The sequence below is a fragment of the Gardnerella sp. DNF01180P genome (assembly GCF_049244205.1).
In the GTDB taxonomy this organism is placed as follows: domain Bacteria; phylum Actinomycetota; class Actinomycetes; order Actinomycetales; family Bifidobacteriaceae; genus Bifidobacterium; species Bifidobacterium swidsinskii.
In genome coordinates, this window is the sequence record NZ_CP058386.1 from 57,672 (window position 1) to 115,342 (window position 57,671).

A 57,671-nucleotide genomic window follows, 5' to 3' on the forward strand; every position below is an offset into this window, starting at 1 on the left:
CAACGATTTCTTGTGGGCGATTTTCCCCAATTACTCTCACCCCAGCTTTAAGCGCTGCCATAATTTCGCCAACATCTCGCGTTTTAGTTGCGGCAAGTAGCGTAACCGACTCAGCTTTGCGACCATAATGCGATTCGGCTTGAGCAATGGCGTCTTGCACGCTGTGCACGCCGTCGGCAATTTGACGCGCACGAACACAATCAACCTCAGTATTCGCTAAATCTTTTTGCGCCATATATGCCATTTATTGCCCCAATCTATCAATCTAAATACATAGTTTAGTCGAGGAAGGGCACGGATTTGTCGGCTAGGTTTGCGCGAACAGAACCCCACGGCGTGTCAAGGCTTTTAAATAACGCAAGCGCATCGTCGGCACTCATATCTACAGGCTGATTTTGACCAGGCTTTTTGTATCCCAAAAGATACATGCAATAGCCAATCATGCGCTCGGCACTCCAGCCAGATTCACGAAGAGCACCGACGTCTAGCGAGTGCTTACTTTTTGCAAGTCGCTCGCCTTGTGCGTTATCAATCAGCGGTAAATGCGCAAATTGCGGACGCACATAGTGCACGCCATAAGCCGCAAAAAATCCCGATTTTTCAAGCAGCTCACCAATCCAAATTTGAAGCGCTGCCGAACGAAGCAAATCGCGGCCGCGCACAATATCATTTACTCCGCTCAAAACATCGTCAACAACAACCGCAAGCTGATAAGAAAAAACGCCATCCGCGCGGCGAATCACCATATCTCCCAAATCGCGATTAATGTTAAACGATTGCGCGCCAAAAATCGCGTCTTCAAAACTCACATTTGCTTGCAGCGAATCAGCAGACGGCACTGCAAGTCGCAAAGAATGTTGCTGGTTATTTTGCAAACGCCTTTCGATTTGCGCCAAGCCTTCCGCAGTTTTGCACAGATTTCTGCACGTACCCGGGTAGCGTATAAAACCGTCGCCTTCTTGCGGAGCTGCGATTGCACGAATATCGGAACGCGAGCAAAAACACGGGTAAATCAACGAATTTCCGTCAGCATCTTGCAAAGATTCTAACGCATCAAGAGCTTCTTGGTAGATTGCAGTGCGCTTATGCTGATAAGTAGGCTCACCAACCCAATCAAGACCAGCCCACTTCAAATCGTCAATAACTCGCGCGCTAGCATCTTTCGGCATTCGCGCAATATCAAGATCTTCCAAACGCAAAAGCATGTGGCCACCCTGCGATTTTGCAGAAAGCCACGCAGCCAACATTGCTACCATGTTTCCAATATGCATACGCCCGGAAGGAGTCGGCGCAAAACGACCAATTGCAATAGTTGACTTTGAAAACATGATTTCGTCTTTCTTAAAATCTTTCTTAAAATCTTTCTTAAAATCTTTTCCAATATTTTTCTTAATAAGCACAAGCTTGCAAAGCATAAGCTTGCAAAATAAAAAGCGCGTAACGCATTCATACTAGCATTACGCGCTTCTTACAATCGCAATAAACCGCAATCAATCACAGTTAAAAGCAAATGTTTTATGCAAATAACGACTTATACATAACCACACCCAAGATTGCGCCGGCAATAGGAGCAATAACTGGAATCCACGCTTCACCCCAGCGAGAAGATCCCTTGTGCGGAATTGGCAAAATTGCGTGAAGCAAACGCGGCATAAGATCACGAGCAGGATTCAAAGCAGGACCAGTTGGACCACCCATAGAAGTCACCAAGCCCCAAACAACGAAGCCAACGACGATTGAAGCGCCAGCCAAATTCTTCTCACCCCAAGGAGAAGTAAGGCAGCAAAGTGCAGCTAAAACAAGCACAAGCGTGCCGAAGAACTCGTTAAGGAGGTAGTTAATTTTGTTGTTATACGCATCCGTAGTGCAGAAAGTGCCAAGAATTGCTTCTGACTCCTCAGTTTCGTTGTAATGCGGCAAATAAGTTACGTACACAATAAGCTGACCAACCAGCGCGCCTAAAAGCTGAGCTACAATATAAGGCGCAACGTTAGCCCACGGGAACATGCCGTTTACAGCTTGCGCAATTGTCATAGCAGGATTGATATGCGCACCTGAGATTCCGCCAAACATGAGCACTGGGAACATCACGCCAAAACCGTAGCCCATAGCAATATTTAGCCAGCCAGCATGGTGTCCTTTAGTATTTTTTAATTCAACGTTTGCTACAGCACCGTTTCCGAAAATCATGAGAATAGCAGTGCCAATAAATTCTGCAGCCAACATTGCCATAAACGAATGTTGCATGGTCCTTCGATCCTTCTTACTTGTTTCAAACTCCACACACGTAATCACGCGTATAAATAACGACTCGTCGCTTAACAATCGTCCAACAACTCGCAATTGCGATTAGCACAGCATGGAACACAATATATTCTCATTTTCAAAGAAGCTAAGAAAATGAATTCCAACATTTATTCTTTGATAGTTTCCCTTATACGCGCGACAGTCTGCGTAAATAGTAAAATCGCCCTCACACCAAAAGAGGCCCGCCACCTTGGCGAGCCTCTTATCTACAAAAACAATATCTGCGGTTTCATCTTCACAACATCCTCGTTGCAACGGTTAAAGTCTTAAATATCCCGTCCAACGTCCACGGATTTCATATCCATACACTTTTGTGGGTTACCGCTATCTCTTTTTTGTTTTTGTAATTATTATTATCATCGTTTTTTGCCTAATAGTAAAGAGCAAATTAGCCTTTGTTAACATATTGTCACTACTGTTCAATTGCACACGAAAAATCGCAACTCTTGCGGCATTTTGTGAACATGCAAAGGTTATCATGTTAAATTACGTTCGCATGAGACACACTCCGGCGTGTCGCAAGATATTTTTAGAGCGCAAAGCAAGCAATAAAATCGACACTCAGTCGCGCACTTCCCTTGCAACGCATACAATTACAGAATATGGTACAAATTTTTGACGCTCCCTCAAAGGCGATACTGCGCGGTCAAATTGCCGAACACATCGCCGAAGATGAAAAGGCAGAAAAGCGTGAAGCTCGTGAGGGTGAGCTACCGTTGCCAAAAGATCGTTTCTTCGACCGAGAATTAAGCTGGTTGAAGTTCAATCGTCGCGTGCTCGAGTTGGCTCAGAATACAGATTTGCCACTTCTTGAACGCGCTAATTTTGCTGCTATCTTTGCGTCAAATCTCGACGAATTCTTTATGGTTCGAGTTGCAGGATTAAAGCGCAGAATAGATTCTGGAATAGCAGTAACTGCAGCATCCGGCTTAAGCCCTCGTCAGCAATTGCGCGCTATTAGTGAAGTAACTCACCGCCGTCAAGATGAGCACGCTCACTATGTTATTGAGCACATTCTTCCTGAGCTTGCCAAACAGCGCATTGTGTTGCTCAGCTGGGATAAGCTTACAGAATCAGAAAAAGCACGTTTGTCTGATTACTACAAAAAGCAAGTATTCCCTGTTCTTACGCCTCTTGCAGTGGATCCTGCTCACCCATTCCCATACATTTCCGGCAAGTCTATTAACTTGGCTGTTATCGTCGAAAATCCAAATTCTGGAAAGTCGCATTTTGCGCGCGTAAAAATTCCAGATAATTTGAATCGCCTTGTACCAGTTGACGATTTAACAGACGAAGAAGGTCGCGAAGAGCGCTACGGCTTCATCACTATGGAAAAGCTGATTGCAGCACACTTGGAATCACTTTTCCCAGGAATGATTATTAAGGAAGCTCGCTCTTTCCGCGTTACGCGTAACGAAGATATTGACGTTGAGGAAGACGATGCAGAAAACTTGCTTAACGCTATGGAGAAGGAACTTCTTCGCCGCCGCTTTGGGCCGCCAATTCGTTTGGAAATTTCTAACGAGGCCAGCCCATTCCTTTCTCAGCTTCTTGCAAATCAACTTCGCGTAAGCCCTGAGGAAGTCTATCGCTTGCCTTCGCCGCTTGATATGACGGTATTGTTTGAATTGCAGGCGCTTGACCGCCCAGATTTGAAGTATCGTCCGTTTATTCCTACTACGAACCGTCAGATTGCGGAAGTTGAAACTAGCCACGCTCAAGATATTTTCGCTTCTATTCGCGAGCATGACATTTTGCTGCATCATCCTTACGATTCGTTCTCTACTTCTGTACAGGCATTCCTCGCGCAGGCTGCTGCAGATCCAAAAGTGCTTGCAATTAAGCAAACTTTGTATCGAACGTCTAGCAATTCGCCAATTATTGACGCTCTTGTTGACGCAGCTCACGCTGGCAAACAGGTACTTGCGCTGGTTGAGATTAAGGCACGATTTGACGAAGACGCAAATATTGCTTGGGCTCGTAAGCTTGAGCGCGCAGGCGTTCACGTTGTGTACGGCATTGTTGGTTTGAAGACTCACTGCAAGCTTTCACTCGTGGTACGCCAAGAAGCAGAAGGGTTGCGTCGCTACTGCCACGTTGGCACAGGTAATTACAATCCTAAGACTGCTCGCCTTTACACTGATTTGGGGTTGCTTACTTGCGATCCTGTAGTCGGACAGGATTTGACTCGCTTGTTTAACCAGCTTTCCGGTTATGCCCCAAAGTCAAGCTTCCATCGCTTACTTGTAGCTCCACGAACCGTTCGCACTGGCATTATTCAGCGTATTCGCCGCGAGGAAGCCGCAGCTCTTGCTGGCAAGGAAGCGTGGATTAAGATTAAGGTCAATTCCGTAGTTGATGAGCAAACTATTGACGCTTTATACCGTGCTTCTCAAGCTGGCGTGAAGATTGATATTGTTGAGCGTGGAATTTGCTCACTGAAGCCTGGCATTGAGGGATTGAGTGAGAATATTCGCGTTCGTTCTATTCTTGGTCGATTCCTTGAGCACAGCCGTATTTACGCGTTCGCTAATTCTTGTGGCCCGCAGATTGGTGACGGTCCTGCAAGTGGTCCAGAAGTGTGGATTGGCTCGGCTGATTTAATGCACCGCAATCTTGATCGTCGAGTTGAAACCCTAGTTCGCATTACTGCGCCTGATCAAGTTGAAGCATTAATTCAGTATATTGATTTGCAAATGGCTGATTCAACTGTTTCGTGGTGGATGGATGGCGACGGCACGTATACCTTGCATTCTCGTGATAAGGAAGGCCGTCCGCTCGTTGACAGCCAGGCTTACTTGATTCATACTCACACGCGCAAGCCTCGCGGCGCGAATTAATCGCAAATAACTAATAAACAATAAGCAAGAGCCAGATTCAGTAACATGTTTCTGGCTCTTGTTGTGTTTATTACTCCTTTATAATCTGGCTAAATCTCAAGCATTCCCGGCAATAGCCGAAATTTCTACAGCACCATTTGCCAGTTTTAGGAAGTTTGGGAATTTATGTTGCCTATGTTTTAGTACAAGTCAATTACACGCGCGAGAACAATAATCTTATTCTTTAAATTTTCAACTGCTTTTATGTAGATTTTATACAAAAAAATGTTTGTAGATTGTAAATATGACATTTTAGGATATTATTATATTAAGGAATATCGCTGTAGATAGTAGATAATAATCAGAAAAATTTTGATGCTACTTGTAAACAAACAGCAAACTGGACACTGGAGGCAACTATGTTGCTTAATTTTAGCGTAGAAAACGCACTAAGTTTTCGTCAATCGCAACAATTCAGCATGCAAAGAACCGTACATGCAAAAAACAGTTCGTGGCCTCATCCAGATGTATCAACTCTTGCAGCCATTTACGGAGGAAATGCCTCAGGGAAAACAAATCTGTTAAAATGCATAGCATTTCTAAAAAATTTTGTGGAAGGAAGCTTCAAAAGCGGTAACTCAAATTCAAAAATAAATGCACTTCCTTTTCTTTTGAACAAAGAGTCTGAAAATAAACCTTCAACATTCTTTATAGAATTTATTGCAAAAGATAACAACAGATATAAATATTGGTTCACTTTCAATAATAATTACATTATTGAAGAAGGACTATGGCTTTTCCGCTCTACAACAAACAGAAAAACTGTGCTGTTTGAACGAGAGCATGGCAAGCCAATGCGATTTGGCTCAAACCTAAAAACCATAGGGAAGACTGTAGAAAAAATTACAAGAGACAACGCATTATTTTTATCTGCAGCTGCAGCATCAGGAGTGCAAGCATTGCAAGCTGCATACGAAGAAATAACTTCTACACAGCAATGCAAAACAGTTGACTTTGATAGGTATTCCAATAATTTGATAAAAGTTTTACAAGAAAATCCAGATTTTGCATCCAACATTAGCAAGTTGCTAAAATATGCAGATTTAGGATTAAAAGGTGTAACAGTCCAATCCGAACAGCTAGATGCTAAACAATCAGAAAAACTAGCGAGACTCGCAAATCTTCTTAATGAACTTGACGGAGACAACAATAAACTTACAGATAACACTTCTGAAAACACTGAAAAATTGCAAAAATTCAGTGTTTCACGTTTAATGTTTACACATTCTGGTCAAAAAGATTGCCAACTTCCTGAAGATTTTGAATCTTTAGGAACTAAAACAGCATTATTGCTATTTGCTTTCGTTATAGATGCATTATCAAAACATTCCATACTTCTAATCGATGAAATCGACACAAGTCTAAGCATGCAATTCGTGTCTGAAATACTCAAGCTTTACAGTAATCCAGAAACGAATCCTAACCAATCGCAATTAATTTTTACTACTCACGATTTAAGTCTTATTAGTAATTCTGGAACCGACAAAACTATTCTCGACAGAGATCAAATTTGGTTTATAGAGAAAAATACATTAGGCGAATCTTCACTACATCCACTTACGGAATGGGAAAACCGCAATGTAAACTTTGGTAAAAACTATCAACACAACATATACGCTTCAGCACCACAACCGTCTCTATATGATGTTTTTGCGGAAATACTTACAAATACTAACAGAAGCTAAAACACTACCAGTATTCAAAACAATATAAAACACTAGTATTCATGAGGAGCGGGCTATGGTTCATGTTCCATCACACGGCCGTTCGAAGAAACAGTCGAAACGAAATAAAAGATTCCTCATTGTTTGTGGCGGTGTAGTTACAGAGTTTGAGTATTTTAGCTATATAAAATCAGAAGTAAGTAAATATTGTGCTACATCATGGAATATTCATAAATCAATTAACATAGAAAAAGAGGGCGTAGATCCACTCACTTTAACGAATTATGCGATTAAACTTGAGAGATTAGACTGCAAAGAAGCAAAAAAAGAAAACTACGATCCTTTTACGCTGGTATGGGTTGTAACAGACGTTGATGAGTTTGGAGAAAAAATTCAGCAAGCTCAATCTAAGTCGGATTCAACTTTCGGGAAAGTAAAATTAGTAATTTCCAACCCTTGCTTCGAAGTATGGCTTATTGACCATATAAAAAGCTGTCCTCTTTCTTGCACAGAAACGCGAGATTGCCAAAAAGAAGCAAAAGAACTTGGACTACTGCACAACACTACTGGGAATAAAAATAAGCATATTCAATTAGAAAAATTAACCGGAAACTATGAGAATGCTTTTAAAAACGCAAAACAACATATGCAAACAGAGCAAAAAGAAAAGCGAAAAAATCACCCGTCAGTAACTCAAAAGTCAAACTACGCTCCTTGGACAGATGTACCAGAAATAGTAGAAACAATATTAAATGAATGCAAACATGCTTCAGGAATAGATTTGTCAGAAAGATTGTGAATTAATAATGTAACTGTATACACATTCATTGCTGCTATTAACAGCAATGAACGCGGGGCGCGTGAAATTATAAAGAGGTTGTAAGTGATATGATAGCGCGATATTGGTGAGATATCACAGCCATAAATGGGGGGGGTATCACAGTCACGGAAGTCAAAATGACTGTCATAAGTCGACACATCTCGGTCAAAATACATAAGATCACTGTCAAAATATAGCCAATCACGTTCAAAATCGAAAAAATGACAGTCATATATACGAAAATCACTGTTACGGACGAGAAAATGACAGTCACAACACTTTTATCACAGTCATGGCCATGATAAACGTAAGCAGCGCAAATATACAAAAATCAGCAACTAAATTGACTCTAACCAAATGAGCAAATAATCGAATTGCAATAAATAACCAAGCATAACTAAAATTTGCGAAAGAAAACCGCTAAAATAGTGAATATGAGTGCAGTAACGACGCAATACGTTGAAGCAGCTGGCGGAATTATTTATCGCAAGCGCAATACTACAAACAGCTCAAATGCAGATGAAGAGACAAAAACAGGCAGCAATGCAATAAATCCAAACCATGCAAATAAGCCAATCAGCGCAATAAAGTCTAGCGACGACGATTTTGAGCTTTGCCTAGTCTACCGTCCTAAATATGACGATTGGAGCTGGCCAAAAGGAAAGAATGAGCCAAACGAATCGCATCGCCACACAGCCGTGCGCGAAGTTGGAGAAGAAACAGGATATTCAGTCACACTAGGCCCACACATTGCCAAAATAGAGTATCCGCTTGAGCGCGAAGGCAAAAAATCTTCCAAGAACAGCTCATCAAATAGCAGCCAAAATCGCAATTCCCAGCCGGAAGTAATAAAGCGAATCCACTACTGGATGATGCGCTTAATCGACAAGCCAACTGCAGCAAAGCGTCTCCCTGCTTTCGGACCAATTAAGCCAGCAAAACCTACTGAAATTGGCAATGTTTTATGGCTTACTCCTTCTCAAGCGCGAAAAAAGCTTACGCACGATAGCGACCGTGAAGTGCTAGACGCTTTCTTAGAAAAGCTCCACGCAGGTAAAGCAGAATACAGCACGTTGCTTCTAGTGCGTCACGGAAAAGCTGAGTCTCGAAAAACTTGGCAAGGAAGCGAAGCGACTCGACCAATCACACCTCTTGGAGCAGCCGCATCATACGCTCTAGGACGCGAGCTTGCCTGCTACGCGCCGAATAAAATCATATCGTCACCTTGGAAGCGTTGCGTTGAAACGGTTGCGGCTTTTGCACACGACTCTTCACTTCAAATAGAACAGGTTGCGGAACTTACTGAAGACCATCACGAGAAACAACCAAAATCTACATTGTCTGTGCTTATAAACGAAATACAAAATCTTGAGTGTAACGCACAAAATACAAGTAAAACTAGCAATGTAAGCACAACTAACAACGCAACCGTCATATGCTTGCACCGACCGGTTATTGGCACTTTCTTTGATTATTTGCGCGAAATAACAAAACCTAGAGCACACAAGCGCATATTCAGTCAAAAATCTCCATATATGCCTACAGGAAGCGCAATAGTTTTGCACATAATTAGCACTCCTAAAGGCGCTCGCATTATTGATATTGAAAAGGTTCTTCCAAGTGTCTACTAGTTTAAATTCGCAATCGAGTTCTATTCATTCAAGCAGATCTGCTTTTATGCCAAGTCCTACAGGCTCTGCCCGCCCAAGCCGACCTGCACAAATGGATCCTGCAATGCTCACGCAGATTGAAGGCGGCACGGATCCGCAGGTTGTAAACGAAATTAGCCACACCTCCGCCGCCGTTCTGCTTAACCGCGTTCATAAAACGCAGTCGCCGGAAATTGTTGAGCGCGTGCTGAATTTGGTTGAAAATGAGGGCATTGAAGTTATTGCAGATTTGTGGAGCCATGCGGAAGCAGAGTCTATTCCTGGAATGTTGTGGCGACTGTACTTACTGCGCATGTCTCTACGAAAGCAGCGCGAAGCTTACGCCGAGTACTGGAGTCTTGGCGAGCCTGAAACAACAAGCGCTTCAGCTATTACAGGAATTGACGACGCTCCTACCGGAGAAGATATTGCGCAACTTGCAGACTCTATTCTTTCTGGTGCTTTTACAGGCGATTTTGCCGTAGCTCTTTACCGCGCTTCAGCTTTTACTTCGATTATTGCGCGCGGAATGCGAGTTTACGCAAAAAAGTTAGATGAGCAAGCAAATACAATGCGCACGCAGAAAATTGCAAAAGTTTTGCACATATCCGCAAATATACACGCACTTTCGTTATCTTTTGCTCATGGAGCGAAATTATGGCGCGCAGGAAAATTGGAATAAATTATTTGCGATTAAAATTGTGCGGCGCGTGAAAACAGAAAACAAGGTATACTCAAAATGATGCTGGCTTGTGTTTAAGCCCCGGGCTCCATTTTTTGCCGCTGCGAGCGGCGTTTGCGCCGACAGGCGCTTTCGCAAGTCAGTATCGTTTCTGCTCTGAGTCTTGAATTTTAAGTTTTAGTTTTAGTTTTAGTTTTAGTTTTAGTTTTTAGATTTTGCTAGCTAATTTTAGATAAAATATATATTTTACTCACATTTGTTTATATTTTGCGCAAAAATAACGGCACGCCGATAGCTTAACATGCCATGCTTGCATTACCCTAGAAGGTATGGATCTTCATGTTTTACATCATCCGCTGGTGGACCACAAGCTCACCGTTTTGCGTGATAAGAATACACCTTCTAATATTTTCCGCGAGTTGGTTTCCGAATTGGTAACCCTCGAAGCATACGAAGCAACCCGCAATTTGGAAGTTAGCGATCGCGAGATTGAAACTCCTATTTGCAAGATGACTGGCAAGCATTTGAACCGCCCACGCCCAATGGTTGTGCCGGTTTTGCGCGCTGGTCTTGGCATGCTCGATGGCATGACTCGCCTTCTTCCAACCGCTGAGGTTGGATTCCTTGGCATGAAGCGCGACGAGCAGACGCTCGACATTGTCACTTATGCCAACCGTTTGCCAGAAGATTTGACCGGTCGTCAATGCTTCCTTCTTGACCCAATGCTTGCCACTGGTGGCACTCTTATTGCCGCTACGCATTATTTGGCTGAGCGCGGCGCTAAGGATGTTACTGCTATTAACATTTTGGCAGCCCCAGAAGGCTTAGAGCGCTTGGAGAAGGAACTTGATCCTTCCATCGATTTTAAGGTTGTTGTTTGCGCTGTTGACGAGCATTTGAACGACAAAGCTTATATCGTTCCAGGTCTTGGCGACGCTGGCGACCGCTTGTATGGTTTGATTGATTAATACACTCACCAAATCAAGCGAAAACTAGAATCAAAAACTACAAAATAGCCTGCTGATTTGCAACACTTTGCAAGTTCAGCAGGCTTTTGTGTTAATTGATTGCGCAATATTGCATTACAAATCAGATAATATAGCTCTAATATAACTAAGCTTTATTCACAGCTCCTTTAGCATATAAAGATTCTAAAGCATCGCGTAAAGTCCCACTGTAGCTGATGCCAGCTTTTTGCGCCCAAGTGTCAAGCCAAGCTGGAAGAGTAACATTTTTGCGAACTGACTGAGAACCGTATTTTGCAGCATAAGAATCCATATCAAGCGCAACCATAGATAACTTTGAATTAGGATTTTCTACAACAATATCATTAATATCGCTAGCTTTTGGCGCAGTCTTGCCACTTTCTAGTTCTGTAAGAACCCATCCGCTTGCTGCGTCTTCTGCCATAATCAAAGCATCTGCAAGATTACTACCGCCAGTTACACACCCTGGCAAATCAGGAACTTCTGCAACAAAACCCCCACTATTATCTTCGTATGGAGTAAGAATAACAGGATACGCTAATTTCATCATTTCACCTTTGTCTCACTAATTCCTGCCTGGCGCCAGATTGACTTAACAACCGATGGGTTAATATCACCTGGATGTTTAGGCACTGTGACTTTACCCGTTTTGGTTTTATGTACGAATTGGCAATGACTTCCACGCTGTGCAAAAAGTATCCATCCGTCTTTCTTAAGACGTTTTTCAATCTCTTTGTATCTCATAAAAAGATTATACACACTATGCGCATAGAATAAAATAATTGATCAAATTTTTACTAAATCATACATACGCCTATGCTCATTTACCGCGGACGAGTTACGGCCACTTCGCGAGCGCGCTCGGCCAATTCGTCTAATTTAGCAAGCTCTGCAAGTTGAGCATCAGTCTGCTTTGGCGAAAATTCGCTGTAACGATTTTGTGCAGCAGTACGAATTAAAAAGTCAGCCAGACGCGGATTTTTCGGCAAAACTGAGCCGTGCATATACGTTCCAATAACATTGTATTTGCGCGCTCCTTCCGTGTGATCCTTGCCATTATTACCGCAATTTTCACTATCAACCGATCCAAGTGGCTGCGTTCCATCTTGCAAGCTTGTGCGCCCGGAATGGTTCTCGTAGCCCACAATATCGCCAAAATCTGCACTATGCTCTACTAAATTTCCAATCATGCGCACATCTTGACCAACTGTATGCTCGCCAAGTATTCCAATTCCTTTAAGCTTTTGGCCCTCAACGGTTTCAAAATACTCTCCAAAAAGCTGGTAAAGTCCGCAAATCATAAGCATTGGAACGCCATTTTCTGCAAGCTCACGAATCGCGTCTGCGCGCGCAAATAAATCTTCAGTAACTCTGCTTTGCCCATGATCTTGACCGCCGCCGCCAAGAATCATATCCACGCGCTCTGGCCATAAATCACCAACATTGTACTCGTGCAACACGGGCTTGTAACCGTACAATTCCGCTCGGCGCATAATCGTAAGCACATTGCCGTAGTCGCCGTAAATATTCATGTCTTTTGGATATAGCGACACAATATCTAGCACGCGATTTTCTTCACAAGTAGCATTTGCTTTACTAATATCACTGGAACCATTCATGACTATTACTTTCCGACTCCAACGTCTTTAACTTCCGCAAGTTGTGCTAAAGCAGCGCGCACGCGAAGCATAGCAGTATACGTGCAATATATGCGCTTAGCATTTTTAGTATTGCCACTAAAATCGCCATTTACAAAAGCTTTAGCATCTTCTTCCAAATCCGTATTCACATTGCGAGCCTCAACCTTATCGTATTGCAACCGCAAAGCCATATCCCATGCGCGAGTGCCCGAAACACACGCAACTCCAGTGCCGCTAAAGCTTGCAAAATCAACGTCCCACAGCCAGCTCATATCTCTACCGTCAGCGTATTCGTCACAAATTGCAATCATGGTATCGTGATTTTGTGGATGGTCCGAAGCAATCGCAAGTCTAAAACCAATAGGATTCTTCACTAAAACAAGCTCAACAGGAGCGCCATTAACTTCAATTACTTCTCCTCTACCAAAAGCAGGAGTTACGTGCGAAATCGCTTCCATAAGCGCGTCGTCGTCGAATTTTTGCAGCGCAGAATTTTGTTTTGTAGCATCCGCTAATATAGCGCGAACTACTGTTGCAGCTGCAGCAGCGTTGAAAATGTTGTAAGCGCCGTCGAGTTTTACAGATGTGGTTTTACTCTTGCCATCAAGTATAAACTCGGCCTCATGGTCTCCAACTTTTGAAAGCACAACGTCTACTTTAGGAAGATTGTTAGCCTTGCTTTCTGCAGTATCTTTGCAATTTTCGCTTTTTTCAGCAGTATTGTGCAAATCATCATCCGTTGGGAACATGCTTTTTACTGCGTCATCCAAACCAAAATACCGCACACAAGTCCCGGAAGGAACAACTTTTGCAAGCGCGCAAATACGTGAATCTTCGCGATTTAGCACTACCGTTCCTTCAGTTGCTGCAGCTACATTGCTTAATAGTTTTGCAGTTGTGTCAATTTCGCCGAATCGATCGAGCTGATCTCGCATAACATTTAGCAATAAAGAATAACGAGGCTTGATTTGATTTACAAAATGCACTGCGTACGCTTCGTCGAGCTCTAAAACTGCAATATCCGCATTTAATTTTGTGCCAAAAGCCGGCATTATTTTTGCAAGAGATGCCACTACTCCTCTAGTAAAGTTTGAACCGGTTGGATTAGTAAATACATTAAGCCCTGCGTCACGCAGCATAGAAGTTACCATACGCGTTGTGGTAGTTTTGCCATTAGTTCCGGAAATAAGAACTATTCCGTATGGCAATGATGCAAGAGTACGCGCTAGAAAGCCGGAATCAAGGCTCTCAATAACTTTCCCCGGCAATGCGCTTCCGCCATGATGTAGCACCCTAGAAAGAGCGCAAACAAGTTTACCAACAGCAGGCATTGCAAAACTGTACCAATGCTTATGCAAATTTTGACGCAACTTTTTATGCGATTCATGGTCGCGGCTTGACATACTAAATCACACCCCTTATTGCTGGTAGTCTTGCGGCATATCCATGAACTTGGAAGTTGCACCCAAGAAGGCAAGATTAAACGTGTCAGTAGGACCGTTACGATGCTTTGCCATAATAATATCTGCTTCGCCTGGGCGATCTTCCTTATTGTAAAAATCAGGGCGATGCACTAGGAACACAACGTCAGCATCCTGCTCAATAGAACCAGATTCGCGCAAATCTGAAAGCTGTGGTTTCTTGTCGTTTCGCATTTCCGGCCCTCGGTTAAGCTGGCTCAATGCCACAACTGGCACTTCAAGCTCTTTTGCAAGCAACTTAAGCGCACGTGAGAATTCCGAAACTTCCTGCTGTCGGCTTTCCACGCGCTTGCCGGAACTCATCAGCTGAAGGTAATCAATAACTACCAGTTTCAGATCATTAGTTTGCTTCAAACGACGGCATTTTGCGCGAATTTCCATCAAGCTCATATTTGGACTGTCATCAATAAAAAGCGGAGCGTTTTGCATTTTTGTCCAAAAAGTATTAAGAGTATTCCAACGATCCGGAGTAATATCTTCCGCTCTTCGCATAGCAGCAAGCGGAATATTAGTTTCTGCAGCAATAATGCGCTGAGCCAATTCCACTTTGCTCATTTCTAGAGAGAACACAATAGACGTCATATTGTGGTGCAGTGCTGCTGAACGAGCGAAATCAATGCCAAGTGTTGACTTACCCATAGCCGGACGACCAGCAACAACAATCATTTGACCAGGCTGCAAACCTTGAGTAACTTCGTCAATATCTCTAAATCCAGTCGGCACACCTTGCTCAAGTTCATGATTTTGCATTTTATCGAGCTGATCAAGAGTATTTTGCAAAACTGGGCCAATAGCAACGTAATCTTGACGCACTTTGCCGGCACTCATCTCATACACTTCTGATTGCGCAAGATTTACAATATCTTCTGCTTGCGCTCCGGAAGCAGAATAGCCCATTTGCGCAATTTTTGTGCCAGCAGTAATAACGTTACGAAGAACAGCATTTTGGTGCACAATATCTGCGTAGTACATTGCGTTTGCGGCTGTTGGCACAGAAGCTACTAGGCTGTGCAAATAGTCAGCTCCGCCAACTTTATCGAGATTTCCATCTTTCATTAATTCGTTAGCTACAAGCACAACATCAACAGGCTGGGATCCTGCAAAAAGCGTAAGAATAGCATCATAAATTGTTTGGTGCTGCGGTAAATAAAAATCTGATGTTTCAAGCAATTGAGACACTTCGCCAATAGCATCTTTGCTCATAAGCATTCCGCCAAGCACAGCCATTTCTGCATCAACATCGTGAGGAGGCACACGATCAAACAACGTAGCACCTACTTCAGCACCACGATTTGCAACGCCAGAACCATATGCAGAGGCGTCACCATTGCCACCACGATTGCTCCCTGCGCGGATAACATTGCCTTTAGTAGATTGCCACATATCATTATCTGCCATAAAAACGAGTATAAACGCGCGCACGTATTATGAAAAAACGTAAATGCATTAACACAAAACTTTATTTACATTTTTAGCGCAGAATCCATCCACGTATCATTTCTTATGCGCAAACTATTGCCTATTGCACGCCCCCCAATATAAACAGCATTTAAAACAACCCATAAAGTAATAGTTCTTACCACGTCATTAGCATCGACGACGACATCAAAAACGCTTGTGAGCGCCAAAAATGTTAAATACACAGCAGCCATTACTGAGCAAGCTTTTGCTAAGTAACGGTGATCACCTGCGCCAATTAATACGCCATCTAGTGCCCACATCCATCCAGCAAGAGGCAAGAACAATCCTAATATTGTCATGCCTACAGAAATTAAAAATTGAATATCTGTATGCTGACTAAATAGTGGCGCGCAACTCCAACCCACGAAAATCATGAATAAACCGACTCCTACGCTGCTTACAGCTCCCACTTGAGCACAAATACGCGTAATCATTCCTGCGCGCTTACGACAGCCTGCACCTAGCGCTGCAGCAACAATAGTCTGCGCAGCAATACCAATTGCATCCAAAATATTCATAACAAAATTCCAACAGGAATTAGCAACCTGATACGCAGCGAGAGTATTGGTGCCGAGATGGGTCGCAGTAACAACCGTAGCTACCATGCACACGCGCAATGCAAGTGTACGAACAAACAAAGGCATACCAGTTCCAGCAGAATGTAGAATATGCTGAAAATGTGGTTTGAGACGCGCACCACTTTGAGTAGCCCAAATAATTGCAGGAATAGTGAGAACAAGTCCCATATACCATTGCGCAATCATTGTTGCAATACCAGAACCAGCAATTCCCATGTTGAGACCAAATACTGCGATTATATCGAGAATAGTATTTAGAACAGCTCCACTTACAGCAGCAAATAATGTTATGCGCACGTTGCAAAGACCGCGAAATATGCCATTTGCTGCATATACGAGTAGCATCGCAGGCAATCCAGGCATAACCATTTGTGTGTACACAATAGCATTTTGCAACGTAGAGCCACGCGCGCCTATTGCGTAGCATAACGGTTCAGCGGCAAAAATAAGTATGACTGTAAGAATTATGCCAAGCAATAATGCAAGCCACAATCCATCCATTCCAATGCTAAAACCTTCTTGACGCTTACCTGCGCCTAAAAGACGCGCAACCTGTGAAGTTGTGTTGTAAGCCAAAAATAAGCAAAGACCTGTAGTAGTAAGAAGTACCGTTGATCCAATAGAAAGACCCGCTAGAGCACTTTTGCCAATATGACCAATAATAGCAGTGTCAATGAGTACAAATGCCGGCTCAGATATGAGCTGTCCAAAAGTCGGTACAGCTAGTAGCCAAATATTGCGCAGTACGTCTTTTTTGTTCTGGTTGTCCAACTTTTGATTTGTCATAATGCTTCATTCTACTGCTACTTTGTCACGCTTGCATAAAAGAAAATTGCAATATGCTAACAAATTTTATGCAAAAGCAATTGCGAGTGAAGTAACACAAATATGCGTAAATCGCAAATAAAAATATTATTTTAAAAAGTTATCCGCAGGATATCCACAATGTTATCCCCACTATGTGGATAAATTTGTGTGATATCCACGTAGACACGCCTAAAATGTGGATAACTTATCTTTTTTATCCACATCAAGCAATTCGTGCGTGTCATATGAATAACTTATTCACTAAAAATAAGTTATTCATTAAAAAAACTTGATTTTAAATTAGCAAAAATAGCAAAACCGCATATCTTAGATAAGACATGCGGTTTATACCAACATAATTCGAACTTGCTGCTAAATCATAGCGCTTACGCACATGCGTCTATTCTTTAGCACTATTATTTCGTTTTTCTGTTTTTTTATTCTTTTGCGATGATTCATCTTTTTTTACAGTTTCAAACTCTTCTTCAGAAGAAGACTCTTTTTGCTCAACTTCAGATTTAGAATCAACCTCAGAATCGCCTTGCTCAGGATTTGCCTCAGATTGATTAACCATAAAATCAGATTGTTCAACCTCGTTTTCACCCATATCAATATCAACAGAAGTAAGAACAGCCATTTGAGTTTTATTTGCATCATCATCTGCAACAGCAACTACAGCGCCATCATGACTTTGTGCAATAGAAGAAAAATCGTAAGCACGCTCTCCTTGATCAACCAAATCAACGCCCTTACGTTCCTTAGCTTCCGAAATACGCCATCCAAAAAGCTTTTCAAGAACAAAAGCTAATACTGCAGTTACAGCACCTGCATAAAGCACCGTAATCCCAATTAAGCACAGTTGTGCAACTAACTGATGCCAATCACCAACAGCGAGTAATCCAGAACCATCAGCAAATAAGCCTACTGCAAGCACACCAATAAGCGCAGCAACACCATTCACGCTAACTACATGCAAGGCACCATCGTAGCGCACAAAAGTACGAGAGTGAGTCACTAGAGAAGTAATAACACCAGAAAGAACACCCAAAACTAAAGCCCACAATGGAGCAATAACATCCGCGGCTGCAGCACTTGCAGCCAATCCAGCCATAACACCAGACGCAGCTCCCAAAGCAGTAAAGCATCCAGAGTGTAAACGTTCAGTCACACCCCAGGCAAGCATTGAAGCAGAAGCAGTTATTGTGGAACTCACCCAAGCATAACCTGCAACTCCAGGAACGCCTGCAGAAGAACCAATCATTAACCCAAGCCAACCGAACCAAATCAAGAAAACGCCAAGCATAACGAAAGGAACATTATGCGGATGGCGAGCAGCAACACCATTTTCAACGGCTGACTGCGTTGCAGTGGATTCAGCAGCAACCTCAGTCACTGTAGCAACTGGAGAGACAACAGTCTCACTAGCAGCATTTTTAGCATGCTCAACATCAGCCCACAATGCGCGCGATAAACGACTTTTAGAATTACGCGAATTAGTAGCTCCAGAATTAGCATTGCCACTCGTATGCGCAACATTCTTAATATGCAAAACAAAACGCTTAAGAGGGAAGTGAGCATGTCCGCCAATAATCATAACAATTGCAAAAGCCGAAACAGCCGCAGCAATATGCAATATAGAGCCACCCGCGAAGTCATGCACTGAAATACCTAACGCCTGTGAAATAGCACCATTAGGCGAAAGCAATCCACCACCGCACACCATATGTGCTAATGGAGCGAATACTAAAGTAATCCACACAGCTACGAAAATAAGCCAAATAGCGTAACGCACTCGACCGGCTAGAGCTCCAGTAATAAGCGCTACTGCAACAACAGCACATGCTAAACGAAAAGCTGCAGGAATGCCGCCAGATAATCCGGAATTTGCGTCCATAGACGTAAACACACCATGATCTGCCACCATCGAATCACGGAATAGCAAACCACTCAATGGATCACCTATAACACCACCAGCCATATCTTTGCCAGCAAAAGCTAACGACCATCCCCACAGCGTCCAAACCAGTGTGGTTACAGCAATAGCGCCAGCTGAAAGCATCATCATATTCACCATGGAAGTAGCGCGTTCACGGCCTCCATAGAACAGGGCAATACCCGGCGTAATAATAAACACCAACGCGCCAGCCAACAATGCCCATTGCGGATCCATTGTGGTCATTTTTCACCTCAATTATTTGAAACAGCGCAACAATAACATCATTGCAGCTTAAGTATTACTTTATATAACTATTGTACCGAGAAACTCTTATAGCCAAAACTCATAAAGACTTTAGTGGAACATTAAAAACTACCACTCATGCAACTACATCAATGCTCAGCATTAAGCGAGCAAACCGTCTACGAAGCTTTGAGCATCAAACGGCACTAAATCATCTGGTCCTTCGCCAAGACCTACTAGCTTAACCGGTACACCAAGTTCACGCTGTACAGCTATAACAATTCCACCTTTAGCGGAACCATCAAGCTTAGTAAGGACTACGCCCGTAATGCCAATAGCTTCAGCAAATACTTTTGCTTGAGACATGCCATTTTGACCAGTAGTAGCATCCAATACCAGCAATACTTCATCAACAGGCATAGTTTTTTCTATAACCCTACGAATTTTGCCAAGCTCTTCCATTAAATTTGCTTTATTCTGCAAACGACCAGCAGTATCTACAATCAATAAATCAGTTTGCTCTTCTTTTGCCTTATTCGCAGCAATAAAAGCAACAGAAGCAGGATCAGCACCATCTTTATTTGCACGAACAACTGGCACGCTTACTGCAGACGCCCAAGTTTCAAGTTGATCAGCTGCAGCCGCACGAAAAGTATCTGCTGCAGCAAACATTACTGAACGTTTTTTGGCAATAAACAATCGCGCTAATTTACCAGCAGTAGTGGTTTTACCGGTGCCATTAACGCCGACCATCATAATAACGCTAGGATGATGCGCATCTGATTTATCTACATTTAAGCGTCGATCAGCGTCTTCATCTACTATTTTCAATAGTTTCGTACGCAATGCTGAATGCACATCTTCTGAATTAGAGGTACCAGCAATGCGTGCATCTTTGCGTAGATCTTCTACTAATTCTTCACTAGCTCGAGAACCAACATCGGCCATAAGAAGAGTATCTTCTACATCTTCCCAATCTTCTTCCGAAAGATGGTCCTTGCTTATGATATTAAACAATGCACGACCAAATGGATTTGCACTATGAGCCAAACGTTCGCGAAGACGTTTAATACGCGAAGAAGTACTTTCTGGCAATAATTCAGACTTTACTTCTTCATTAGGTACAACAGCGACGTTACTTTCTATCTGTTTTTCAGATTTTTTTGTTCCACGCGCTTTAGTTTTGCTTGTATCGATTGCACTATCAACGCTTTCAGGAATTACTGGTCCATGACTATTGCTGTGAATGCGCAAAATCACTGCAACTGTTACTAATAAGATGACAATAACAACAGCCGCAGCCGCAAACCAAATTAGCATGTTCATATCCATAACCATATTCATGACATCAAGACTATGAAAGTCAAGGGACACTAGCAATATATTTCACTATTTTTTCTCATCTTTGTTACACTTCAACGTCAATATGCTTAGGTACACCTGCATCTATTACACTAGTAAAAGTAGTAATAAATAGCACGAGCTATTTATTACGCAAAATTTGAATTCACAAAATCATTGAGGAGGATTTTATGTCAGATCAGCCTACCGTAAATGTATACGGTGCAGATTGGTGTGGAGATTGCAAACGTGCGAAAGCTGCGCTAATCCAGTATGGTGTGGCATTCGTTTGGCACGATATTGAAACAGAAGAGGGTGCTGAAGAAAAAGCGATTGAAATTAGCAATCAAAAGCATATTCCAGTTGTTACTTTTGCAGATAATACTTTTATGGTTGAGCCATCAGCAACACAAATAAAAGCAAAACTTGAGTCACTCGGAATACTGCAATAAATATATGTAACACGCATAAGTTAACACGATATTCACTTCGTCGATTGAATGTAGTACACTTAGCATTTGTTGCCCCTTTAGCTCAATTGGCAGAGCAGAGTCCTTTTAAGTCTTGGGTTGTGGGTTCGAGTCCCACAGGGGGCACTTTTTTATACCCAAATTTAGGGTAAGCGAGTAAACTGCAATAAAAAAAAACGGGGAGTTGAACTCCCCGACGAAAAATTCACTTAAAATCAAAGACGGCAATCAATGCCGTACTTATTGAGAATTAGCTAATTACTTATATAACACAATACTCAACTTGCCCAAACACTAGCATCTTGATCATCTTCATCTATATCGTGACCTACAGGTGCTGGAGAAGAATACGTGTATTCATCATCCACAACGCCAGAATCAGCATCTGCATTAATAGCAGCAAGAACATGCTTATCCATTTTGTACTGAGGAAGCACATTTTTAATATAGCTTGTCACAGCATCTTGCATAGCAACGTCATGGCCAACTTTTTCTGCCATAAACCAACGATGATCCAACACTTCATGGAAGAACTGAGCTGGTTCAATTTGCGAACGGAATTCAGGAGGTATCATACGAACTGTTGGCTCGAAAATTTCACGCATCCAATCAGTTGCGACGATTTCCAGCTCTTCACCTTGACGCCATGTAGAAGTGCGATATGCATCCAAATCGTTTAGCAGCCTTCGAGCCTGATTCTCTTGAACATCCAATCCAGTAAGACGAAGAAGCTTGCGGGAAGCATAGCCAGCATCCACAACTCGAGGTCGAACCAAAACCCTTCGACCATCTTCTGAAGTCTTCATCTCCAACTCATCAACATCGAAACCAAGCTCATTTAGACGATTAACACGACGTTCAATTCGCCACATCTCATCAGGACTGAACTTATCAACGTCAGTAAGCGTACTCCAAAGCGAATGATAGCGATCTACTAGACGATTGCCTATACTGATTTCATCTACTTCTGTCGGTAAAAGCTGACCGGAGCTCAAATCCATAAGCTCACCAATAATGTTGGTTCGAGCTAAATCGATATCGTATTCTCGTTGACCTTCTGTTAAACTTCCATGCAAATCACCAGTTTCTGCGTCAACTAGGAATGCAGAAAAAGCATCTGCATCTCGCAAAAACAGCACGTTGGAAAGCGATACATCGCCCCAATAGAAGCCAGAAAGATGCAAGCGCACCATAAGAACAGCAAGCGCATCGATAAGGCGCTCTGCAGTATCCGGACGCAACGTACGAGCAAATAATGCACGATATGGTAGTGAGAACTTCAAATGTTTCGTAACTAACATTGCCTCAAGCTTTTCACCATTAGCGTCATGGCGTCCTGCAACAACAGCTATAGGAGTAACTGTAGGCAACTCAAGTTTACGAAGCCTACGCAAAAGCTCATACTCACGTTCTGCAACTTGACGAGTAATTTCCTTCATTGCATACACTTCATCGCCAACGTGAACAAATCGCACAACGTGGCGAGAAATACCACGCGGCAAATTCACGAATAAATCAGCAGGCCATTGAGAAAGTGGTAATTCCCAAGGCAGTGTAAACATTTTTGGATTTGAACTAGCCGCAGTAATCTTCAGTGCCTGCGGCTCTTGAGAAGACGCATTCTCGTCCTGTGCAGATACCGAAGTTGCTTGCACAGCACGCGGGTCTAATTGAGGAGCGTCATTCCATTCCATAAAGTTTATTTACCAATCAAGCTCATGCCAACGATATCACTGCATTCCAGATAAACACAGCTCAACCACCGACGAATTATTGATAACAACTATATATAATAAGCGATGCATTGTAATGATGTATTATTGTACACTTATTATGCTGCTTTTTTGTGCCAAAAACGGGGTTCGCGTCATATTGCGAACCCCGCTCTATACCTTATACCGAAAGTTTGCTCATTAGCTTATATAAGCAGGCAAACCAACGTTTTAGTTCAAACGCAACTCCGTAGAAGGTGCGAACAGATGCATCTTAGATGGATCAATCTTGATCTTCACGGTGTCGCCAACCTTTGGAAGAGCACGTGGGTTCACGCGAATAGTCGTGAGCTTATTTTGATCAGACATCATAGTAGATGCTTCCTCAGGAGAACCATCGGTGATGATATTGCCATAGATATAGCCATCAGAACCGAGATCTTCCACGTTCATTACCTTCAAGGAGAACGCATTTGGATCATCGGATGTTGCCAAGCTTGCATCTTCTGGACGGAAGCCAACAATAATCTGTCCGTTATCTTCTGCAGTGAGCTTGTCAACAGCCTCAGCTGGAAGAAGTATAGAATCCTCACCAATCTGAGCTCGACCGTTTACAACTGGATGCTGATTGATATTCATAGATGGTGAACCAATGAAGCCTGCAACGAATACGTTTGCAGGGCGGTCATAAAGCTCAGTAGGAGCTCCAACCTGCTGCAATACGCCAAGCTTAATCACTGCAATGCGATCGCCCATGGTCAAAGCTTCGGTCTGATCGTGGGTAACGTACAGAGTAGTAACACCAAGCTGACGCTGCAAAGCAGCAATCTGAGTACGAGTCTGAACGCGGAGCTTAGCGTCGAGGTTGGAAAGAGGCTCATCCATGAGGAATACTTTTGGTTCACGAACAATTGCGCGACCCATAGCAACACGCTGACGCTGACCACCAGACAAAGCCTTCGGCTTACGATCCAAATACTCTGTCAAATCCAACACTTCTGCAGCTTTTTCAACACGCTTGCGGATTTCTTCCTTAGGAACACCAGCAATCTTCAAAGCAAAGCCCATGTTATCAGCAACTGTCATATGCGGATACAGTGCATAATTCTGGAAGACCATTGCAATATCGCGATCCTTTGGCTGCATTGTAGTAACATCCTGACCACCGATGAGGATACGTCCTTTGTTAACCTCTTCAAGACCTGCCAACATACGCAAAGTAGTTGACTTACCGCAACCAGATGGACCAACGAGTACGAGGAACTCACCATCTTTAATAGTCATGTTCAAGTCATCAACCGAAGGCTTATCGTTGCCCGGGTATATACGAGTCACATGATCAAATACAACTTCTGCCATGATATGTCCTTTCATCGGCAGGTACGTGCCGAACGATCCGTAGTGAAGGGTGTGCACTCATGACCCCAATTCCTACATCGGCGGGTATCAATCGTCCACAGTTTACTTACCTGGTCCATTGAAGGTTCTCTTCGTTGAGCCATGCCTTAATATATCATGTTTATCTTAGAAAAACAGCAAAAAATCAGTATTTTGCATAAACTCGGCGTGTCGAGTAAGGCGCACAAAAGGAGAATAACTATGGATCAACAACAAGAAACAACAAATAATGAAATGCAAAAATCAAATACCCCTTATAGTAAAAGCTTAATTGGCATCGTAATAGCACTAATTATTCTTGCATTCGCTGCAGGAGCTGGGTTTATGACTTATTACAATTCAATCAATAAACCACAAGTAAAAATTGAAAATCCAACAACCAATAAGCCAGATACACAAACTGAGGATACAGCAGACTCCCAAATAACCAAAGAGATTAAAAAACTGCCTTCTTCTGACATCCCACCAGCATCTAATTTACAAGGCGGAATTCTTCTTAGCAAAGATGGGTACGGCAAGCAAGCTGCTGGTGCTCCTACAGTTGCCACTTATTTTGATCCTTTGTGCCCTGGTTGCGGATCCTTTAATCGTACTGTTGATGAAACTTTAATTAAAATGGTTGAAGCAGGTCAAATTAACCTAGAACTTCACCCAATGTCATTCTTAAATCGTTTTAGCTCAGATCAATATTCTTATCGCGTCTCAGGCGGTATTGCCTATATCGCTTCGCACGACAACGATCCAAAGCATTTGCTTAAGTTCATCAATAGTATTTTTAGCGAAAGATTCCAGCCGGAAGAAGGCGACGGATACCAAGCAACACCAAATAAAGCTCTTATTGATTTAGCTGAAGATGCTGGAGTTGCAGATAAGATTGCGAATGAAGCATTTAACTTACACTATGTTAAGTGGCAAGAAGTTATTAATGAGAATACTCCAGAAGAAAAAGCTTTATGGAATGTTTCTGGCTCTAATAAAGGCGCTATGACAACTCCAACAGTAACAATTAACGGTAAGCTAGTAGATCTCAATGCAGCTTCTGAAAAGCAAATGGATCCTTTGGAAGCTATATTAAAGTCTTTGGGAATCGATAAAAAACATGTTGGCAAATCTGGTCATATGCCGAAAGTTACGTATAAGAGTAAGCCGCTTGAATTATAAATAAAATTAAGTAATCTCTACACTAAAACGGACGTTAAGAATACACTTAACGTCCGTTTTTATTTAATAATTTAGATTTCTATAATTTAGCTTATTTACAATGCAATAGGGGAACTAGTGTCAGACACTTTAGGCATCTGACCTGCAACTCCAACTTGTTTTTTATCCAGGCCGATGCAATGAAGCAGAGCATCAAGCACCTTCATTTTTTTCTCATTAATGGCATTCATATCAAGCAATTTATCGTTAATAGTTACAGTCGGCGTTGTCATAGATCCTTTATTTGGACCGCTGACATTCCACAATTCCTTACGATCAGGAGTGTATTTATTAACTAGCAGCTGCCACTTCAAATATTGGCGGTTAAAAGCTTTACTTGCAATTTCGTTTGGAATTCCAGATTTCTTAGCCAGTTTAATCAACTCTTTATTGCTTACAGGCTTATATCCCTCGCTTTCTTCCGGCTGGAATTTTTCGTTAAAAATGCCATTGATAAACTGAAGCAAATGCTTTGGATTGTTATCATATGAAGCGATATAAGCAATAGCACTAGAAACACGAGTCGAGTAATGGTCAGTAGAAAGTCCATCCAAGAATGACATTGGGTGAAGTTCTAGGTTAATTTGACCTGCTTCAACCATTTTAATTAAAGTTTCATCAACAGTACGATTAAAGGATCCGCAACCAGGGCACAAAGGATCAAAATAAGTGGCAACTGTAGGAGCACCAACAGCTTGCTTGCCGTACCCATCCTTGCTAAAAAGAATGCCATTCTTAGAATTAACACCGCTTGGACGAATACTTGGATCAATATTATCCAAATTATGATTAGATTTTGCAGATTGCTCTATTTTTTTCTGAGGCTGAACGTAAGCTGCCTGATACGCAGTAATGCCTACAGCAGCCAACATAGCCGCAACAATAATTACTACAATAGCGCCGATAATTGCTTGCTGACGACGCTCACGCGCCTCACGCGCTGCACGTTCGCGATTTTCTATAGTTCTTTGTAGGCGAGTAGCAGATGAATCTCCCTGCTTATTATCACGCATCTGAATTTTAGGCATTGTTATCCTTCAACCATTTATTTCGCACACTAAGACTCGTTCCTAGCAGCATTCTTGCTAATGAAATAATAACTTCATCACAGTTTAGTAGATGGCATCAACGGAAAATACACATTACGTATCATACTATTTTTATTTTTCAAATGATTTTCCAGAATAAAATAACGCACCTAATCCTAAACGGAATTTTGTAGTCCACTTAACTGCAGCAAAAATAACCCATGCAACAATAAATCCTAGAGCATATCCAACTGCAGTACTTGAAAAAATATTAGGTGAGTAAGTTGGTAAAAGAATACGCAAGGATCCAACATCTATAGAAAGTAATTCAGGATTATTACCGCAGAAAAATGGATATATAACAGCTCCAATACCTCCAGAAACAACAATAGCTATAACTCGTGGAAGCATGTAAACAAATCCTCGAATAATATGCCACGGTAAAGTTGCAATAAGCACTACAGAATCATGGCGAGGAATTATTCCATCGTTAAGTTGCCATCTTCGCAAGCTTGATGAAATACTGTAGCCGGATGTTGCACTAATCCACATAAAAACCATCGCAAAACCAATAGAATCGAGAATGCTTAAGCAAGCAATGGCTAAATGAAGAATTATACAAATCAGCAGTATCCATGTTCCTCTACGCGCATAATCATGTTTATTAAGAGCAGGATCAACAGAAGACACTTCATCACTTTTAACGTGTAGAGAATCACCTGCTTCATTTTCAATATTGCCATTATCAAAAGTGTTATCAGAAGAACGAATAAGTTTTGAAGATTGTGCAATGCGTGAATTGTTTGAATTGTCGTCCTGTATATTCTGAAAATCTACATCGTTTAACGTATTAATTCGTGTTTTTTCATCCACACAAAATGTTTTATCGTCTTCACTATTATCTAATGAATGTGGCATAACAGTAGTAGAACGAACAGTTACGGTTGGCATTTCTCCATCAGAATTAAGATTTGTTATGCCAGCTGTACCAGCTGCATCGCAGGTACGAGAATTTGTTAGTATAGCAGTTTTTTCTTTTGTTTCACGACTTGTTTCACACCACATTTTACGCATAGTTATGTTAGTGGCATTACGGTCAAAAGGGCGGTTCGCCTCCGGCCAGGCTAAAGGATCCATAGCATCTTGACTAATTGCATTTTCTAAATCAGATGGCATGCAACGCTGCTCTCGAATCGGATTCAAAGCCTTACGAAAAGCAGCCATTGTTCTAGGAGGTAACCCAGTTAAATCTGCATTGCCTGAGGCAGCACGCTCCAAAACCGCCATCATAGGCTTTGTGCCAAAAACAGGCTTACCGGTAGCCGCAAATGCAAGCACAGCAGCAACAGACCACCAATCTGTAAGTTCATCTGAATCTCCGCCTTCAATAATTTCTGGAGCAATAAAACCAGGAGTGCCCATCACTAATCCCGTGCGAGTAACATGGCTTTCACCTTCGCCCATCGCAATCCCAAAATCTACCAATACAGGTCCAGTAGCAGAAATCATTACATTAGTTGGTTTAATATCGCGATGAACAATACCGGCTTCATGAACTGCTTTAACAGCTTCAATAAGCTTATGCGCAAGACGCTCCAAATCATCTGCAATATAAGGTCCATTCTCATCCACGTCTTCGCGCAAATTATGTCCTTCAATCAACTCTGTCACAATAAAAGCGATTGAAGCATCTAATTCCATATCCACTATCGCGCAAACACCTGGATGATGAATCCTCTGCAAAGCCAAAGCTTCACGTTTTAAACGTATTCGAGCGCGTTCCTGCTCAGAATCTTCATCTTCACTCTGTTTTGCATGAACAGACGCACGTAATATTTTCATAGCATATTGATTGCCGCCATCGTCATTAACGCGCCAAACTGACCCCATTGCGCCGCCGCCAAGCCTAGAAATAAGCGTGTATCCGCCTACATTAGTCCCTGGTTGCAAATCGAACATGCTTGTATCTTCCATACTGCATTATGTTAATGCCTTATATTGCCAAATACGCAAATATAAACAACAAAAAACACGCCGTTTCTATATTCAACATCGCCGTAATTTTGTAATGACGTGGCATATGGTACACTAATCAATTGTTCTACTTAGCATGATTCGTCATGCTAACGAGAAACTTCGCCTCCTTAGCTCAGATGGCCAGAGCGGCCGCCTTGTAAGCGGCAGGTCGCCGGTTCGATCCCGGCAGGAGGCTCCATTTTTATTCCACTCGTTTCGCGAGTATTTCTTATTTTCCATTCACATATTCCAGAACTATAGTTTTGTTATCTTTCGTATCACATATAATGACGTGAAATGATTAAAGCAGAGGGGATAGTGGCTAATTAACTATTCAAAAATAGAAAAGATTTTTATTTTTCATATACAGTGCCAGATTATGGCGTATTATGAAAATAACAAATCTATATCTGTGCGCATGATTATCTTTATAACAAAACTTTTCGCGAGTAAGAACTCGGGAACCTTCCCCCAACTCAGGGTTTCCGAGGTGAGAGTGGAGCATCCCCCAACCAGCTCCACCTCATAGGGGGCGGGAATATCCCCTTCTCTCCCGCCCCCACTTTTATTTTGTTTTGCACTCAATTTTGAATGCAATACTGAAGGTATAATAGAGAAGTTAGCATTATTGCAAAGGGAGTGATTGTATGGCACGTCGATGGACGCCTAGACGATTAATAGTGATGCGTCGTGCAAGAATAATCGCCTGCGTTTTATCTATATCACTCACAGCAACAAGCTTGTTTATATTTACAGCTAAAAAATCTGTTGCAATGATTATAAATGGAAAAACGCATATTGTAAGCACTTATTCAACAAATCCAATACGTTTATTGGAAGAACAACACGTGCCAGTAAAAACTCACGATCAAATTATTTCTTCTTCTGGAGATATTCTCACAAATCATTCTACTGTAACAGTTCGCAGTGCTTATCAAACTTCTATCACTGTAGATGGAGTAACTATACCGTTCTGGACTGTTGCAACTAGTGTCGATCAATTAATCGGCTTTTTTAAAGCTAATGCTAAGAACGCTTCACGAATTACAGTAAATTTGCAAAATATTTACGATAAACTCACTTGCGGCTTATCAATTAATAAAAAAGGTCCAATTAGCGTTATCGCTGACAGGAAAACACGCATTGTGCAAAATGGAGACTTACCTGCGAGCGCAATTCTTGATTCTCAAGGTATAGTGCTCGGCAAGGAAGATCGCGTAAGCGTAGAAGAAGATGATGGAAATACTGTTTTACGTGTTTCTCGAGTTACTCATGGCAAAGAAAGTCGTACAGTTTCATTACCTTTTGCCACACAAACTGTAGTAGATCCTAAACTTCCAGCGAATTCTCGCGTTGTACAACAAGTTGGCGTGAATGGTGAGCGCGAAGATGTTTATAACGTTACATACGTAGATGGCAAAGCAGAAAGCGCAACTTTAGTTTCGCAAAATTTGGTAAAGCCTGCAGTTAATCAAGTTATTGCTGTAGGTAAGGCTGCTCCTGCACCAATTCACAAAAATAATACAAATACGCAAAAGTCAAAACAATCCAAACAACAAACAAACGCTCAACACAAAAAGCAGAATACTGAGCAGCCTGCAAAACAGGAGAAGAAAAACAGCCAACAGCAAACTCAACAACAAACCGCATCTGCAGCTCCCGCACCTGCAGCTAATCCACCTGCACCCGCTCCAAGCTCTAATCCCGATAGCCTTGTACATGCTACTCCAGAACAAGCTAAACTATTCGCTCAGGGCGCAGCTGCGCAAATGGGTTGGACCGGTAAAGAATGGGAAGATCTTTTATGGTTATGGAATAGGGAATCTGGATGGAGATGGAACGCAGAAAATCCTAGATCACACGCTTATGGCATTCCTCAAGCTCTTCCTGGAAATAAAATGAGCAGTGCAGGAGCTAATTGGCATGAAGATGCCGCAATACAAATTAGCTGGGGTCTAAGTTACATTAAGAGCAAATATAAAACACCTAGTGGAGCAGTAAAGCATTCGCGCGAAATTGGCTGGTATTAAAAGGCAGCAGCGTGTTTTAACGCACTTTGGCGCAACGGATTAATTGTTACGAAATTTGGACGGTAAAACTTTGACAGAAATCAGCATTGAAAATGAAGGTCAGCTTTTAGGTGCAGCAGATATTAGACGTATTGCTGCCGAGGAAGGCATTACTCCTACCAAAAAGTTTGGTCAAAATTTCGTTATTGATCCTGGTACAGTGCGAAAAATAGTAGCGGCAGCTGAAGTTAAATCTGGCGATATCGTTATGGAAGTAGGGCCTGGTCTTGGTTCTCTTACTCTTGCAATATTGCAAACAGGAGCACAGCTTACTGCAGTAGAAATAGACCCTCCGCTAGCTCGACGATTGCCGCATACTGTAGAAGAATTTATGCCTCAATCAATGCAAAAATTTAACGTCATTCTAAAAGACGCTTTGACAGTAAATGCCGATGATGTTCCACAGATTGCGCAGGCTAAACAATTTACTCTTGTTGCAAACCTGCCATACAATGTTGCGACGCCTATTATTCTTACTTTGCTAGAAAAATTTAGTAACTTACAGAATTTTCTAGTTATGGTTCAAAAAGAGGTAGCAGATCGTTTATGCGCACAACCTGGGAATAAAGTATATGGCACACCAAGTGTTAAGTTGGCGTGGTACGGCAAAGCCCAACGCGCAGGGCTTATCGGTCGTAATGTATTTTGGCCATCGCCAAACGTTGATTCAGCATTAGTTTCTTTTACTCGCAATTGCACAGGCAAAGGTGACAATAATGAACGTGAGGGAGTATTCGCTTTCATTGATGCCGCCTTCCAGCAACGACGTAAGACATTGCACGCAGCTCTTAAAAATCAAGTTCCAGAAGAAGCATATAAAAATTCTGGAATTGACCCAACTAGACGCGGCGAGACGCTTACTTGCGATGAATTTATTGCTTTATATCGCGCATGCAAAGATTGTAAAAATTATAAATAAAACGCATATTTATTCGTTGAATAAATATGCAAAATAAAATATTACGCAATGAAATATTACGTATATTCTGCAGCTTGTGTAAACTTGCTGCTAACAAAGTTACAAACCACAGATCGGAAGTGAACATGACGCAAGAATACGACGAACGTATTGCTCGTAAAGCTTTCATGTATCAAAGAAAAAGATCTGTACTCACTACAGTGGGCGTAGGCTTGGGCGTCACTTTTATATTTGCTTTACTTGTGCAATTCCACGCTTTTGGCATAAATTCTGTGCGTGCTCCAAAAGATAACCCAAATTACGGCGTTCCAGCTCCATGCGCAATAATAGGAAAAGAAGGAGCCAAAGCCCCTTACGTAGATAATAGATCTGTAGCAATCAGAGTTCTCAACGGCACAAAGTTCCGCGGTCTTGCTCGCGCGGTTGGCGAAGCTTTAAACGCTCGCGGATTTAACTTAACAGAAGTTAACAATAACAAATCCAGTAACATTAAACGAACAATCATTTACTTTGGAAAAAACGCTATTAATGAAGCTTATACAGTAAACGCTAATTTTACCGATGCAATTATGCGAATGGATGATAGAAAAGATAAGCTCGTCGATATTGTGCTTGGCTCTACTTTTAATAATCTTCGCCCTAAAGTAGATGTTCCAGCAGCAGGCGCAACAATACATGAAGTGCAAGGATGTATAAGAGCTGATCTTATGAAAAACATTCCTAAGGCAGATCAGCATAAGGAAGTTAAATAAAAAAGAGTAGCAGTAAAATATTTTATACTGCTACTCTTTATTTAAGTGAAGAAACTTTTACTTTTTGTACGTTTCCTCATACCATCGCTGTAATTCTTCTACAGCAATATCATGGTCTACCGGACCATTATCGAGACGGTAATCAAGCATATGCTTATAAGCCTCACCAACTGTTGGACCTGGTTGCAAATGCAATAATTGCATTATTTCATTACCGTCTACATCAGGTCTAATAGCGTTAAAATCTTCCTGCTTTTTAAGCTCCTTTACGCGCTCTTCCATCTCGTCCATCGCATGCTCAAACATTAACGATTTGCGACGATTCTGAGTGGTTGCATCTGCTCTAGTAAGTCGGTTCAACCGCTCATACAGATGTCCTGAATCTTTTACGTAACGACGAACTGCAGAATCAGTCCACGGTTCATCAACATACCCATGAAAACGCAAATGCAAATTCACTAATTCAGTAACATCTTCGATAAGATGATGATCAAAATGCAGTGCTTTCAAACGTTTACGAGTCATTTTTGCGCCAACAACATCATGGTGGTGGAAACTAACTTTCCCTCCATCTTCAAATTTTCGAGTTTTTGGCTTCCCAATATCATGCAATAAAGCAGCTAGACGCAACGTTAAATCTGGAGACGGCACTGGACCTTCCTGATCTGTTTCCAAAGCTATAGCGCGCTCAAGAACCATCATTGTGTGTTCAAAAACGTCCTTATGACGATGATGCTCGTCAATTTCAAGCTGTAAAGCTGGAATCTCCGGAAGAACACGCTGAGCTATACCAGATTCAACAAGAGCTTCTAATCCTTTACGAGGTCTGTCCGAAAGTAACATTTTAGTAATTTCGTCGCGAATTCTTTCAGCAGAAACAATATCTAACCTATCTGCCATGTCCACAATCGCTTCAGCAGTATTTGCTTCGATACTAAACCCAAGTTGCGCAACAAAACGAACTGCACGCATCATACGCAAAGGATCGTCATCAAAAGATTGACGAGGATCAACCGGGGTTCGCAACACGCCTTTAGCTAAATCACTAGCACCGCCAAAAGGATCTACAAACTGTAAATCTGGCACGCGCAACGCCATTGCGTTGACAGTAAAATCACGCCTAGAAAGATCACCTTCTAAAGTATCGCCATATTGCACTTCAGGTTTACGAGAATCTGGATCGTACACATCAGAACGGTATGTAGTAATTTCAACTTTTACTTCTGTACCATCAGCACGTCGACGCATAGCTCCCAACGTGCCAAATTTGCGACCCATATCCCAAAAACCATCATGTCCCCAACGACGCAAAATAGGTTCAAACTCTTCGGGTCGAGCTGATGTACAAAAATCAAGATCATGCGACACGCGATGCAGTAGCATATCTCTCACAGGACCACCAACTAATGCAAGTTCATAATGACGCTCAGCAAAAAGTCGCCCCAACTCTATAGCTTCAGGCCAAACTTCGAAGTTCTCAGTCACCCTTACCGACACCCTTTCAGCAAAAATCAATCTATATTCCAGCATACCGTTACCCCAATGCACAGCGGATTGAGTAATGTTGACTATATGATTACTCCTGCAGACTTACGACGTACGCTCGCCAAGCTTGCGGATAATCATGCCCAAAATCAAGCTGCTCCTGTTATTACGCCACTTGATTTAGCTAAAATGCATAGAAAAAAGTCTTGCCAGCAAGACAGTTGTGAAGAACAAAATGTTGTTGATATTCCGCTGTTTTCTAAGGATGACAGCACTGCGCAAGACTCAGGATCACCGGAAGATAATCTTCAAAAAACATCTTCTTTCTCAGGCGTATCTCCAGCACTTATGCCACCACGCAGACAGGCAGATACTCCTACAACTTTTGCTTCTTTAGATGCGCAAGACTTGCCAATTATTCGAGAATATTCCGCAGGCGGTTTAGTATTTGACTCTCTCGGGCGTGTCGCAATTATTGCTCGTCATTCAAGAAGCGGACACCTTGAATGGTGTCTACCAAAAGGACATATAGAAAAAGGTGAAACACCCCAAGAAACAGCAGTTCGCGAAATTCATGAGGAAACGGGTATAGTTGGCGAAGTAGTAGATTCGATTGCCACAATCGACTATTGGTTTACAGGCACAACGCATAGAGTACACAAGCTAGTGCACCATTTTGCGTTACGTTACGTAAGTGGCGACTTATCTGTATTAGGAGATCCCGATCACGAAGCAGAAGATGCAATATGGGTGAATTTTAAAGAACTTAATGCAATACTAAGCTATCCAAATGAACGTAAAATTGCATGGCTTTATGCCAAAAAAGCACATAGGCGGTCTAACAGTGAAGAAACTCACGCGTAAACATCAGACCACAAATGCGTCTACTGTTCTAAAGCAGAAGGCACTTTCATACGTATTTTCTTTATTACGAATTACGTTACATACTTGCTTAATTTCTGCACGTTTTATTTTTATATTATTCGTAGTATTTGCAACAATTTTTGCTTTTCCAACAGCAAAATATGCAGGATTAGCAAATTACGCATATGCAAACACGAAAAAAGCAGATTTATCTGACAAAACTTCTACAAGACAAAATAAAAAACAATCTACGTATGAAAATCCGCATAGCAAGGGCATTGAAATAGATATAACTCAAGCAACGCCTGTAGTAACAGATAAAAGCGGATACCACCTTACTGCAACACTAAAAGCCGTAAAAACGGCACTTCCAGAAGGCACTTTACAACTTTCTATAAATTCCAATTACACTTTTGTTTCGCGCACGGACGTGCAAAATTGGTCGCAAGAGGAATCTCTTATACCAACTCCTCAAATTTTAGATTCCGTAAAAACTCCAAGTTTAGCTTCCGGTCACACGTGCACTCTTAGCTTTAACATACCTGCAGATAAACAAGAATTACGTTCCATCCTGAATTGGGGTCCCAAACCATTAAAAATTACGTATTTCTCACAAGATTATTCAAAATACAAATCGATACATTCTTTTTTGACAAGAGCAAATATTGGCATGCACTCAGCTAACTTACCAGCGATGAAACTTACTGCGCTCATGCCAATATTAATTCGTACACAAAACGATTTACGCAATTTTAAAGCTAATAACATTCAACCTAGCGATCATTTAGAAACGTTACTTAGAGCAGACAAAGATAGTATTCACAACATTATTGGGAAAGCTGATTTAGCAAATAAACACTCAAAATTACAAACAATCGCAGATTTAAGCACAATACAAGCATCGCATTTAACACTCAAACCAAGCGCTTATATGCAACAATCTGGTTTTGATATCAGTGCTTATGCAGATGACAATAATGACGATTTGTATAAATCGGCAGGAATTACTAAAGAAAAATGGTCTGCAAAAAATTCGCAATCGCAGAAAAATATTACTAAAGCAAATAATTCAAAACAAACAGACTCAACTAATCATAATTTAAATAAAGCTTATGCATGGCAAACATACGGCAAATGGACTATTCATGCACTAGAGCAAGCAAAACGTAATGGATATGAAACTGTTATTGCAACAGACGAATTTGACAATAATGCTTCACAGTTTGCTGTTAGAAATGGCATATACGATATAGATACGCCTGCAGGGAATGTGCGAGTTTTGTCACCTCAATCAGTGCTTACTCTTCTGGCAAACGGAAAGCCTACAAGCGATAACGCAACAAGCGAACGAACTCAGGCTGGGCGCATTAATCGTTTAGTGGCACAAAGCGCGTTCTACCAAATGGAACAGCCGTATGTTGATAGACATATTCTCATTACTTTTTCGAATAATGCATCTAATTCAAATATTGATGCTGTTATGAACGCATTAGAACAATCTCCTTGGCTGTCGTTAAGCGACTTGCAAACAATGGCAAATACGAAGCAAAATGCCTTGCCTGACTGGAAGAAAAATTCCATAATGCGTGAAATATCTCGCAACAGCTCTATAAGCGAGAATATTACTGAAAAACGACGCTCTTGCCTAAACGATTTGTCACATTCAAGGAAAGACGTTTTACGTTTTACTAAGAATATTCTCGACTATAGTTCCGCTAAGCATCCTCATAATACTGAGGGTGACGCTCAAGCACTTGCAAAACAAACAGCCAAAACAAAAAAACTTATTAACATAAAAGACTTAGAAAAGTATTTATTACGCTTATACGACGATATTTCTTTGCACGAATTTACCAATAATACGATCGAGCAGCAAGATTCAGCCAAAACTACTGCACACAGCAAGAAAAATAACAAGTCTTGTATAAGTAAAAATACTGCTAAGACTTTTGCAAATACACTGATGAATGGCATTCACATAATCCCACCGCATGATATTACTGCCGTAAGCGAAACAGCAAGCATGCCTATTACGATAAGCAACACATACTCTTACCCTGTGCAAGTGTATTTATCTGCAAATACTCATGCTATGGAAATTGTTACACGCCGTAAAACTTTAGTAAAAATTCCAGCTAATAGCGAAACTCAAGTAACTTTACCACTGAGAATCACTACATCAATTCACACAAAAGCTACTTTTGTGCTTGAAGACAATCAGCATCGCGTATTTGCAAAAGAACAAAGCACACTTATTACTAGTACACTGCAAATTAGTGATAAAAGCGGTACGATTATTATAGTATTTGCTTTCATTCTTGGTCTTCTTGGCCTTTGGAGGCAATTCCACCGTAAGAAGGATCCAGACGAATGAGTTCAGTAGGTCGAAATTCTGTAATTATGGCTAGCGGAACAGCCGCATCACGCATTACAGGTCAAATACGTACTATCTTATTAGCAGCAGCCCTTGGAACAACAGGTTTAGCAGCAAACGCATATCAAGCTGGATCTATGATTCCACAGCTAATATATACGCTTGTTTCAGGTGGAATTTTCAACGCTGTATTAGTACCGCAAATTGTTCGCACTCTCGAAAAGAAAAATGCCGAGGAACGCTTAAATAAACTTATTACATTTGCAATTCTTCTGCTTCTCGCGCTAACAGTTCTTATGTCTATAGCAACGCCTGTGCTCACTATGCTATACGCCGGCGGAAGCGCCGAAATGCAAACATTAACATGTTCATTTACTTTATGGTGCATGCCTCAAATTTTCTTTTACGGTATTTATACAGTACTTGGGCAAGTTTTGGCAGCAAAAGAGCATTTTGCCATGTACGCGTGGAGTTCAGTTGCAGCAAATATTATTAGTTGCCTAGGCTTTGGCGTTTTTATCATCATCTTTGGTAAAGCAAATAGGATGCCACTAAGTTTTTGGAATGGCAATACTCTTTTGCTCACTGCAGGATTCTGGACTATTGGCGTAGCAGCACAAGCCTTAGTGTTATTCCTACCTCTTATAAAATGCGGAATACACTACAAGCCAAGTTTTGGTATACGAGATATCGGTTTAAGATCAATGGGCCCTGTTGCTGCATGGAGCATGGGCATTGTTATTGTTACACAAATAGTTGTAATGATTACTACGCATATAACAACAAGCGTCCCATTTGTTGCCGAAAAACGTTTAGGATTAGATCAGTTTGAAGTAGCAGGTAATGCTACTTATCAAAACGCTTACACAATGTTCCTATTGCCCTACTCTTTAGTTGCAGTATCTGTTGCAACAGCAATTTTCCCTAAAATTTCACGCTCCATTGCATCTCACGATTTACATAGCGCGCGCAATGATTTAAGTGAAGCACTCAGGCATGTAAGCATAATTATGTGCTTCTTTACAGTCATTTTTATTGTTATTCCGACACCTATTTCGTTAGCTTTAATACCATCAATAAGTGTTCAAGAAGCAAACCTTATGTCTGCACCTCTAATGATGCTAGCTTTTGGCTTGCCTTTAACTAGTAGCTATTTGATTATTCAACGCACATTCTTTGCTTTTGAAGACGGTAAAAGTCCTTTTATTTTCGCAGCAGCGCAACTTCTTACTGAGCTTTTTGCCTTTGTATGTTGCATTAATGTACTGCCACCTACTTATTGGGTTACAGCTTTAGGCTCATCAGTTTCAATAAGCTACTTCTTGACTTTCCCATCACTTGTTCATATGCTTCGAAATCGTTTCAACAATGACTTAGATGATCGAAATCTTGCAATTACGCATATAAAAATTACTATTGCTTCAATAGTATCTATTGTTGTTGGTCTCTTAGTGAGTAAACCGCTATTGCATGTTTTAAACTTCAATTCCCCACATATGCATGGAATATTAAGGTGGGTATACGCAATACTTATTTGCGCAATAACAACAATTATTATTGCTGTTGTTTATCTGTCAGCACTCTTACTTTTGAAGACCAGAGAACTTGTAGATTTGTCTGCCCCAATAATTAGTAAGCTTGCCCAAAAGATTCCTGCTCTTGCTCCTCTTGCTAAAATTTTTGAAGAAACTGCAAAAAGTCAATCACAGCACGAACAGAAAAATCTTAGAATTCCGCGTAGAATACAATCCGATGCAAAATATCATGATTCTTCTAACAGCAAAAACTTCTAAGAGCGTAGTTTCATATTGAGCTTTTCCTTAAAATATGTGATTATTTGGGAAATTATTTCAATAACAGCAAAATGCTGTACATAACATGACGGCTCACCAGTACAATTATGTGTTAGTAAAAAATGTTAAGTTACTTATTGCACATGCGTAGGAAGATGAGGAACAAATGGAACCTCGGTTAGGAGATATTGTACTAAATCGATACGTACTAGTATCGCTTTTGCGCAACGAAGCAGGCTTGCAAGTATGGCAAGCCAATGACCGCATACTTACGCAGGATTGCCAGCTTTTTATTGTACGAGATTCACGTTTTTTGCCGCAAGTAAATACAATTGCATCAACCTTGGCTTTATCGCATAGCCGCAAGTTTACGCAAGTACTTCAATTACGGCATCATGATTCTGTTGCAATTATTGTTACAGCTTTAGATCGCGGTATTACTATCAATGATTATTTGGCTCTTAAAAAAGCACCTTTAAGCTACGAAGCAATAAGAACTATTGTTGCAGAAACTGCACAAGCTTTAAGCAGATTACTTGCTAGCAATATTACTCACCACGCTGTTTCTAGTGACACTGTTCGCATAAGTTCTTCAGGAATTGAGTTAGCAGATACTCCAGTAAGTCCTCTTTTGGAAGATGTGACTCAAAAAGATGATGATCAAATTCCAAGGCAAAATGTTGAACATATTGCAACTAAGCAACTTGCATCATTGTTATACACTTTGATTACTAGAACTTCTTCTCGAATACAAGCTCGTTTTGATGCGTCTCTTTTGCCAGATAATACTCCTTCAGAATTTAGGATGATTTGCACAAGAAGCCTAGCTTCAAATAAAAATAACAACGTAATACCTATGGCGTCTATTGCAGAATTAGTAGCATTATTAGGTTCATACACGCCTTTATCGAAGCTCACAACAAGAGATATTGTGCTTGATGGTAAAACAAGTGTTGCTTCTATTAGCAATGTTCGACTTCGCGAAGCAAAAGATGATTGTATACTACCTTTGCCTGAAGGTCTTTCACAAAGTGAAGAAGAATTTGATGCACAATTAATGCAAAGAAATAATCAGGATTCTAACGATTTTTCTTCAACTAATTCAGCCAACACTATTTCAAATAATACAAATGGATCCGCTAAGTTAAGTGATAGCTTCAAAAATGCTGGAAGAACATTGGGATCTCTTCTTAAAAGAAGCAATACTAACTCAGATTCTGAAGGCATTGGTAACAATAGTTTTAGTGACGAAACTAACACTAATACAGATATAGATTTTCATGATATTGCAGCAGCAGAAATGGCTAGCATTCTCGCTCCTACAGAACTTGATACAGACGATGCTCTTTTCCCAACATTGTCTGCTTCATATAAACATTTTCCCGATACTGCTACGTCTAAAAATATTTTTGATCACGTTGAAAATACAAGAAATCAAACTTCCAAAAATACTATTAGCGAAACAGGCGTAGTTAGTAGTTTTGATTTTGGGCATCTTCTTACTGAAAATAATCAACACACAGAATTAATCTCAAGACCACAAAACTTAACTTCAGAAGGCGAAGCTACTGGTCGCGTTCCTGTTGTTGATTCTCACGGAAGATTTGTAGCTCCTGGAGAGGAATCAGCAAGAGCACTTAGAGACGAAATAAACAATGACCAAAACGACGATATCCAAGAAAATGGAGCACTTTCTTTGCCGCCAAGCTTCCAGCCTCTGGAACAAACTGCTAATTTGCACAAACAAAAGCAGAATACACAAAATAACAACACTATTGCAGATGCTAAGATTTGGTGGGGTCTTTCAACCAAAGTTATTGTTATCGGGGCTGTTTCGTTACTCCTTGTAGCTGGATTAGCTTTGGCATTACATGGTTTATTTGGCAATCATGAAAGCACAGGTAGCTTCGGAAACAACGGCTCATGGGATAGCACTAGTCTAGAAAATGTTCCGTTTGGTAGCCAAGGTATTCTTCCTCAAGAAAAACAACCTGTTAAGAAAAATATGGGTCGTAAGCAAGTAAAACCTGTGCCTAAGCCTAAAATTCCTACTAATAACGTTGCTTACGAAGCTGATCGTTATCAATTCTTAAGCTTCCCGGCTAATCAAGCTGGATATGGATACTATATTCACTTAACCGAACCACAAACTGTGTATCGCTTCGTTGTTTCGATACGTTCCTCTGGAGGTCACGCATATTTGTTGGCAGATACTAAGGATGATCCAACTAAGGGAACTCAAGTAGCAGAATTTACATTCGATGAAAGCGGAACAACAGATGTAAAACTTAAGAAGATTGTAAAATCTCAAGATTTCATGCTATGGGTTCCAAAAGATAGCATGCCTAAGAACAGTTTGTACATCAATTCTGTAAAACTGTATTGAATCTCTTATAATAAGTGCTTTTAAGGAAATAAGTAATGGAAAATAAACTTCGAAAAGTTATCATAATTGGATCCGGACCTGCAGGATACACTGCTGCAATATATTTGGGTCGCGCTGGGTACAAACCACTTGTTATTGCTGGAGCTCTTACTCCAGGCGGTCAATTGATGAACACAACGGAAGTAGAGAATTATCCAGGATTCCCAGAAGGTATTTTAGGCCCTGACTTAATGGAGTCTATGCAAAAACAAGCTGAAAAATTTGGTGCAGAAATATTGCTGAACGATGTCACTTCTGTAGACTTTAAAAGTGCTGTAAAGCTCGTTACTACCGATGACGGTATAACTTATGAGTCCGACGCAGTTATTGTCTCTACGGGCTCGCAAGTGCGCAAATTGGGCATTCCGGGAGAACTCGAGTACTCCGGCAGAGGTGTATCTTATTGCGCAACTTGTGACGGCTTCTTCTTCCGAGGAAAACCAATTACTGTAGTTGGTGGAGGAGATTCTGCTTTTGAAGAAGCATTGTTCCTCACACGATTTGGTTCTTCTGTTACTTTAATTCACCGCAGAAATGAATTCCGCGCTTCAAAGATTATGGTTGACAGAGCAAAAGAAAACGAAAAAATCAAATTTATTACAAATAGCGTTGTAGATGAAGTGCACGGCAACGATGTAGAAGCTACTTCACTTACTGTTCGCAATGTTATTACAGGAGAAACTCAAGAAGTTGAGTCAGCTGGATTGTTTGTGGCAATTGGTCACACTCCTGCAACAAAGTTTTTAAACGGCCAATTAAAACTTAATGAAGATGGAACAATTGTTGTTGATGGTGCAACTACTCGCACTTCTGTTGAAGGCGTTTTTGCTGCGGGAGATGTTGTCGACAACATGTATCGTCAAGCAATTTCTGCAGCAGGAATGGGATGCAGAGCAGCTCTTGATGCTCAAACTTATCTTAACGAAAAATACGCTTAAATCTTACTCATTACACAAAGGCTTACTAAAAGTAAAAGCATAAATACAATTAAATTTACGTGTGACATTACAGTCTAAGCTATTATATTGTAGACAAATGTCACACGTATTTTATTAAAACTACTATTCTTTTTTAGAAACAAGTAAACCAATAATTCGTTGCATTTCTTCAGGAGAAGAAAAGACAATCTCGATTCTTCCATGATTTTCTGTGCCCTTAATAGAAACTTTGGTAGCAAAATGCTCCTCAAGCTGCTTGCGCACAGGCGAAGAAGACCACTGATTATTGCGACGCACACGCGTACGTACTGCTCCATGAGATGTATCTTCATTCTTCAACGAAACAATCTCTTCAGTACTACGAACTGACAATCCTTCTGCAATAATGCGATTGGCTAGACTTTCCATATCTTCTGGATTTTCCAAGCCAAGTAGTGCTCGTGCGTGACCTGCAGAAAGCACACCTGAGGCGACATGTTTTTGCACGCTAGCAGGAAGATTGAGAAGTCTTAAAGTATTAGCAATTTGTGGACGTGATTTTGATACAGACTGAGAAAGCTGAATCTGTGTTAAACCAAAATCATCTATCATCTGAGAATATGCTGCCGCTTCTTCAAGAGGATTAAGAGCAACGCGATGAAGATTTTCAAGCAATGCATCTCTTAACATATTTTCATCAGCAGTTGTGCGCACAATCGCTGGAACTGTATCAAGTTCAGCTAGCTGAGAAGCACGCCATCTTCTCTCGCCCATAATAAGTTCATAATGTGCAATTTGTTCATCATTTTTATCTGCATCAACAATAGGTCGCACAACTATAGGCTGTAAAACGCCGACTTCTTTAATAGATGACGCAAGTTCTCGCAGCTCATCTTCATCAAAAATTGTTCGAGGTTGATGCGCATTAGGAACAATATCTAACGGCTTAAGATAAGCTAAATATCCACCTTTTACTGGCTTCAAAGGCTCATTTTTTGCGGTTTTATTCGATTTTTCAGCAGCGTTATTTTTTTCACCAATAACGGTTTCTTCATTATTTTTTGCCTTAGACGACATAAATGTCGTTGATGCTGAATCTCCAAAAAAGAAATCCATAGGTCTAGTGACATCTCCAAGAGATGGCATAGTTGAACGTTTATGAGAATGCTTGTTAGTATGAATTGACGGCACGGTTTCACGTGAAACATTCTTTATTTTGTTATTATTCTTATCCGCGTGAGGAGCAATTGAATTGCTCATACTAGGGACCTTTGTTTCATGTGAAACATTTTTTGATTGATTATTATCTTTATGTAACGTTTCACGTGAAACTTTTGCTTGTTCTTCTAATTGACTATCCACAGATTCGGATTTTTTTGTTTCATGTGAAACATTAAATTGCAAATTATTAGATGCATCGGCAAGCGCATCCTCGCCAGGCAAAGCTGGGAACAAAGCACCTAAACCTTTACCCAGGCGAGACTTATTTCCACTCATTATTGATTCTCCTGTTGTTGTTCTTGTCGATTAGCATCTTGCTTTGCTGCAATAACAGATAATACTGTCTTAGACCTTTTCGCTATTTCTAACGCAGCTTCGCGATAAGAAATCGCTCCTGATCCATGAGGATCATAAGTAATAACACTTTGGTTAAAACTTGGCGCTTCAGGTATTTTCACAGTACGAGGAATCGTAGTCTCAAGCACAATATTTGGATAATGTTTTTTAACTTCTTGGAAAACTTCTCTGCCTAATAAAGTTCGCTTGTCAAACATAGTAACAAGCATTGTAGAAACAACTAAAATTGGATTGTAATGTTGCTGGACTAAACCAATAGTTCTTATAAGCTGTCCTAAACCTTCAAGAGCATAATACTCAGCTTGAATTGGTATAAGCATTTCACGTGCTGCACACATGGCATTAATCACTAACAAGCCAAGCGACGGAGGACAATCAATAAAAACATAATCGTAATGTTCGCTGCTATTATCAAGATATTCTTGCAAGGCATCCTTTAACAGATTATTACGATTATCCATATCTGCAAGCTCTAATTCAGCACCACTTAAATCAATGGATGCTGGCACAACATCAAGTCCTTCAATATCTGGGCAAGCATGTTTTACTTCAGCGATACTTTTTCGCCCTTCAAGAACATCGTAAACCGACAAATTACCAGAAGCATGAGGAGTATTTAATGCAGTTGACGCATTCCCTTGTGGATCCATATCAATAAGAAGTACTTTTGATCCACTTACTGCCATAGCTGCAGCAAGATTTACAGCAGAACTTGTTTTTCCTACTCCACCTTTTTGATTAGCAACAGCAATAAAACGCGTTTGCTTAGGCTTAGGATATTTCGCTTGTTCAATGGAATGAAAACGAGATGTCAAATCTGCCAATTCAATACCTAGGGAGGATTTTGAATCTCCAAAAATTCGTTGAATCGTTTCAGCAGCTGATTCCACGACGTATCACCCCCAATTAAATATGCGAAACTCTTAAAACAAAAATATCGTGTTTTAAGTTTCGTCGTTTCCATGGACATAAAAAGCACAAATTTTTTGATGTTTCACATGAAACATCAACACCTTATTCCATAACTAACTACATATTTTTCTAATCATAGAACACTAATATTAATGCTACTGCACACTACAAAATAGAAACAATCAATGCCTCGCCCTCCCCAAAACCTAATTGAACAATTTATATTCATGTGTGAGATTTTTCGCATTGATTGGATGCTTGTATGTTTCTGTAGCTTTGCGCCAATGCTTTGCAAACGTTGCACATGAAGCTTTGCAGTAATGCTTTGCAAACGGCGATTATGTAGCTTTGCAGTAATGCTTTGCAAACGGCGATTATTTATTGATTAGCAAACTTTAACAGTATTGCTCTGCGGACGTTGAATATTTATCGCATAGAGAACACTAGCATCCGTGCTGCTGCGCACGTCACACCAGGCACTCCTACCACACCAAAAACACTAGCGGTTTTACTAATAGTGGGAGATAGGAATTGCTTGGTCGAGCAATATAAAAGCGGAACGATAGTAATAATCTTGTTGATGAATACTATTTTTGCAGAAAAAGTAAGTAAAAAACTAAACTTAACTACACAACCGCTAAGTCCAAATAAGGTATAAGAGCGGAGCGCTGTCCTCATGGCTAATCGCCATTCGGCTGAGCTTGCACGGAAAGTCCACTGGACTTTCCGTCTGAACAAGCTCACGCTCCGAGTTGCTTTCGCGCGCTACGCTCTGAGCGCGAAAGCAGGTCGTCGCGCTAGTAATTCCTATCTCACACAGCCACACAAAGAAACCCGCCAGCCAAACACCCGCTAAAACTCACGCCACGCCAAACAAGAACTTTCGAGGCTCATCAGACCGTTTTCAGAAAACACCAGTCAAAACTCATAGACGATACGCAAGAACATCGCAAATAAAATTGCATCATACTAAACGAAAACTTGCGCAAACACAAATTTTAATTAAAAAATTAGGCTTTATTTACTATTACAACTGTAGTTGGTTGTAAGCCAGATGCAACAGGTGCCTCAAAAACATGAGTATCTATTCCACCGGCTTTTCGAATCATTTTTACAGCTTTTTCTACTTCTGCTTGAGCAGATTTACCCTTTAATGCTATTAATTTCCCGTGCTTATTCAATAGAGGAATAGTCCATCCAGCTAATTTCGTCATAGGAGCTACAGCCCTGCATGTTACTACATCAAACGCTGGAATTTCATGTGACTTAACTTTGTCAATAACTTCATCTGATCTGCCGTGAAATATAGTAACATTTTTTAATTTCATAAGAGCAACGCACTCACGCAACCAATCAACACGACGCTCCATAGGTTCAATCAAAGTAACGTCATAATCAGGTAAGCACGCAGCTAAAACTAGACCAGGAAAACCTCCGCCGCTACCTACATCTGCAACTCTTTTATTTTTTCTACCAACTATTGCTTCTTTAATAAAAGGAACAACTGCTGCAGAATTTAATATATGCCTTTCCCAGAGAATATTCATATCTCTAGGACCGATAAGACCTCTTATTAATCCTTCTTGCTGAAGTTTCACGTGAAACAGCTTACACTTTTCTAATGCTTCACCTAAAACCTCGTTCAGCAACGGGGATCCTTCCAATTCGTCCGCTATTTTTTGTGTATTTTCCTCGTATTTTTTATCTAAATTAGCTTCCATATTTTCCCCAAAACAAATAAAAGCAATATAAAAAATAAATAAAAAGTAACACAACAAAACATTTTTTGTTCCATTGTGTTACTTTTCATTTTATTTCTCTTTTCCTTCGAAAAGAAACAATTAAATAAAAATTAATTATTCTTCAGAATATTCGCCTTCTACATCGTCAATTTCATCAATATTCTCATCTTCAGAAGCAACTGAAGGCATGTAAACAGTTACATAGCGGCGTGGTTCTTCCCCATGTGAACGGGAGCGCAAACCTTCATCACGTACAGTATCATGCACAACTTTACGCTCAAAAGAATTCATTGGCTTCAAATTCACAGGTTCACCAGTTTCACGCACCTCATCAACAGCATCTAACGCAATATCGCGCAAATGCTGGCGCTTACGCTTTAAGAATCCATCTACATCAACTATAAGATGCGAACGATCACCAGTTTTTTGTTGAACAGCAAGACGACTCAATTGCTGCAAGGCATCGACAACCTCACCATTGCGACCAATTAAATTCTTAATATCAGTGTCATCATCTGCAACAATCTGAATCATTGGGCGATTATTGCGCACACCCATCTCAATATCACCCTCATAATCAGCAATATCGAGTAAGCCTTCTAAATAATCTGCGGCAATATCAGCTTCTTCATTGAGTTGATCAACCGTCCTCTTCTCATCTTGTACCATTAATTACTCCTTATCGTGAGAAAATTCACGTTTTACAAATTCCTGAAGTCTAGTTTAGCGGATAATAAAGCCAAGTTACTAACTTATTTTCAAGTCATAAAAATGACTTTATATATCCGCAAAATGTATCTAAATACTAGCGCTTTGCCACCTTACGTTTACGTTGTGGCTGTTTGCGCTGGAATCCCTCAATCTCTCTACGCTCAGCTTCTTCACGAGCTTTTTGAAGATTCTCTTCTTCAATAGAAGGCAACCCTTCGCGCTCACGACGAGCAGTTTCTTTTTGATAGTCACGCTTTTCTTTTTCTTCAGCTGCAGGAGATCCAGGAGTTGGGAATGCGTAAACCTGCCAAATTGAACGCAACATATTTATAACATTGTTTACTAACCAGTAAACCAACATTGCAAATGGCATAGCAAACGCAGAGAAAACGTAAATCAACGGGAATCCCCACATCATGAGCTTTTGTACAGTATATTGGCTACCCTGCTTAGACTCAGGCGGAAGATTCTTACGAATATTATTGAATTGCATGTACCACATTGCAGCACACATAAGTACAACAAATATAACTATGACAATTTTACCTGCGCCAGCAGTTGTCATAAAAGTATCTGCAACACCAACCCCAAATACGCGAGTTTTAATGAATTGCTGTGCTGTTGCAATATCAAAGGCACCAAGAGCTGCATGCTTACCACGAGCAATAAAAGGAATAACGGAAAGCGTATACCAAATACTCATAAACGCAGGACCCTGAATCATCATAGGTAGGCACGAACCAGCAGGATTGGCTTTGTTATCTTGATAAAGCTTCATCATTTCACGCTGCATAGCTTCTTTACTTGCAGGATCATTTTTGCCTTTATATTTTTGCTGTATTTTCTTAATCTTAGGCGCAATAGCTTGCATTTTGCGCATGCCTTTAATGCTTTTAATAAATGCAGGGAAAATGCACGCATGCACAACTAATACCAAGAATACGATGGAAAAAACCCAAGAGAAGCCAACTTCATTCATTCCCAGAAGAGTTAATAACTTATGGAATAATGACATAATTTGAGTCATGAGCCACTCAACTGGCGTCAAGATTTTATAAAACCATCCCAAGAATCCATTATCAAGTATGAAGTTATCTTGATTAAACATTAGTTTTCCTTGTCTTCTTCAGCCAAGGGAGTTAGCCGTGGCTCTTCATGTGCTTTAGACCAAGCACATCTGTAAAAAATCGAATATTTGCGGGGTACATCATCAATACTGCAGCTTGTCCAAGGTCTACAGCGTAGAAGGCGTAATAATGCAAGAATACCACCTTTAAACGTGCCATACCTAGCAATTGCTTCAATAGCATAACGCGAACACGTAGGATAGTATCTACAGCAAGCTGGTCTATTTGCAGAAATCGTGCGCTGATACCATCTAATTGCACTAATTACAAACTTAGAACTTAAACTTTTTTTACTACGCATAACAATAACCACCATTTACTCAAAATAATATATTTCAATTATCCTTGATTCTGATTATTCTCATGCATTTTGCAATTTTGTGTAGAACATAAATCTGCACTAATTTTGCCAAAAAGCTTTTGTATCTGGCATTGTAACGAATCAAATGAAGATTGAGCTGCAGAAGGTTTTGCTCTTAGCACCACATCACAACCTGCAGGTAATAAAGATTCATAATTTTTTGCGATTACTCGCAGACGTCTTTTTACCTTATTGCGAACTACAGCTTTCCCCACTGATTTAGATACAGCAAGACCTAGCCTCTTTACATGTTCAAATTTTTGATCATGTAAGAAGGTATCAGAAAATGCCGCGGGAGTATCACTTTCAAAACCCGTGGCAATATAATCTAAACTTGCACTTCTATCTTCGTTAAGTGTGCTCTGCACGGCTATATCGTCACGCATAATGTAATGCGCGACGATATCCCGAGAACTCACCTTGCGCCGTTTTTTTAGCACCGCAACAAAATCACGGTGGCTTTTCAGCCTTTCCATGCCTTACGACGCTACCTTAACTCAGGCAGACAGTGACTTGCGGCCCTTGGCACGACGACGATTAATTACTGCGCGACCTGCACGCGTACGCATGCGAACGCGGAAGCCGTGCTTCATGTGACGACGACGATTATTCGGCTGAAATGTCCTCTTCATAACTAATGCTCCTGTATTCAGCCACGCAAAAGCATGGCCCCGTATGAGTCAAGCTATACCAAAATACTATTACCCCTCACCAATGCTCAAAACTCCACATTTTCTTATTAAAGAATCAACATTGTCAGATATAAATAAAAATGATTTATTCACATTTCTATTACAATTTATTGTACACGCAAAATCGTTGAAAAATAGCCAAATCTCAGCTTTAAACTTATCCACAAATTACACACATGTTATTCACAATTAAACAATTTCAACACGCTAGACTGTGGATAACTTCGTAGGGTCAGAGTAAACATATCTTACTGATACTTATTACACACGTGCGCGCGTAAACAGAATCAGCATTATTACATGTGCTAAATGCAAGTTTGGGGGTGAAATGGCTGATACATTAGGCGATTCTACATCGCAAGCTGCTTTGGTATGGTCTAATACGCTTACTGTTTTACAGCATAACGCCCTTTTAACTGCGCGCGATAAAGGTTGGTTTGAAGGTGTTAAACCAGAAGCAATCTTTGGAACGACCATTGTTTTGTGCGTATCCAATGCTGAAACGCAACAAGCTTTGCAAAATGAATTAAATTCTCCTCTACTTACAGCATTAAAAATTTGCACTGGTAAAGATATGTTTCCTGCTTTTAGGATCGTCCCTCAATCTGAATATCAGGAAAAAGCTGCACAAAATTCTTCAAATTCTTTATCTCATCAAGCACAGAACAATGCGAATTTAAATAAAAATAAAATAGTAACTGATAATACAGTTTTGCCTGTTGATAATATTTCAGTTTCATCATCTAATAATTTGTCATCGGTTACAGCAAATAATTCATCTCCTGTACAACCAGATTTTGATCATGCAACTGGAATATCTACTCTTCAACAAACTGATATTTCTACTGAACAGGCTGCACAGCAAAAAATGCCTGTCTCTGTTCAACGCGATGCAATTACACATTTAAATACGTGCGCAACTTTTGATACTTTTGTGCCTGGCGATTCAAATCGTTTTGCAAGAACTGTAGCTTTGGCAGTCGCAGAGGGTTCCGGCAGAGATTTTAATCCTTTATGTATTTATGGTGGCTCCGGTCTTGGCAAAACTCACTTGCTTAATGCAATTGGCAATTATGCTTTAGTAAAAGATTCTTCACTTAAAGTGCGTTATGTAACAAGTGAGGAATTCACTAATGAATTTATTGAAGCTCTTCAAACACCAAATCAAAGTCAAGGTCAAATCGCTGATTTTAATAGGCGATATCGTGAAGTAGATGTTCTTCTTATTGACGATATTCAGTTCCTTGGTGGAAAAGAAGCAACACTTGAACAATTCTTCCATACTTTTAATTCTTTATATCAAGCAAATAAGCGAATAGTTATAGCTTCAGATGTTGCGCCAAAAAATCTTAAGGGATTTGAAGCACGCTTAATTTCCAGATTTGAATCAGGTCTTACGGTTGATATTAAACCGCCAGATTTGGAGACGCGTATTGCAATTCTGAGAATGATGGCATCAATGAATCACTGTAATGTTCCAAGTGACGTACTTGATTTAATTGCTGAACGTTTTACAGAAAATATTCGTGAACTTGAAGGTGCATTGACACGCGTTACTGCTGTAGCATCTTTAAGTAATCAGCCTGTTAGTAAAGCTTTAGCTGAACAAGCATTACAAGATTTCTTTGCTACAGATATTGAAGTAAGGCCAACTGACATCATTAGTCAAGTAGCTCAGTATTTCCACATGACTTTTGATGAACTTGTTGGTCGTCAGCGCACAAAGAATGTTGCACTCGCTCGTCAAATTGCAATGTATCTTGCAAGAGAAATGACAAGCATGAGTTTGGTTGATATTGGCGAAGTTTTTGGCGGTAGGGATCATACTACAGTTATGCATGCTTATACTCGAGTAAGTGGCGAGATGCAAGAAAAGCAAGAAATTTATAACTACGTTATGGAATTAACTGTTCGTTTAAAACAAAATCCTGTTGAGTGTAGAAATTAAACTTATTTTCCACATATTCATGAATAAATGTTTAAAAGTTTATAAAAAGTTATCCACATACTTAATAACAAATGTGGGTAAAAGCTGAGCATAACTCGTGGAAAACGCCGCGTAAAAATGTTATTAAGTTGTTTATAAGGCATTTAAAAATGTGGAAACTCTAAAAAATAGAAAAAGTTGTGGATAAGTTCCCCACTTATACACATTGTTGTTCTTGTGTTATCCACATCTTTTAATTGTTAATAAGTCTTTTTAAAAGCGGTTTTTGAGCACTTTTCCACATATACACAGTCTTTATTACTACTTTTATTTACTACTTAGTTAATAAGAAAAATAACAATTGCAAAAGCAATGCAAACATTGAAAAATATTTTTTGTAGACACCCTCATACTGTAGAATAAATGCAGACTTTACAGAAAAGAGGAAGCATGAAAGTAGAAGTCAACTCTGCATCATTTGCTGATGCTGTAGCTTGGACTACACGCGTAATTGACTCACGCCCTGCAAACCCTATTCTTGCAGGCTTAAAAATTGAAGCAGCAAATGGCACATTGCAGCTTTCTGCATTCAACTATCAAATTTCTAGCTGCCATCACATTGAAGCTGGTGTTGACGAAGAGGGAAGCATACTTATTCTAGGCAAATTGATGGCAGATATTACTAAGTCTCTTCCTGCAGAAAAAACTTATCTAAAATCTGAAAATAATACTTTGACTATTACTTCCGGAAAATCAACATTTACTCTACAACTTATGCCTCTTGGAGAGTATCCTGACTTGCCTGAACTGCCTCATAAATTAGGTCAGGTTGATGCACCAACATTTATTCAAGCTGTAAATCAAGCATCTGTTTCTACATCTAGAGAAGAAAATAGACCGGTTCTAACTGGAATTAGGATCCAATTTGAAGATGACACCGTTACTATGACTTCTACTGATAGATTCCGTCTATCTAGATCTACTTTTAAGTGGACACCAGAACATAATGACATTCATTCGACCACTCTTACTCGTGGGTCATTACTAAGAGATATTGCTCATTCTCTCGACGATCATCAAAATGTTATTATCCATTTTAATGAGGAAGATAAGTCACTTTTAGGTTTTGAAAATTCCGGTCGTACAAGTACTTCACAAATAATTGATGGAGAATTCCCTTCTGTAGATCGACTATTCGTAGATGAATATCCTATTCACGCAATTATTAATAAACAATTATTGATAAATGCAATTAAGCGAGTATCTTTAGTCGCCGAAAGAAATGCTCCTATTCGAATGATTTTTTCAAATCAGGAGTTAACTTTGAGTGCTGGTACTGCTGACGAATCACAAGCAAAAGAAGTACTTGATATCGATATGGATGGAGAAGACATAACTGTTGCCTTTAATCCGAACTACTTACTTGAAGGGTTAGGAGCTATTCCAGAGCCATTTGTGCATATGAAAATGGCAACAGCTGTAAAACCTGTTGAATTTAATGGTCAGCAGGAATCAGATGGTGATGAATCAACAGATTATCGCTATTTGCTTGTTCCTATGCGTTTTAATAATTAATATTGTTGCGATATTGCATTGTATTTTAGATTATTTTTTGATGTACAATGTAATATCGCATTTTTCTTTTAAAACTATTAAGAAAGGGTAATTAAGCAATGTATATTTCGCGAATTGCCCTTGATACATTTCGTTCTTGGAACCATATAATTTGTGATTTCAACCCTGGAATAAATGTTATATATGGCAATAATGGTTTAGGAAAAACCAATATTGTAGAAGCATTAGAAGTTACTGGTACTGGAATAAGTCACAGAACATCTTCAACATTGCCTCTTATTAAAAAAGGCTATGAAAAATCAATAATAAGAATAAATACCATTAATAATGATATAAATTATAAAAAAGATGAAACAAATACTGGCTTAAGTAATATTGCATCTTTAGAAAGTAATTTAAATCAAACAACTTATGAAATAGATCTTTATGTAAAAGGTTCTAATAGAGCACATATAAATTCTGGTAAAGCATTATATGTTAAAGACATTGTTGGATTATTGCCAATAGTTTCTTTTACTCCAAGAGACCAATTTCTTATAATTGGTGATCCTAATGTTAGACGTACTTTTATCGATCAAGCTGGATCTTTGTTAATACCAAATTATGTGCAATTATTGCAAGAATTTAAACATATTTCTAAACAGCGTGCTGCATTACTAAAAAATATTAGAGATTTTTCATACAAAAATCAGACAGTTTCATTATCCGGATTAGAAATTTGGACTGGTAAATTTATTGAAAGTGGTATTAACTTAACAAAAGCACGCCAAGAAACTGTGCAAATTATTAATAAATATTTCAAAAATATAATTAAATCTTTTACTAATGAAGAAAATACGGAAATAATATATGTTCCTTCTTTTGAAGAAGTATTATTTGAAAAAAAGAGTGATGAAAATATTGAAGATAAAAACGAGCTTTTTTCTAAAATAAGTGAGCATTTTCAACGTATTTATGATGGAGAGCTAGCTAGAGGATGCAATCTTATTGGCCCTCATCGTGATGATATTGACTTTGCTATTAATAATATTTCTGCTAAAGATTTTGCTTCGAATGGTGAATCTTGGACAATTGCAATAGCTTCAAAAATGGCATTATGCAAGGCATTAGAAGAAAAAAATAATGATAAACCTATTGTTATTCTTGATGATGTATTTGCACAACTTGATGAAAACAGGCGTATAAGAATATTAAATTTTGCACTTAATCAAGGTCAAGTTTTTATTACTACTTCTTCTCTTAGCGACATTCCTAATAAAGAATATATTAAAAAAACAAATCTTATAAATATTGGAAAACTATTAGAAAAAAATAATGAAATTAATAATTTCAGTGAAGAGCATAATAATATTTTGCTTGATGTAATAGAACAAAGAAAAAATAAGCAGGAGGAAAAATAATGATTCCTGTTAATATTCTTTTAAAAATTGATACTCGAAAATTACCTGCAATTATTTTTGATCCTATTAATAGAAAAGCTGAACGCGAAAATAATCGTGAAAAAAATGCAGAACAAGCTTGGGAAAATTTTGGAAAACCTGGTAGAGATCCTAAATCATTCTGTGGTATTTTAAAAAATTTTGCTTCTGAAAGTAATTGGAATAGTCAACTTTCTATAGCAAAATTACGTTCTTCTTGGCATAAAGTAGTAGGGGAAAGTATTGCAAAACATTGTGAAATAAGTCAAGTTGTAAATGGCGTGCTTATTGTTCGTGCTCAATCAACAGTTTGGGCAACTCAACTTTCTTATTTAATTCCACAATTAAAAGAAAAAATTAATAATAACCTTGAAAATATTGAAATAAAAGAAATTAAAGTTATTGGTCCAACAACGAGTGGATTAGGATTTTTAAGAAATAAATTTTAATAATATTATTATATTTTTTAAAAATAGTAAAAATGCCTCTTTCTGAAGAGAGGTCATACTATGTGTGTAGAATATCATGTATTGTGGCTAAAACGCTAGAATCCCCTTTTATGTGCTTTCTGGCATATGTTGGCTCTATAAATGCCTTTTAATATGAGGCAATTTGTGAAGGGACCTAAAGTGGCAAACACGGAAGATAATTCGATGGATAATGCCGTCGAAGAGCATAAACTTGATGATGCTCAACTCGATGATTCACTTGCTCCTGAACATTATGATGCGAGTGACCTTCGCGTTCTAGAAGGATTAGAGGCAGTTCGTATTAGACCAGGCATGTATATTGGTTCTACTGGTCCTCGTGGATTGCATCATTTGGTTTATGAGATTGTTGATAATTCTGTTGATGAAGCTTTGGCAGGATATGCTTCGCATATTGAAGTAACAATTTTGCCTGATAATGCTATTCGTGTTGTCGATGATGGTCGAGGTATTCCAGTAGATGAAGTGCCAGGCGAAGGTGTTTCTGGTGTTGAAACAGTTATGACTAAGCTTCACGCTGGCGGTAAGTTTGGTGGCGGCGGTTATGCTGTTTCTGGTGGTTTACACGGTGTAGGTATTTCTGTTGTTAATGCACTTTCTACTCGTGTAGAAATTGAAGTTCGTCGTCAAGGATTCCACTGGACTCAAACTTATGTTGATCAGCATCCAACTGCTCCTTTGGCAAAAGGTGAGCCAATGACAGAAGGAGAATCTACTGGAACTTCTGTGACTTTCTGGCCAGACGGAACAATTTTTGAAACAACAATTTATGATTTTGAAACCTTGCGTTCTCGCTTCCAGCAGATGGCTTTCTTAAATAAGGGTTTGAAGATTTCTTTAACTGATTTACGTAAGCCAGATGAAGCTGGAGATGAAGTTGCAGGTGATTCCGAATCTTCTAGTGAAGAAAAGCATAGAAGCGTAAGCTACCAGTATGAGCATGGTATTAAAGACTATGTTGATTACTTAGTTAAATCTCGAAAAGCTGTTCCAGTAGAGCCAGATGTTATTGACTTTGAGGCTGAAGATCTTGAAATTGGTATTTCTGCGGAAATTGCTATGCAATGGACTGTTGCTTATTCTGAAGCAGTTCACACTTTTGCTAATACTATTTCGACTACTGAAGGCGGTACTCACGAAGAAGGATTCCGTGCAGCGCTTACTACTTTAGTTAATCGTTATGCTCGCGAAAAGAATATTTTGAAAGAGAAAGATACTAATCTTTCTGGTGATGACGTTCGCGAAGGCTTAACAGCAGTTGTTTCAGTAAAGCTTACAACTCCACAGTTTGAAGGTCAGACTAAAACAAAGCTTGGCAATTCTGAAGCTAAGACTTTTGTGCAAAGAGTCATGACTGAAAAGCTTGGAGATTGGTTTGATGCTCATCCAAATGAAGCAAAAAATATTATTCAAAAAGCTATAGAAGCTTCTCGTGCTCGACTTGCTGCTAAAAAAGCTCGCGAAAATACTCGTCGCAAGTCTATTTTTGAAACTGCTGGAATGCCAGATAAGTTGAAGGATTGCCAGTCAAGTAATCCTGAAGAATGTGAATTATTCATAGTCGAGGGTGATTCTGCAGGTGGCTCAGCAATTCAAGGTCGCGATCCTATTACGCAAGCAATTTTGCCTTTGCGTGGTAAGATTTTGAATACTGAACGCGCTTCAATCGACAGAATGATGAAGTCTGAAACTATTGAATCCTTAATTACTGCTGTTGGTGGTGGTTATGGAGAAGACTTCGATTTAAGCAAGGTTCGATATCACAAAGTCATTATTATGGCTGATGCTGATGTCGACGGTGCTCATATTGCTACTTTGAATTTGACATTATTTTTCCGCTATATGCGTCCTATGATTACTGCAGGATACGTTTATGTTGCTATGCCACCTTTGTACCGTTTGAAGTGGAGCAAGGGAGCACATGATTTTGTTTATACGGATGCTGAGCGAGACAGAGTTTTGGCAGAAGGTAAAGCTGCTGGTCGTCAACTTCCTAAAGGTGAAGGTATTCAGCGATACAAGGGCTTGGGTGAAATGAGTTATCAGGAGTTGTGGGAAACAACAATGGATCCTGAGCATCGTATTTTGAAGCAAATTCATATTGAAGATGCTGCTCGAGCTGATGAAACATTCTCCATGCTTATGGGCGATGAAGTAGAGCCTCGTAGACTCTTTATTCAAAGAAATGCTCATGATGCAAGGTTTATTGACGCTTAAAAGTATTAATTTATTCGAAAAGATAAAAAGAAAAAACTTTAATTTTTATAAGATTAAGAAGGAATTGAAGTGGTAGACGAAATAAATTCCGCTCGTGATGATGCTGAGCGAGATCAGCTTCCAGATGGTTCTATGGAACCACAGAGCCCTCAGGAAGCAGATAATACTGATTATGGCTTAATGAAGGGTGCTCGCGTAAAGAACATGGATTTGCAGCAGGAAATGCGCGAATCTTATTTAGCTTACGCATTATCTGTTATTGTTGAGCGTGCTTTACCAGATGTTCGTGATGGTTTAAAACCTGTTCACCGTCGTGTTATTTATGCAATGTATGATGGAGGATACAGGCCTGATCGCGGATATAACAAGTGTTCTCGCGTTGTCGGTGATGTTATGGGTAAGTATCACCCTCATGGTGATTCTGCTATCTATGACACTTTAGTGCGTATGGCTCAGTCTTGGTCAATGCGCTATATGCTTGTTGATGGTCAAGGAAACTTTGGTTCTCCTGGTGATGATCCTGCAGCAGCAATGCGTTATACGGAATGCCGTATGGCACCGTTGGCTATGGAAATGGTACGAGATATCGATAAAGATACCGTTGATTTCCTGCCAAATTATGATGGTAAAACTCAAGAGCCTACGGTTTTGCCAGCTCGTTTCCCGAATCTTTTAGTTAATGGTTCTGCTGGTATTGCTGTTGGTATGGCAACCAATATTCCACCTCATAATATGTGTGAAGTGGCTGATGGTGTGCACTGGGCGTTGGATCATCCTGATGCAAGCAAGGAAGAACTTCTTGAAGCTTTAATTCAGCGAATTAAAGGACCTGATTTCCCTACTGGAGCAACAATCTTAGGTCACAAGGGAATTGAGCAAGCGTACCGTACAGGTCGCGGCTTAATTACAATGCGAGCAGTAGTTAATACTGAGGAAATTAAGGGACGCATGTGCTTGGTTGTTACCGAGCTTCCATACCAAGTTAATCCTGATCGCTTAGCTGCTTCCATTCGTGAAGCTGTACGAG

The 57,671-nt window shown here is 40.2% G+C and carries 46 protein-coding genes and 2 tRNA genes (2 of these 48 cut by a window edge); 24 read left to right on the forward strand and 24 right to left on the reverse strand.

Annotated elements, in window-relative coordinates; genetic code table 11:
* From HXT40_RS00260 to HXT40_RS00270, 3 genes are all read right to left on the reverse strand, one after another.
* A protein-coding gene (locus HXT40_RS00260) for a YggS family pyridoxal phosphate-dependent enzyme (protein WP_004110083.1) crosses the window boundary here: on the reverse strand, window positions 1-244 show its start. 557 nt of this gene lie to the left of the window's left edge; the window shows 244 of its 801 coding nt (coding positions 1-244); its start codon is at window positions 242-244; the stop codon falls past the left edge of the window.
* A 34-nt stretch (window positions 245-278) separates the two neighbouring features.
* On the reverse strand, window positions 279-1,328 hold the full coding sequence (locus HXT40_RS00265) for a glutamyl-Q tRNA(Asp) synthetase (RefSeq protein WP_032841656.1): 1,050 nt from the start codon (window positions 1,326-1,328) through the stop codon (window positions 279-281).
* A gap of 187 nt (window positions 1,329-1,515) precedes the next feature.
* Window positions 1,516-2,247, reverse strand: coding sequence for an MIP/aquaporin family protein (locus HXT40_RS00270; protein WP_116440305.1), 732 nt, complete (start codon window positions 2,245-2,247; stop codon window positions 1,516-1,518).
* Window positions 2,248-2,909: 662 nt separating this feature from the next.
* Here HXT40_RS00270 and HXT40_RS00275 point away from each other — a divergent pair.
* The 6 genes from HXT40_RS00275 (at window position 2,910) to upp (ending at window position 10,969) form a co-directional block, all read left to right on the forward strand.
* Entirely contained in the window at window positions 2,910-5,147 is a 2,238-nt protein-coding gene (locus tag HXT40_RS00275) for an RNA degradosome polyphosphate kinase (protein ID WP_004110091.1), read from the forward strand.
* 398 nt (window positions 5,148-5,545) lie between these two features.
* Window positions 5,546-6,871, forward strand: coding sequence for an AAA family ATPase (locus HXT40_RS00280; RefSeq protein WP_033888543.1), 1,326 nt, complete (start codon window positions 5,546-5,548; stop codon window positions 6,869-6,871).
* A 55-nt stretch (window positions 6,872-6,926) separates the two neighbouring features.
* Window positions 6,927-7,649 (forward strand): RloB family protein, encoded by a 723-nt coding sequence (locus tag HXT40_RS00285; RefSeq protein ID WP_004110105.1) that lies wholly within the window; start codon window positions 6,927-6,929, stop codon window positions 7,647-7,649.
* Between the two features lie 455 nt (window positions 7,650-8,104).
* Window positions 8,105-9,301, forward strand: a complete 1,197-nt coding sequence (locus HXT40_RS00290; RefSeq protein ID WP_410310262.1) for an NUDIX hydrolase — start codon at window positions 8,105-8,107, stop codon at window positions 9,299-9,301.
* Window positions 9,302-9,347: 46 nt separating this feature from the next.
* The gene (locus HXT40_RS00295) at window positions 9,348-10,001 is read left to right on the forward strand and encodes a thymidine phosphorylase (RefSeq protein ID WP_410310431.1); all 654 of its coding nucleotides are present in this window, start codon (window positions 9,348-9,350) and stop codon (window positions 9,999-10,001) included.
* Between the two features lie 329 nt (window positions 10,002-10,330).
* Window positions 10,331-10,969, forward strand: a complete 639-nt coding sequence (gene upp, locus HXT40_RS00300; protein ID WP_004136544.1) for a uracil phosphoribosyltransferase — start codon at window positions 10,331-10,333, stop codon at window positions 10,967-10,969.
* 145 nt (window positions 10,970-11,114) lie between these two features.
* Here upp and HXT40_RS00305 read toward each other — a convergent pair whose 3' ends face one another.
* The 8 genes from HXT40_RS00305 to ftsY all read right to left on the reverse strand — a co-directional run bounded on the left by HXT40_RS00305 (window position 11,115) and on the right by ftsY (window position 20,477).
* A complete protein-coding gene (locus HXT40_RS00305; protein WP_012913716.1) occupies window positions 11,115-11,534 on the reverse strand; it encodes a type II toxin-antitoxin system HicB family antitoxin in 420 nt (139 codons plus the stop codon).
* On the reverse strand, window positions 11,534-11,731 hold the full coding sequence (locus HXT40_RS00310) for a type II toxin-antitoxin system HicA family toxin (protein WP_032841657.1): 198 nt from the start codon (window positions 11,729-11,731) through the stop codon (window positions 11,534-11,536). Before HXT40_RS00310 ends, HXT40_RS00305 begins: the two co-directional genes overlap by 1 nt.
* 80 nt (window positions 11,732-11,811) lie before the next feature.
* The gene (locus tag HXT40_RS00315; RefSeq protein ID WP_410310263.1) at window positions 11,812-12,606 is read right to left on the reverse strand and encodes a type 1 glutamine amidotransferase; all 795 of its coding nucleotides are present in this window, start codon (window positions 12,604-12,606) and stop codon (window positions 11,812-11,814) included.
* A 5-nt stretch (window positions 12,607-12,611) separates the two neighbouring features.
* On the reverse strand, window positions 12,612-14,030 hold the full coding sequence (locus HXT40_RS00320; protein ID WP_410310264.1) for a MurT ligase domain-containing protein: 1,419 nt from the start codon (window positions 14,028-14,030) through the stop codon (window positions 12,612-12,614).
* Window positions 14,031-14,045: 15 nt separating this feature from the next.
* Complete coding sequence (dnaB, locus tag HXT40_RS00325) at window positions 14,046-15,506, reverse strand: replicative DNA helicase (RefSeq protein WP_032835455.1); 1,461 nt, start codon at window positions 15,504-15,506, stop codon at window positions 14,046-14,048.
* 65 nt (window positions 15,507-15,571) lie between these two features.
* Window positions 15,572-16,933: an MATE family efflux transporter gene (locus HXT40_RS00330; RefSeq protein ID WP_102155557.1), complete on the reverse strand. Its 1,362-nt coding sequence runs from the start codon at window positions 16,931-16,933 to the stop codon at window positions 15,572-15,574.
* Between the two features lie 421 nt (window positions 16,934-17,354).
* Entirely contained in the window at window positions 17,355-19,133 is a 1,779-nt protein-coding gene (locus tag HXT40_RS00335; RefSeq protein WP_102703298.1) for an ammonium transporter, read from the reverse strand.
* Between the two features lie 162 nt (window positions 19,134-19,295).
* The gene (gene ftsY, locus HXT40_RS00340) at window positions 19,296-20,477 is read right to left on the reverse strand and encodes a signal recognition particle-docking protein FtsY (RefSeq protein WP_102703297.1); all 1,182 of its coding nucleotides are present in this window, start codon (window positions 20,475-20,477) and stop codon (window positions 19,296-19,298) included.
* Window positions 20,478-20,665: 188 nt separating this feature from the next.
* Here ftsY and HXT40_RS00345 point away from each other — a divergent pair, with 188 nt between their 5' ends.
* Window positions 20,666-20,926, forward strand: a complete 261-nt coding sequence (locus HXT40_RS00345) for a glutaredoxin domain-containing protein (RefSeq protein WP_004110149.1) — start codon at window positions 20,666-20,668, stop codon at window positions 20,924-20,926.
* Between the two features lie 71 nt (window positions 20,927-20,997).
* A tRNA-Lys gene (locus tag HXT40_RS00350) sits at window positions 20,998-21,070 on the forward strand.
* A gap of 152 nt (window positions 21,071-21,222) precedes the next feature.
* Here the strand turns inward: HXT40_RS00350 and HXT40_RS00355 are convergent.
* The gene (locus HXT40_RS00355) at window positions 21,223-22,638 is read right to left on the reverse strand and encodes a DUF4032 domain-containing protein (RefSeq protein ID WP_004110152.1); all 1,416 of its coding nucleotides are present in this window, start codon (window positions 22,636-22,638) and stop codon (window positions 21,223-21,225) included.
* A 249-nt stretch (window positions 22,639-22,887) separates the two neighbouring features.
* A complete protein-coding gene (locus HXT40_RS00360) occupies window positions 22,888-24,015 on the reverse strand; it encodes an ABC transporter ATP-binding protein (protein ID WP_004110155.1) in 1,128 nt (375 codons plus the stop codon).
* Between the two features lie 240 nt (window positions 24,016-24,255).
* On the opposite strand from HXT40_RS00360, the gene HXT40_RS00365 reads away from it, so the two are divergent.
* The gene (locus HXT40_RS00365) at window positions 24,256-25,215 is read left to right on the forward strand and encodes a DsbA family protein (protein ID WP_102703296.1); all 960 of its coding nucleotides are present in this window, start codon (window positions 24,256-24,258) and stop codon (window positions 25,213-25,215) included.
* A gap of 95 nt (window positions 25,216-25,310) precedes the next feature.
* On the opposite strand, the gene HXT40_RS00370 is transcribed toward HXT40_RS00365, so the two are convergent.
* Both HXT40_RS00370 and HXT40_RS00375 read right to left on the reverse strand, forming a co-directional pair.
* Window positions 25,311-26,282 carry a DsbA family protein gene (locus HXT40_RS00370; protein WP_421777246.1) on the reverse strand — a complete coding sequence of 324 codons (972 nt, stop codon included), beginning with the start codon at window positions 26,280-26,282 and terminating at the stop codon, window positions 25,311-25,313.
* A gap of 132 nt (window positions 26,283-26,414) precedes the next feature.
* Complete coding sequence (locus HXT40_RS00375; protein ID WP_076002522.1) at window positions 26,415-28,256, reverse strand: serine/threonine-protein kinase; 1,842 nt, start codon at window positions 28,254-28,256, stop codon at window positions 26,415-26,417.
* 164 nt (window positions 28,257-28,420) lie between these two features.
* On the opposite strand from HXT40_RS00375, the gene HXT40_RS00380 reads away from it, so the two are divergent.
* From HXT40_RS00380 to HXT40_RS00395, 4 genes are all read left to right on the forward strand, one after another.
* A tRNA-Thr gene (locus HXT40_RS00380) sits at window positions 28,421-28,497 on the forward strand.
* A gap of 448 nt (window positions 28,498-28,945) precedes the next feature.
* On the forward strand, window positions 28,946-30,328 hold the full coding sequence (locus tag HXT40_RS00385) for a G5 domain-containing protein (protein ID WP_421777247.1): 1,383 nt from the start codon (window positions 28,946-28,948) through the stop codon (window positions 30,326-30,328).
* Window positions 30,329-30,383: 55 nt separating this feature from the next.
* Window positions 30,384-31,286 (forward strand): 16S rRNA (adenine(1518)-N(6)/adenine(1519)-N(6))-dimethyltransferase RsmA, encoded by a 903-nt coding sequence (rsmA, locus tag HXT40_RS00390; protein WP_116432053.1) that lies wholly within the window; start codon window positions 30,384-30,386, stop codon window positions 31,284-31,286.
* Between the two features lie 125 nt (window positions 31,287-31,411).
* Window positions 31,412-32,038 (forward strand): LytR C-terminal domain-containing protein, encoded by a 627-nt coding sequence (locus tag HXT40_RS00395; protein WP_116431993.1) that lies wholly within the window; start codon window positions 31,412-31,414, stop codon window positions 32,036-32,038.
* A gap of 57 nt (window positions 32,039-32,095) precedes the next feature.
* Here the strand turns inward: HXT40_RS00395 and HXT40_RS00400 are convergent, their stop codons facing one another.
* Window positions 32,096-33,568: a CCA tRNA nucleotidyltransferase gene (locus HXT40_RS00400; RefSeq protein ID WP_049762339.1), complete on the reverse strand. Its 1,473-nt coding sequence runs from the start codon at window positions 33,566-33,568 to the stop codon at window positions 32,096-32,098.
* 42 nt (window positions 33,569-33,610) lie between these two features.
* On the opposite strand from HXT40_RS00400, the gene HXT40_RS00405 reads away from it, so the two are divergent.
* From HXT40_RS00405 to trxB, 5 genes are all read left to right on the forward strand, one after another.
* Window positions 33,611-34,387, forward strand: a complete 777-nt coding sequence (locus HXT40_RS00405; protein WP_004110180.1) for an NUDIX hydrolase — start codon at window positions 33,611-33,613, stop codon at window positions 34,385-34,387.
* A complete protein-coding gene (locus HXT40_RS00410) occupies window positions 34,338-36,761 on the forward strand; it encodes a DUF6049 family protein (RefSeq protein ID WP_004110182.1) in 2,424 nt (807 codons plus the stop codon). Before HXT40_RS00405 ends, HXT40_RS00410 begins: the two co-directional genes overlap by 50 nt.
* Complete coding sequence (gene murJ / locus HXT40_RS00415) at window positions 36,758-38,554, forward strand: murein biosynthesis integral membrane protein MurJ (protein WP_064621505.1); 1,797 nt, start codon at window positions 36,758-36,760, stop codon at window positions 38,552-38,554. The genes HXT40_RS00410 and murJ overlap by 4 nt, the downstream gene beginning before the upstream one ends.
* Window positions 38,555-38,720: 166 nt before the next feature.
* Complete coding sequence (locus HXT40_RS00420; RefSeq protein ID WP_033888539.1) at window positions 38,721-40,940, forward strand: kinase; 2,220 nt, start codon at window positions 38,721-38,723, stop codon at window positions 40,938-40,940.
* 35 nt (window positions 40,941-40,975) lie between these two features.
* Window positions 40,976-41,917, forward strand: a complete 942-nt coding sequence (gene trxB / locus HXT40_RS00425) for a thioredoxin-disulfide reductase (protein ID WP_102703290.1) — start codon at window positions 40,976-40,978, stop codon at window positions 41,915-41,917.
* Window positions 41,918-42,040: 123 nt separating this feature from the next.
* On the opposite strand, the gene HXT40_RS00430 is transcribed toward trxB, so the two are convergent.
* The 8 genes from HXT40_RS00430 to rpmH all read right to left on the reverse strand — a co-directional run bounded on the left by HXT40_RS00430 (window position 42,041) and on the right by rpmH (window position 48,959).
* Window positions 42,041-43,393, reverse strand: coding sequence for a ParB/RepB/Spo0J family partition protein (locus HXT40_RS00430; protein ID WP_103013751.1), 1,353 nt, complete (start codon window positions 43,391-43,393; stop codon window positions 42,041-42,043).
* Window positions 43,393-44,364, reverse strand: a complete 972-nt coding sequence (locus HXT40_RS00435; RefSeq protein WP_004110194.1) for a ParA family protein — start codon at window positions 44,362-44,364, stop codon at window positions 43,393-43,395. Before HXT40_RS00435 ends, HXT40_RS00430 begins: the two co-directional genes overlap by 1 nt.
* A 1,032-nt stretch (window positions 44,365-45,396) precedes the next feature.
* A complete protein-coding gene (rsmG, locus tag HXT40_RS00440) occupies window positions 45,397-46,107 on the reverse strand; it encodes a 16S rRNA (guanine(527)-N(7))-methyltransferase RsmG (RefSeq protein ID WP_004109604.1) in 711 nt (236 codons plus the stop codon).
* Window positions 46,108-46,242: 135 nt separating this feature from the next.
* The gene (locus HXT40_RS00445) at window positions 46,243-46,797 is read right to left on the reverse strand and encodes a protein jag (protein ID WP_004109601.1); all 555 of its coding nucleotides are present in this window, start codon (window positions 46,795-46,797) and stop codon (window positions 46,243-46,245) included.
* Window positions 46,798-46,933: 136 nt separating this feature from the next.
* On the reverse strand, window positions 46,934-47,947 hold the full coding sequence (yidC, locus tag HXT40_RS00450) for a membrane protein insertase YidC (RefSeq protein ID WP_064621826.1): 1,014 nt from the start codon (window positions 47,945-47,947) through the stop codon (window positions 46,934-46,936).
* Complete coding sequence (yidD, locus tag HXT40_RS00455; RefSeq protein ID WP_076003119.1) at window positions 47,947-48,267, reverse strand: membrane protein insertion efficiency factor YidD; 321 nt, start codon at window positions 48,265-48,267, stop codon at window positions 47,947-47,949. Before yidD ends, yidC begins: the two co-directional genes overlap by 1 nt.
* Before the next feature lie 38 nt (window positions 48,268-48,305).
* The gene (rnpA, locus tag HXT40_RS00460) at window positions 48,306-48,803 is read right to left on the reverse strand and encodes a ribonuclease P protein component (RefSeq protein ID WP_033888537.1); all 498 of its coding nucleotides are present in this window, start codon (window positions 48,801-48,803) and stop codon (window positions 48,306-48,308) included.
* A gap of 21 nt (window positions 48,804-48,824) precedes the next feature.
* The gene (gene rpmH, locus HXT40_RS00465) at window positions 48,825-48,959 is read right to left on the reverse strand and encodes a 50S ribosomal protein L34 (RefSeq protein ID WP_004106067.1); all 135 of its coding nucleotides are present in this window, start codon (window positions 48,957-48,959) and stop codon (window positions 48,825-48,827) included.
* Window positions 48,960-49,347: 388 nt separating this feature from the next.
* On the opposite strand from rpmH, the gene dnaA reads away from it, so the two are divergent.
* From dnaA to gyrA, 6 genes are all read left to right on the forward strand, one after another.
* Window positions 49,348-50,967, forward strand: a complete 1,620-nt coding sequence (dnaA, locus tag HXT40_RS00470) for a chromosomal replication initiator protein DnaA (protein ID WP_421777248.1) — start codon at window positions 49,348-49,350, stop codon at window positions 50,965-50,967.
* A gap of 429 nt (window positions 50,968-51,396) precedes the next feature.
* Window positions 51,397-52,521, forward strand: coding sequence for a DNA polymerase III subunit beta (dnaN, locus tag HXT40_RS00475; RefSeq protein ID WP_012913699.1), 1,125 nt, complete (start codon window positions 51,397-51,399; stop codon window positions 52,519-52,521).
* 98 nt (window positions 52,522-52,619) lie between these two features.
* Window positions 52,620-53,921: a DNA replication/repair protein RecF gene (gene recF, locus HXT40_RS00480; protein WP_012913698.1), complete on the forward strand. Its 1,302-nt coding sequence runs from the start codon at window positions 52,620-52,622 to the stop codon at window positions 53,919-53,921.
* Window positions 53,921-54,388, forward strand: a complete 468-nt coding sequence (locus HXT40_RS00485) for a DUF721 domain-containing protein (protein WP_004109579.1) — start codon at window positions 53,921-53,923, stop codon at window positions 54,386-54,388. Before recF ends, HXT40_RS00485 begins: the two co-directional genes overlap by 1 nt.
* 180 nt (window positions 54,389-54,568) lie before the next feature.
* Window positions 54,569-56,644: a DNA topoisomerase (ATP-hydrolyzing) subunit B gene (gyrB, locus tag HXT40_RS00490; RefSeq protein ID WP_421777249.1), complete on the forward strand. Its 2,076-nt coding sequence runs from the start codon at window positions 54,569-54,571 to the stop codon at window positions 56,642-56,644.
* A gap of 69 nt (window positions 56,645-56,713) precedes the next feature.
* Window positions 56,714-57,671: the 5' end (the start) of a DNA gyrase subunit A gene (gene gyrA, locus HXT40_RS00495; protein ID WP_004109576.1), read on the forward strand. The gene runs 1,673 nt beyond the window's last position; the window shows 958 of its 2,631 coding nt (coding positions 1-958); its start codon is at window positions 56,714-56,716; its stop codon lies off the right edge, out of view.

Excerpts from the sequence above, each read along its gene's own strand:
- HXT40_RS00290 (WP_410310262.1), top strand. The coding sequence starts at position 8,105 with ATGAGTGCAGTAACGACGCAATACGTTGAAGCAGCTGGCGGAATTATT.
- dnaB (WP_032835455.1), bottom strand. The coding sequence starts at position 15,506 with ATGGCAGATAATGATATGTGGCAATCTACTAAAGGCAATGTTATCCGC.
- HXT40_RS00320 (WP_410310264.1), bottom strand. The coding sequence starts at position 14,030 with ATGTCAAGCCGCGACCATGAATCGCATAAAAAGTTGCGTCAAAATTTG.
- trxB (WP_102703290.1), top strand. The coding sequence starts at position 40,976 with ATGGAAAATAAACTTCGAAAAGTTATCATAATTGGATCCGGACCTGCA.
- HXT40_RS00330 (WP_102155557.1), bottom strand. The coding sequence starts at position 16,933 with ATGACAAATCAAAAGTTGGACAACCAGAACAAAAAAGACGTACTGCGC.
- dnaA (WP_421777248.1), top strand. The coding sequence starts at position 49,348 with ATGGCTGATACATTAGGCGATTCTACATCGCAAGCTGCTTTGGTATGG.
- recF (WP_012913698.1), top strand. The coding sequence starts at position 52,620 with ATGTATATTTCGCGAATTGCCCTTGATACATTTCGTTCTTGGAACCAT.
- HXT40_RS00430 (WP_103013751.1), bottom strand. The coding sequence starts at position 43,393 with ATGAGTGGAAATAAGTCTCGCCTGGGTAAAGGTTTAGGTGCTTTGTTC.
- HXT40_RS00305 (WP_012913716.1), bottom strand. The coding sequence starts at position 11,534 with ATGAAATTAGCGTATCCTGTTATTCTTACTCCATACGAAGATAATAGT.
- HXT40_RS00270 (WP_116440305.1), bottom strand. The coding sequence starts at position 2,247 with ATGCAACATTCGTTTATGGCAATGTTGGCTGCAGAATTTATTGGCACT.
- HXT40_RS00345 (WP_004110149.1), top strand. The coding sequence starts at position 20,666 with ATGTCAGATCAGCCTACCGTAAATGTATACGGTGCAGATTGGTGTGGA.
- HXT40_RS00445 (WP_004109601.1), bottom strand. The coding sequence starts at position 46,797 with ATGGTACAAGATGAGAAGAGGACGGTTGATCAACTCAATGAAGAAGCT.
- upp (WP_004136544.1), top strand. The coding sequence starts at position 10,331 with ATGGATCTTCATGTTTTACATCATCCGCTGGTGGACCACAAGCTCACC.
- HXT40_RS00335 (WP_102703298.1), bottom strand. The coding sequence starts at position 19,133 with ATGACCACAATGGATCCGCAATGGGCATTGTTGGCTGGCGCGTTGGTG.
- HXT40_RS00265 (WP_032841656.1), bottom strand. The coding sequence starts at position 1,328 with ATGTTTTCAAAGTCAACTATTGCAATTGGTCGTTTTGCGCCGACTCCT.
- rnpA (WP_033888537.1), bottom strand. The coding sequence starts at position 48,803 with ATGGAAAGGCTGAAAAGCCACCGTGATTTTGTTGCGGTGCTAAAAAAA.
- HXT40_RS00310 (WP_032841657.1), bottom strand. The coding sequence starts at position 11,731 with ATGAGATACAAAGAGATTGAAAAACGTCTTAAGAAAGACGGATGGATA.
- HXT40_RS00395 (WP_116431993.1), top strand. The coding sequence starts at position 31,412 with ATGACGCAAGAATACGACGAACGTATTGCTCGTAAAGCTTTCATGTAT.
- HXT40_RS00360 (WP_004110155.1), bottom strand. The coding sequence starts at position 24,015 with ATGGCAGAAGTTGTATTTGATCATGTGACTCGTATATACCCGGGCAAC.
- HXT40_RS00485 (WP_004109579.1), top strand. The coding sequence starts at position 53,921 with ATGATTCCTGTTAATATTCTTTTAAAAATTGATACTCGAAAATTACCT.
- HXT40_RS00285 (WP_004110105.1), top strand. The coding sequence starts at position 6,927 with ATGGTTCATGTTCCATCACACGGCCGTTCGAAGAAACAGTCGAAACGA.
- HXT40_RS00355 (WP_004110152.1), bottom strand. The coding sequence starts at position 22,638 with ATGGAATGGAATGACGCTCCTCAATTAGACCCGCGTGCTGTGCAAGCA.
- HXT40_RS00365 (WP_102703296.1), top strand. The coding sequence starts at position 24,256 with ATGGATCAACAACAAGAAACAACAAATAATGAAATGCAAAAATCAAAT.
- HXT40_RS00280 (WP_033888543.1), top strand. The coding sequence starts at position 5,546 with ATGTTGCTTAATTTTAGCGTAGAAAACGCACTAAGTTTTCGTCAATCG.
- murJ (WP_064621505.1), top strand. The coding sequence starts at position 36,758 with ATGAGTTCAGTAGGTCGAAATTCTGTAATTATGGCTAGCGGAACAGCC.
- HXT40_RS00410 (WP_004110182.1), top strand. The coding sequence starts at position 34,338 with ATGCCAAAAAAGCACATAGGCGGTCTAACAGTGAAGAAACTCACGCGT.
- yidD (WP_076003119.1), bottom strand. The coding sequence starts at position 48,267 with ATGCGTAGTAAAAAAAGTTTAAGTTCTAAGTTTGTAATTAGTGCAATT.
- rsmG (WP_004109604.1), bottom strand. The coding sequence starts at position 46,107 with ATGGAAGCTAATTTAGATAAAAAATACGAGGAAAATACACAAAAAATA.
- HXT40_RS00400 (WP_049762339.1), bottom strand. The coding sequence starts at position 33,568 with ATGCTGGAATATAGATTGATTTTTGCTGAAAGGGTGTCGGTAAGGGTG.
- HXT40_RS00385 (WP_421777247.1), top strand. The coding sequence starts at position 28,946 with ATGGCACGTCGATGGACGCCTAGACGATTAATAGTGATGCGTCGTGCA.
- HXT40_RS00315 (WP_410310263.1), bottom strand. The coding sequence starts at position 12,606 with ATGAATGGTTCCAGTGATATTAGTAAAGCAAATGCTACTTGTGAAGAA.
- ftsY (WP_102703297.1), bottom strand. The coding sequence starts at position 20,477 with ATGAATATGGTTATGGATATGAACATGCTAATTTGGTTTGCGGCTGCG.
- HXT40_RS00370 (WP_421777246.1), bottom strand. The coding sequence starts at position 26,282 with ATGCCTAAAATTCAGATGCGTGATAATAAGCAGGGAGATTCATCTGCT.
- HXT40_RS00420 (WP_033888539.1), top strand. The coding sequence starts at position 38,721 with ATGGAACCTCGGTTAGGAGATATTGTACTAAATCGATACGTACTAGTA.
- dnaN (WP_012913699.1), top strand. The coding sequence starts at position 51,397 with ATGAAAGTAGAAGTCAACTCTGCATCATTTGCTGATGCTGTAGCTTGG.
- yidC (WP_064621826.1), bottom strand. The coding sequence starts at position 47,947 with ATGTTTAATCAAGATAACTTCATACTTGATAATGGATTCTTGGGATGG.
- HXT40_RS00295 (WP_410310431.1), top strand. The coding sequence starts at position 9,348 with ATGCCAAGTCCTACAGGCTCTGCCCGCCCAAGCCGACCTGCACAAATG.
- rpmH (WP_004106067.1), bottom strand. The coding sequence starts at position 48,959 with ATGAAGAGGACATTTCAGCCGAATAATCGTCGTCGTCACATGAAGCAC.
- HXT40_RS00275 (WP_004110091.1), top strand. The coding sequence starts at position 2,910 with ATGGTACAAATTTTTGACGCTCCCTCAAAGGCGATACTGCGCGGTCAA.
- HXT40_RS00405 (WP_004110180.1), top strand. The coding sequence starts at position 33,611 with ATGATTACTCCTGCAGACTTACGACGTACGCTCGCCAAGCTTGCGGAT.
- HXT40_RS00375 (WP_076002522.1), bottom strand. The coding sequence starts at position 28,256 with ATGGAAGATACAAGCATGTTCGATTTGCAACCAGGGACTAATGTAGGC.